A 57,671-nucleotide genomic window follows, 5' to 3' on the forward strand; every position below is an offset into this window, starting at 1 on the left:
GACTTAAAAAGATTCAAGAAAATTACCTCTGAGAAAAAAATGATAATGGGAAGAAAAGCTTTCGAATCATTACCAGGTATTCTACCAAATAGGGAACATATAATTGTAACTAGAAATAAAAATTATAAAGTTGATTCTGATAAAGTTACAATAGTACATGATTTAGATTCGCTAATTAAGGAATATTCAAAATGTGATGATGAAATCTTTGTAATAGGAGGGGCAGAAATTTACGAGCACTTCCTTCCATATGTTGATAAAATATACTTAACTACAATAGATGAAGATTTCAAAGGGGATACTTTCTTCCCTGAAGTTAATTATGATGAATTCAAGGTAGAATATAAATCAGAAAAATTTACAGATGAAAAGAATGGATTGCATTATACATTTATAGACTATAAAAGAATTTAGCAATAAAAATAAGCCAAAAACTCTTAACTCTTAACTGAATAAACGGGGGATCTATATGAAATTTATAACTTTTAAACATAACAATAAAGAACAAGTCGGTATATTATCCAAGGATAACCAAAATATTTATCCAATAAATGCTCTTGGTGTAAACTATACCTCTATGAATTCTTTAATTGAAAATATAACAAATGAAGAAATAGCTGAATTAAAAACCAAAATAGAGCGAAATACTCCTGATATTCTTTCTATTAATGATGTTTCTAAGCTCGCTCCTATACCTAATCCAAAACAAGATATTATCTGCTTAGGTATAAATTATATGGCGCATGCAGAAGAATCTGCAAGGTATAAAAAAGAAGCTTTTGATAAAAATAGAGACTATGCAGTTTATTTTTCCAAAAGAGTAACTGAAGCTATTGGGGATGGCTCTTATATTCCTAGCTATCCTGAACTTGTAGATAGCTTAGATTATGAAGTTGAATTAGCAGTAATAATAGGTAAAGATGCCAAAAATATATCTAAAAAAGAGGCTTTTGACTATGTTTTTGGTTATACAATAATGAACGATGTAAGTGCTAGGAATTTGCAAACAAGACATAAGCAGTGGTACTTTGGAAAGAGTCTTGATGGGTTTACTCCAATGGGACCTTGTATTGTCACTAAAGATGAATTTGCAACACCACCAGTACTAAAAATATGTTCAAAGGTTAATGGCGAATTAAGACAAAATAGTTCAACGGACCTTATGATTACTTCTATTGAAGCTGCCATCCACGAATTATCTCAAGGTATGACTTTAAAGGCAGGTACTATTATTGCAATGGGAACACCCGCTGGAGTTGGCATGGGCTTTCAACCTCCACGTTTCTTAAAAGCTGGTGACATAGTTGAATGTGAAATTGAAGGAATTGGACATATAAAAAATATTGTAAAATAAACAATATCCCAATATGATGTAAATAATATTTATATCATATTGGGATATTTTCTATTACTGCTGTTATATATTAGAAAAGAAAATGAGGGTGTTTCATATAACTGAAACGCCCTCACTTTCTTATCCTATTGTGTCCTATGTTAATCCTATTGAAGAATAACCTAATTAAAATTCCAAGTTAAATATGTAAATAAACCATGCACCTCGCTTTGTTATTAGTTCTCCATACGTTACTAATGCAGTTAGCTCAGACCAGATTGATCCACGGCACATGAAAGGGACCACTTATCGCTGCTTCCTTCCAGACCTGACGAGGTTCGCGGGCTTCCATTGCGTGGGACCCAGTCCTCAACACCACTTACAAAAGTCAGACTACAGATTGCTAATACCTAAGCGAGGAATTCAATCCCGCTATAGCGGATTGCAGGTTACAGGGCACCGCTAACTCCCCATCTAGCATGGCAATGGTGGAATGCCGAGGGCTTGAACCTCAAAATCTTCTTAACTTTAAGAAAACTTTCGTCCCCTTTGGACGCCAAACCATATTAATCATTACCTTGATCAAAACATTACACCTACCATTTGTACTAAACATTCTCATTCTCTTAATACAAACTAAATATATAATATTTTTGATACTTGTTAATGATAACATATAAAATTCTTAAATTCAAGGATATTATATAGATAAAATTTATTAATTCCTTACCAAAGCTTACATAATTTTTATTTGATATATTTATTTTCTTAAATTAAGTTGAAATAATTCTTTAAGGCTTATTTAAGTTTATATCTTATTTTTAAAATTTCAAATAATCTACATTATTCTTCAACAAGAATAATATGCTCCCTTTCAACAATTGATAAAGCTTCAAAAATAGCCACTAAATTATTATCATTAACTTCATTTTTATATTTTTCATAATAACTTATAGCATGTTCTTCCTTTTGCTTTGCTAACTTTAAAAGAGCACTATCACTGTTATATTTATCATAACTAACTTTATTTAACTCAGGAACTTTAGTAAATCCCCCCAGCCTTTGATGCACTTTAGAATGAAACGTCTCTATTACTGACAACGCTTCAAACATTTTTTTAATTTCATTATCCTTTGCTTTACTTGCTGCTGTTCTATAAAAGTCACCATTGAAAAGTTCAAGTTTAACAGCATGGTCTAAAATCTGTAAGGTTTTTTCATCAAGCAAATTAGCTTTCACTTCTATGATTTCACTATTTTCACTTAGATACTCCTTGTTCACGCCACAAAATGGACAGTACATAATATTGTCTATAGAATTTTTATTAGCAAAAGCGCCCTCATTAAAATTATAGTTTTTTTCATTTATGTCCATACCACATATTGTACATTTCATTAAATCATTACTCCCCATATCATCTTTTATCATTAAAATATTAAGAACCACAAAAACAATCACCCATAAAAATTAACACCGTGCTTATTATACCACATTCTATGCACAAATTCTTGGTTGCAGAAAAGTTCCGTATTGTGGCATAGCTACTCTTTTCATAGGTGTAAATTCTTAAATTCTTGGCAATTTTATCACTCTCATATATTTATGACAAGGATTATTAACCAAAAAGTTTACATAATGATTTCGCTAACACAACCCCACCTAAACTTAAAGATAGATTAAGAAAAATATTAGCAATTCCAAAAAAATATCTTCCACTGCTTATTAGGTTAATCGTTTCAAGACTAAATGTTGAAAAGGTAGTAAGTCCACCCATAACTCCTGTAGTTAAAAATAACTTTAATTCTGGAGATATTAAATCTGTAGATACACTTAATTCCACTATCATCCCAATGAGAAATCCCCCAACTACATTCACTATCAATGTACCTAATGGAAAATCAGAGTTTATCATCTTAGTTGATTGAATCGTAACTAAATATCTAATTACAGCGCCAATCCCGCCACCTATTCCAACAAATATAATTTTTTGCAAATCGTCACCTCCATTTATCTTTTAAAAATAAACCCGCTTTTTCTCTTCTTTAATTTGTAATTCAATATTTTAATGATTATCGTAAAAATAATTAATACTCCTATTATTAACATAAATTCCATCTCAAATAATTCTTCAGGTAATGCATTTATTATTGGATCAATTTTAGGATCAAAAATCCAATAGTCATTTCTGAAAAATAACTTATGAAATAAATAGAAAGCTTTAGAAAAATCCGTTACAGCCCCTGCAAAAACAGATACAAAGATCACTGCCATTATATTTACGCTACTATTTAAACTTTTTATAAGCTTTTCGGCTAATTTATTATTTCTATTTCTTATTATATGTATAATCATTGCAATTATAAAAACTATACTAAAAACATATAAGGCTATAAATATTCTTTTTACTTCATAAAAATGAATTTTTCCAAAACTGCTCATAGGCACACTATTATATGTTAGTTCTTTTATAAATGGATTCTGAACATAATCTATTGTTCTTTTGTAATTTTCCATTAAAATTTCTGCTGATAAACCAGTATATTTGATTAGGTCATATTTATATATTGCATAGTTATATATACTTGTTATATTTAAAACTAATAAAACAGCAATAGAAATAATTGAAATTGCATAAAATATATGAATAAATAATTTCGATATTCTTCTTATAACTTCTAGAAAGACCTTATTAATATTAAATCACCCCTTTAATAAAATTCTGAAATAAAACCACTTATAATTATAAAATTATAAATGGTTCTATGTAACTTGCCAATATATTATATTGTATTTTTCTCCATAGAAATATTAACTTCAACAGTCATATCTCCAACTCCCATAGTAACACAAACAACTTTATCAGAGCTTGCATTTGCAGTGAATTTTCCATGAACAAGAGTTGGCGTAGAAATATTTATTATAATATTATCTTGTGAAAAATTAGTTGCAACATTTGCCGTTAACATATTTGTAAGTTCTGAAATAGCACTTTGAGCTAATTCATCAAAATCATTTACAGGCATCCCCATCATCATTGCTGATGCAATTTTCTTTGCATCCTCTAATGACAATCCATAGATTACATTACCTTTAATATCACCAATGATACCAACTATAATAACAACTCCTGGACTTTCTATAAATCTCCCCTTAAGACTTACTCCTTTTTTCTCTACTGCTGGTAATCCCAATTGTGGCATTACATTAATAAAAGAACTTATTATTGGATTTAAATAATTGACATCCATTCCCCTTCACCTCTTCCAAATCCTACACTTATTGATAAATCTCCAAATTGAGTTTTTACATCAGCTGAATATGTAATATCTAATTCTGCTTTTGATATATTAATTGATTCTCCATGAAATGTTGTTGGAGGAGCAACTCTTAATCCAAAAACTTTATTCTTTTTATTCATCATTGAACATGCATTTCCTGCAATCATATTAACTATTTCAGACATAACATTAAGCATTTCTTCATGATTTTTAGGTTCTCTCTTAAGCAATACCTTTGCTATATTCTGTGCAGTATCAAATGACATATCAAAAATAGTTCTACCTGAGTATTTACCTATAACTCCCATAACTATAGAAATACCTTCACTAGTTTTTTCTACATTTTCATTACTTTCATTAACTATTTCTGGTATTGTTTTAGTAAGTCTATTGAATATATCCAATACAGCTTGTTTAAACATAGGAGAATATAATTTTTCAACTTCTGAAAATAACTCTTCATCTCCCATAACTCTATTGATTAATAGTGTTAATTCTTCTGCATCAACTGGCTTTTGAGCATATCCAGATACATGTGTCTTTTTAGCTTTCTTTACTATTTCATCATCCATCATAGAACTAACAATTATAACCTTAGTATTAGGATTTATCTTATGTATTTCTCTTGTACATTCAAATCCATCAGTTCCAGGAATAGTCATATCCATAGTAACTAAATCTGGTTTTGTTTCCTTTGCCACTTCAATAACTTCTTCTAAAGAACTTGCCTCACCAACAACATTAAATCCGCTTTCAGTCAACAAATCCCTCAATAAAGCAATTTGAAAAGGTGAGTCATCAACTATCATAATATTCACTTTTTTCATAAATTACACCTGCCCTTTTACTCTTATATTTATAATTAATTCACTTCATCTTAATATATTATTTATATATTTATGTACCTTGAATTCCAAAACACTTCGACAAAAACCAATAAGTATACTTTTTGTGAATTAACCCCTTAATATTATTATATTTTAAACATTAACAATACTCAACAAATTTAAAAAATTTATCGTTTTTTTAGTATAAATAGTACTCTCTATGTATTTATGTCTTCACTTTCTTTATTTTTGTTTCCATAAGGCACTTCGATAATATCCAAGATAAACATAAAAACTGGAATCCCTATAACTAACCCTAAAACTCCGCCTAAATGTTCTGAAACCAAAAGAATACTTAAAGTATAGAATATTGGAAGCTTTGTCTTTGAAGACATTAACTTTGGATTTAATATATAAGCCTCAAAAGCATGAAGCAATGCAATCATAACAAGCACATATACTACTTGTATTAATCCTCCATTATTAAAAGCAACTATGCTTAGAGGTACTAATGATATAATAACTCCTGCTACAGGAATAAGTCCAAGTAACATTACCATAACTCCAAATCCAAGCAAATGTGGGAATCCGATTATTGATAGACCTATAGCTGAAAGAATTCCATTAATTGTGGCTATTACAATCTGAACCTCAATAACTTTTCCGAAAGATGAAACAAATTTTCTTCCAAAGAACTCTACTTCATCAAAAAACCAACCTATTTTACTTTGTTTAAATTTTGATGTAAATTCACTAACAACTTGCTTCTCTAAAAGTAAAAAAATACTTAAAATTAATGCAATTATAATGTTAAATCCTACTCTTCCTATATTAGTTATATAAACTGCAATATAGCTTATACCTTCTGTAGAAAAAATCGTTCCATAAACTTTATCCAATCTCTGTCTTACAAGTTCAAAAATCGGATTACTCTGTGGAGCATTATATATCTGAGTTACTTGCTTAACCACTTGCCTAAATTCATGAACAACTAATGGTAAAAAGTCTATAATCACTATAAACAACATAGCTGTTACCACCAAAGATACTGTCATTATCATCAATTTATAATTTATTCTTATTTTATCCTCAAGTTTACGTATGAAATACTTAGAAACACTATTAATTAGGAATGAGAATACAAATGTTAAGAGTATCAAACTAATCATACTTTTCATTGCATATAAAAATAAGAATATTAATAGTATAGATATAAACCTTTTAAATCCCCTGCTTCTCACAATCTGCATCATACTTGGCATTATTACTACTCCTTATAACTTATATTAAATCTTATTAATCTCTATAATTCTCCAATAAATTCTAAAAATACACCTATCTTTATACTATCAGTTTTACTTTTCCATGTAAATAAAATTAACCTTAAATTAAAGGCTGCCCAAAAGTATTATCATCTAATCAAAATTCAATATTTCAATCACCTAACTTTTAGCCAGCCTTAACCTTAACTACTTAAATTATTTAATTTTAACTAGCAGTTCACCTGTCTTAACTTGTTTTCCTTCTTCTGCAAATATCGCTTCAATTGTTCCTGTACCAGATGCAACAATATTTGTTTCCATCTTCATTGCTTCTATTACAAGTAAACTGTCACCTTCCTTTACACTATCTCCTTCTTTTACAAGAACTTTTATTATAGTTCCAGGAATACTTGCTCCAATCTCTAATTTATTATCAGGATCAGCCATTTTAGATGAATTGTCTACACCTGTATGGTTTATAATTCTTTCAGTTTTATCTTTTATCTTGATTTCTCTTCTATTTCCATTAATTTCAAAATCCAAAGCTCTATTTCCTTCTTCATCTAACTTGCCTATTTCAACTAATTGAATAATCATTGTTTTACCTTCAGCAATTTCAATTTCACTAGTTTCTCCTTCAGCAAGTCCATGGAAGAATACGTCACTACCCATACGACTTACGTCACCATATTCTAATATAGACTTAATATATGTTTCAAATACATCTGGATATAATGCATAACTTATTATGTCCTTCATACATGGAGTAAATTTATATTTATCCTTTAAATATGTTCCAATCTTATCAAAATCTTCTGATGGTAATAATTCTCCAGGTCTAACAGTTATAGGTTCTTCTCCCTTCAATACAAGTGCCTGTAATTCCTTAGGGAATCCTCCTTCTGGCTGACCCATCATACCTTTGAAGTATGATACTATAGAATCTGGGAATGCCATATTTTTAGCTTTTTCAAGAATATTTTCAGGAGTTAAATCATTTTTAACCATGAAAATTGCCATATCCCCAACCATTTTTGATGATGGAGTAACCTTGATTATATCTCCAAGCATATCATTTACCTTTTTGTACATGTGTTTTACATCATTAAATCTATGTCCAAGTCCAAAGCTTTCAACTTGTGGTTTTAAGTTTGAGTATTGACCACCAGGAATCTCAAATTTATAAATTTCAGCACTTCCTGATTTTAAATCTGATTCAAATTGACTATATACAGGTCTTACTGTATCCCAGTAATCAGATAATTTTTGAATACCACTTAAATCAATACCTGTATCTCTATCTGTATTTCCAAGAGCTGCAACAATTGAGTTTAATGCAGGCTGACTTGTAAGTCCTGACATACTATTAAAAGTTGTATCAACAATATCAACACCAGCATCTGCTGCCATTAATACTGTGGCAACACCATTACCAGTGGTATCATGAGTATGAAGATGAATAGGAATTGAAATCTCATCCTTTAATGCAGTTATAAGCTTTTTAGCTGCATAAGGTTTAAGTAACGCTGACATATCTTTTATAGCAAGGATATGTGCTCCCATTTTTTCGATTTCTTTAGCTTTATCTACATAATATTTTAAGCTATATTTATCTCTAGTCTCATCTAAAATATCACCAGTATAACATAATGCAACTTCTGCCACCTTATTACATTTTAAAACTTCATCTAAAGATACTTCTATCCCCTTTAACCAGTTAAGTGAATCAAAAATTCTAAATACATCTATTCCATTTTCTGCTGATTCTTTTATAAATTCTCTTATAACATTATCTGGATAGTTTTTATATCCCACTGCATTTGCTCCTCGAATAAGCATTTGGAACATAACATTTGGAATTCTCTTTCTTAAAGATTCAAGTCTCTTCCATGGAGATTCCTTTAAGAATCTATAAGCAGTGTCAAAAGTAGCTCCTCCCCACATTTCAAGTGAAAATAAGTCATTTCCATAAACAGCTGTTGCCTTTGCAATATTTTTCATATCTTGAGTTCTAACACGAGTCGCCATTAAGGATTGTTGGGCATCTCTCATTGTTGTATCTGTAAGAAGCAGTTTCTTTTGATCCTTTATCCATTTAACTACACCATCAGGCCCTTGTGCGTCTAATATTTGCTTAGTCCCACTTAATCCATCTAAAGAAGTTATAATTGGAATATCCGGTACATCATATTCCCTTTTCTTTCCTTTAGTTTCATTTACAACTTTTTCTCCGATAAATTTTAAAATTCTATATTCTTCATCACTTCTTGCTGTAATATCAAATAATTGAGGATTATCAGCTATGAAGTTAGTATCACATTCACCTTTTTTGAACTTTTCATTATTTAGTACATTAATTAAGAAATCTACATTAGTCTTAACTCCTGAAATTGTTAATTCCTTGATTGCACGAATAGATTTTCTTACAGCATCATCAAAAGTTCTTGCATATGCAGTACTCTTTACAAGTAAGCTATCATAATATGGACTAATTATCGCACCACTATATCCATTTCCTCCATCAAGTCTGATACCAAATCCTGATCCAGTTCTATAAACATCTATTTTACCTGTATCTGGAGAGAAGTTATTTGCAGGATCTTCTGTAGTTATTCTACATTGAATTGCATATCCTCTTGGTTTTATATCGTCTTGAGAATAAATTCCTACTTCCTTAGAACCTAACTCATATCCTTCTGCTATTAATATCTGACTTTGAACTATATCTATACCTGTAGTCATTTCAGTAATTGTATGTTCAACTTGAATTCTTGGATTCATTTCAATGAAATAATGATTTCCATGCATGTCAACTAAGAATTCTAAAGTTCCTGCACTTCTATATCCTACAGATTTAGCTATTTTAAGTGCATCAGCACAGATTTCTTCTCGTTTTTCTTGAGTTAAAGATAATGCTGGAGCAATTTCAATAACTTTTTGATGTCTTCTTTGAATAGAACAATCTCTTTCATAAAGATGAACAATATTACCGATTTTATCTCCTAATACTTGTATTTCAATATGCTTTGGTCCTTCAATATATTTTTCAATGAACATATCGTCATTACCAAAAGCCTTTTTAGCTTCATTTTTTGCATTTCTAAAAGCAGCAAGAAGTTCTTCATCACTTCTTACTATTCTCATACCTCTACCACCGCCACCTGCAGCAGCCTTAATCATTACTGGGAAACCACACATTTTAGCAACTTCAAAAGCTTCAGCTTCAGAATCTATAGGCTTTTCTACCCCTGGTATTACTGGAACCCCAACTTCTTTAGCTACTATTTTTGATTTGATTTTATCCCCTAATTTATCCATCATCTCTGATTTCGGCCCTATGAATTCTATCCCAGCTTCTTCACACCTTTTTGCAAAATCAGGATTTTCTGATAAGAAACCATACCCTGGATGTATTGCATCTACATGCTTTTTAAGTGCAAGGCTTATAATCTCATCAATGTTTAAATAAGCTTCAACTGGCCCCTTGTTTTTCCCTATTTGGTATGCCTCATGAGCCTTAGTTCTAAATAATGCGAACTTATCTTCTTCAGTATATATAGCCACTGTTCTTATGCCAAGTTCATGACATGCTCTGAAAATTCTTATTGCTATTTCGCCTCTATTAGCAACTAACACTCTTTTAAATTTTTTCCCCAATTAAAATACAACTCCTTTGTTATATATTTATAATTCTATAATTTAATTGCTTTAAAAACGTATATTATTATAGAAAACGCTAATTATAGAACTATTAACTAAAATATCTAATAAAATATTTCTATTAAAAAAATATTCAAGTATAATATTATTGCAATTTTTATAACTAAAATATTGTAATTATAAAAATTATACTTCAAAAAATCAATATATAGATTATATCACATTTCAGCGCATATGATACATAATATTTATCTTTTATATTAATTTTTACATTATTTTATTTTAACAACGAGTCGTTTTATTTTATTAATTATGAAATTATTTTTTTTAATAAATTCATTTTTCTGCTTTTATATAAATTCTAGCCAACATATTCCGATATAATTAATACGTACAATAAATTCATTTTCACTGTTAACATATGTATATTTTTTATTAATGGCTACTTATCTCAATATATATTATCTGCCCATTTTACAGCTTCAATATATATTTCTGACATTTTGCTGGCATCTATGTCAATTTCCTTTGCATAATGCATAACATTTTCCCATTGGCCTTTTTCATAGCTAATAGCTAATTTTAACATTTTATTTAAAGGATCATCTTCTTTAATTAAACCATTCTTAATTTCATCAACTATACACAAGTCATTAACTATAATATTGATAGGACAATTTAAAATAACATCTGCTACTGAAAATAATCCTGTCATATATGCTGAAAAAATTCTTTCTTTATATTTGCTCATATTACATATGAACTCACATACTTTTGCTCTTTGTAATGAAACTTTCAATAATTCACTTGCACAATTTCCTTTTAGGTCATTTAATAAAATAACATAAAGCCATTTTATTATTTCTTTTTCTCCTAAAAAAGTAATTGCTTGTCGTATTGAGCTTACTTTACTTCTTATATAATAAATTGAAGAGTTAATTAACTTCATTATCTTATATGATATTCCCAAATCTCTCATTATTAATTTTTCTAAGTCACTAAAATTAAACTCTTCTTTATTTATTAATTTCAAAATTTTTAAGGCTGTACTTTCAATTGCTGGAATACTTTTTCTTGATAATATTATTGGCTCACTAAAGAAATAACCTTGAAAATATGTATATCCAAGTTCTAAGGCTTCACTATATTCGTTTTTATTTTCAACTTTTTCAGCTAAGAACTTTATATTATTGTTTATTTTTAATAATTCAAATATCTTTTTCCTTTCATATCCTTTTGTAATTCTAAAATCTACTTTTATTATATCCACAAATTCTATAAATTTAATATATTGTTCATCATAAATAAAATCATCTAGTGCTAATGTATATCCCTTATCTTTGAGTTTTTTGCAGGCAAACAATACCTCATCAGTTGGTTCTATATCTTCTAAAATTTCTACTACTGCATGTTCACATGGAAGTAGTGTTGGTATTTCCTTTATGAGCAATTCTTCTGTAAAATTTATAAAAGCTTTTTTATTATCTGCTATATTTTTAATACCAAAATTATAGAACGAGTTCGTTATAACACTTAGTGTTGCTTCATCTCCATTAACACCATTATAGAAATTTTCACATCCATTTCTATATAATAGTTCATATGCAATAACTTCTTTATTCCTATCAAATATAGGCTGTCTCGCCACAAATATATCCACCTAACCCCATTCCTCTCTCTAATAATTACTCTATATAATTTTATCACTTTATTTATAGCACCATTACTTTTACTATAATTTTATCATTTGATTCTAGCCAAATTCTAATATAAAGTATCCACTAACCCAAAAAAACATATAATCCATAAAAATTTTTAAAATATTATAGATCATATACTCTTTCAACTCTGCTAATTATCTTCAATATTTAAAGTAATATATTTTGAGCACACTTCTTTTAATCTATCAGATAAGTTTATATCATACTCTGTTAATAATTTATTTTTAAGTCATTTAATTTTTCTTACTATTTCTGAAACTCTTCCAAAACCGTCAAGTATAACAAAAAGTTTATAATAAATTTCTTCTTCACATGGAATAAGCAGAATAATCAATTCTAAAATATCTATTATATCCATACTCATGTAATTTAGTTGATTTTATATATCCTTTGATATATAAGAATGTACTTATCAATTCACATATTGTAATATAAGTAATCACCATATAAAATGCGATTTCTTTTTCATATACAAGTACATTAAAATGTCCATTGCTCACAAATTCAAATTTTGAAATATATATATGATGGAATTTATTCGTAAAAAATGTTACGTAGAAGAATACAAGACATGGTATCATAACAACTTTGAATACTTTTACATATTTTCGCGACATTCTAGTATAATCCAAACACATTAGAACCCCAAAATATGGCTCTGTTAAAATAGGAATATGTTCTAAATCAAACCATTAAAGCTGTTGAAATTTCATTTGAATTTAACTCTCCGATGTATGTCGCATCATAAGTCATCATAGATAATACAATAATAAAATATTTAGCCCCAGAAATTGATTTTCTCTTGTATGAATACAGTATCAATACAACGCCACTTACTATTGATATAACTAGTATCAAGGTCAACAGTAACCTTACCATAATTGCTTCCCCACCACCAACAATTTTTATTATTAATTCATCAACATTTTCTCATATTAGCCTTAGTATAAATACTTACTTTAATTGAGTATCATTATATTGTATTATACTATTATTTTATTTGTTCTACAATTATCAATTCAAGTTAGGAACTGCTCATTAATTTTATATATATTAGCCCCATATATCAATATTTAAAATAATTCTTTAATATTATTAATCAAGTAAAAACTATGTTGTTTAGACAACATATAATTTAAGTAAATCCTCAATTTCATCTTGTGGCAAAGGCTTACTAAAATAGTAACCTTGAATAATATTACAGCCTAATTCCTTTAGTAAATTAAGTTGTTCCTTTGTCTCCACACCTTCAGTAATTATCTTATATTTTAGGGTTTTAGATAATTCAATTATACATCTAATCACCGCCTGATTACTCTCATTTTTAATATCATCAACGAATGATTTGTCTATTTTCAGTGTACTAATTGGCAATTTAGTTAAATAATTTAGCGAGGAATATCCAATTCCAAAATCATCTAAAGCAATACTTATTCCATTATTCATAAGTTCCTTTAATTCTTCTATCTTCTCTTTACTAATTTGCATTAAAGTTCCTTCTGTTATTTCTAATTCAATAATTGACGGTTTAATGTTATTTTTCAAGCATCCAGACAATACCTTTTCTATAAAATCACTTTCTTTTATCTGTATTGGAGATACATTTATTGATATTGTATTAAATTTGTACCCTCTGTTTTGCCAAACATTTACATCCTTTAACACCTCATCAAAAACCCATTTTCCTATCTGAACTATAAACCCACTACTTTCAGCAATTGGAATAAATTCATCTGGCGAAACATTTCCAAGTTTATTATTCTTCCATCGCAAAAGTGCTTCAATTCCAATAATTCTATTATTTAAAGAATCTATTTGTGGTTGATAACAAATAGATAATTCTTTATCTATTATTGATTTTTTTAGTTCAACTTCAATTAAGGCTCTTCTAAAATACTCTTCTGATATTTTTTTATCAAAAAAGAAGCATTTATTTTTTCCAATTTGTTTCGATTTATATCTCGCAAAATCACAAAATTTTAATAATTCATCTATTTCTGAACTATCATGTGGAAAAACCGCTATACCTAAACTCACTGTAAGAAAAATCGAATCTCCATTGATTTCAAATGGTTTATTAAGTCGTTCATGAATTTTGTTACATACTTCTTCTATTTCTTTTATGTAATTAAATTGATGAATTATCAAACCAAAGTCATCTCCACCTAATCTGCCTAATTCACCAATTTCAGAAACCAACTCATTAATTGCTTGAGAAAAAACCTTTAAAACGCAATCTCCAAAGACATTGCCCAGATTATAATTCAATGTTTTAAAGTTATCAATATTAATATGTATTAATGCACCTTTTTTATTATTATGTTTATTTTTCTCTATTGAATATTTTAATTTTTTCAAAAAAAAGATCCTATTTGGTATTTTAGTTAAGCTATCGCATCCTTCAAATACATTGTCTTCCGTGACATTAACTATTATTCCCGAAAATAAATCGTACGTTTCAGCTTTACCCTTAATTATTTTACCCTTAATAAAAATCCATCTCACTTCTCCATTTTGAGTTTTAATTCGAAATATACTTCTATATAAGGTTGACAAACCTTTAATATAATTATTAAATTCTTCTATTGCTAATATTTTATCTTCTTCATATGCAATACTTTCTATGAATTCAAACATATTACTAATATTTTCAAATTTACACCCAACTATTTCTTGCACTTTTTCATAAATTATCATTTCACCCTTGTTTATACACCATTCTAAAACTCCAAAATCTCCTCCCTCAATAGCGCGACTCAATATTTCTTCATTCTTTATGTTGTATAAATTATGCATATTACACACCTCTTATATATTTATTAAATATTAATTCAAAAGGCTTATACGTCACTATTAAAACGTTCAATATGTATTAATAGTACAAAATAGTTATTTTGTATTGTTTCAGTATAGCATAAAATTGTATAAAATCCAAATATTATTAATTTAAGAATACTATTAGCTAATTATTTGCTCAGAATCTTATCATTTTTAATTTTTATCCAATAATAGACAGTTACAATTTTACATTTATTTAAAAATTATATATTTATATATACATTAATAGTACAAAATAACTATTTTGTATCATTTTCATAAAATACGTCATTCTTTTTGTAAAATCATATAATAATGTCAGTTTCATAAAGGAGGATAAATCATATCTAATGAAAATTTTCAACTTCGATGTAACCAAAATATTAGAATATTATTCGACGTCTCTAAAAAAACTTCGTTTTAGAAATAAAATAGATATCAACAGTTTGGCCCTTAGTATAACTTATATATATTTTTTATCATTAATTATATTCCCTATATATTATTATATGATAACGGTCTTTTTCTTTTCCAATAAGTCACTAACTTTAGCTGTAAATATGATTACCAATTCACTATTTATATTCATAGCTTTATTAATAAGTTACTTTTTTATTAATAAAAGAATTCTAGAATTATTAAAATCAAAAAATGAGTTACAATCTTCAAATATCTTACTCGAATCAGCTTTAGAAAGTTCACAGGAACTCATGTTTTTCTCTTTGGACAAAAATTATCGTTATATTGCTTTTAATAATATTTATAAAGAATTTATTTTTCTTTTATACAAAGAGGAAATAAAAATTGGTATGAATATATTTGATATTATTAAAAATGGTACTAATAAAGAAGGTATTAAAAGTGATTTTGATAAAATCTTTAATGGCGAGAGTTTCACTACTATCAATAAATATTCAAATTCATATTGGCAAAGTTACTACTCACCATTAATATCAAAAAAGAATTCAATTGTTGGATTAACATCTTTTGCACTTAATATCACTACACTAAAAGAAAATGAAAACAGAAGTTTATTTTTAAGCTATCATGATGAATTAACCGGACTTTATAACAGACGCTTCTATGAAGAAAATTTAAAGCACATGGATATCAAAAATAATTATCCAATTTCCATTATTGTGTCAGATGTGAATGGGTTGAAATTTACAAATGATGTATTTGGTCATGTAGCTGGGGATGAACTTATAAAAACATTTGGTGAAATTCTGCAAATATTTTGTAAAGAAGAAGCTGTTATTGCTCGCATCGGAGGAGATGAGTTTCACATAGTACTTCCAAATACAAATTCTCTACAATCGAAACAGCTCATAGACAATATAAACGACTACATACAAAATAATCCCATTGAGAAAAGTGTTTTATCTGCTTCATTTGGCACAGCAACAAAATATAATTCTTATAAAACATTAAATAAAATATGCAATAAAGCTGATAATTCTATGTATAGTCAAAAACTTCTTAATAGAGATATTTTTGAATCTAAATTATTAAACTATTTAACTTCAAATTTAAATGATAGCAGTTTAGTCCAACATTTTCATGGAAGAGAAGTGAGTTTACTTTGTAAGAAATTAGGCATTGCATTAGGTTTAAGTACAAATCAAATAAGAAAACTTGAATTAGCAGGCTTATTTCATGATGTCGGTAAAATAGCAATTAATTGCGATATATTATCCAAACCTAATCAACTTACTATGTCTGAATTAAATGAAATAAAACGTCATTCTGAAATCGGATATAAAATACTTAACTATTTAAATGAATATAGAAATATAGCTAACTATGTATTATATCATCATGAAAGAGTCGATGGTCTTGGCTATCCACAAGGATTAAAGGGCAATAAGATACCTTTCTTTTCGAGAATTATACATGTTGCCGAGGCTTATCATTCGATGACAACTGACACCATATATAGAAATGCTTTAGATATTGAAGATGCCGTAAATGAACTAAAACTAAATGCAGGCAGCCAATTTGATACATATATTACAAGAACCTTTATTGAAAAAGTTTTATGTGTTAATTGGGACTAAACTATTTATCAAATAACTATCCTTCTATATCCTATTCTAAGATGATTATTATGTACTTTCTTCAAAAATAATTGGTTTTAAAATAATTATATGTTACAATAAAACAGTTCAAAAAATATATATTGACTAATTTTATCATAAGGAGGTTAATTTTGAAAAATAATTCTAGTGAAAGAATAAAATATTTAACACAATCCGAAGCAACGAGACTCTTCGACTCAATAGAGAACTCTTTCGATACACATAAAACAAGAAATCTAGCTATTTTTAGAATTGCTTATAGATGTGGTTTAAGAGCTTCTGAAATTTCATTATTAAAATTCGAAAATTATAATAATTCTAAAGGTGAACTTTATTGTAAAAGACTAAAAGGAAGTAGCAATAACACTATAAGATTAGACCAAAAAACCAAGCAAATTTTAGATAGCTATATTTTTGAAACAAATATAACTGATGAATCTAATTTTCTATTCAAAAGCCAAAAAAGTAAGCCTATCTCAAGGCAAACCCTTGACTATTTGATGAAAAAATATTGTTCTTTAGCTAATATTTCTGACAAAACCAAGCATCATTTTCATGCATTGAAACATACTACTGCAGTTCATTTAGCTGAATCAGATATGGATATAAAAGAACTTCAGTGGTGGTTAGGACATAAAGCTATATCTAATACTGAAATATACTTTCAATTTACCACAAAGCAACAAGAAAGAATGTATAGTAAACTTAATGAAAAAAGTGAAATGGTGTAAAATAAAAAGTATCTAGCTAAGCAGATACCTTTTATTTTAATTTATTAACCCCTTCATTATTTTAAATTTTAAATTTAGATATTTCCTCCATTAACTTTTCAGATAACTGTTTCAATTCATCAGTATCATGACCAAATCTATCCATGGTAGCTGTAACTTCTTCTGCTGAAGCAGTTACTTCCTCTGTTGATGAAGCTGTTTCTTCTGAAATAGCCGAACTATTTTCTATTTGCACAACAAAGAGCTGCTTTTGAACTTGCATATCGTCTATTGAAGTCTCCACCTCTATAACTCTCTCTGTTAAAGTTGTTATAGAAAATAATATATCATTAAATATTTTTTCTGTTTTTGTTACTGCTTGATTTTGCTCTAAATTAATGTTCTTAGTTCCATTCATGGCTTTTACTGCAACATCAGCTTTTGCTTGAATTTCTTCTATTATTATTTTAATTTGTTCTGTTGATTTTCTTGATTGTTCGGCAAGCTTTCTAATTTCATCAGCAACTACAGCAAATCCTTTTCCTGCTTCTCCTGCACGAGCAGCCTCAATTGATGCATTTAAAGAAAGTAAATTTGTTTGCTCTGTTATTTCATTTATAGCATTTGAAATTGTACTAATCTTTTTTACACTCTCATTCATATTAGAAACTATATCCGAAACCTTTGCCGTTGCTTCCATTGTTTCGTTATTTTTATTAATTAAAACACTAACAATTTCAATACCATCCTTACTTAAATCTTTTGTATTCTGTGATACATTGCTCATATCTTTTGTTACATCTGAAATACTATCTAATTTTTTTGACAAATCTTCAATCCCTGTTACTGTCTCCTGAGAATTCTCAGCTAAATGAATAGCCCCTTCAGATATTTCTGAAACAGCTAATGACACTTGTGACATTGAAGCCGTTGTTTCTTCAGCCATACTTGAAAGATTAGAAGTCGTATCAAGTACTGTACTGGATGTCCTTTGGGCACTTTCCAGTAATTTCCCTATGTTTTTTATCATATCATTATAATCTTGCCCAAGTTGTCCCAATTCATCTTTTGATTTAACATCTATAACTGTAGATAAATCTCCATGGGAGGCTTTTGCAAATACCTCTTTTAATTTTTTAATATTTAAAGCTATTCCCTTGCTTAATAATAACGACATAAAAATAGAAATAAAGAACATTATTAATATTATTATAGATGTTGTTATTATTATAGATCTTGTATCATTTGATAATTCACCTTGTTCCAATGAAGCTATTAATTTCCAGCCTGTTAATTCATTTGTTTTGTATACGCCAAACTTTTGTACTCCAAAATAATCGTAAGTAATAAATCCACTTTCTCCTGACTTGACCTCCTGCCAATAAGACAATTTTGTAACTGTATCGGTATTAATTAAACTCTTATCAGGATGAGCTAATGTCATTCCATCTGGATCAGTGATAAATACATATCCTGAATTTCCTATTTTCTTAGTTGATATACGCTCTGTAAGAGTTGATAAAGTACAATCCATTCCAATAACTCCTACAATTTTACCATTCTTTAATACAGCTTGTACTATCCCAATAACGGTATTTCCAGTTACTGAATCTACATATGGTTTAGTTATAACAACCTTTCCTTTAGCTTTCATTCCCTCTTCATACCAAGATCTTTTTCTTGCATCATACCCATCCGGCATTTTTGAATTGGGATATATTGCAAATTTACCAGATTCACTTCCATAATATGTGTCAAGAATGTCTTTATTGCTTTCCTTTAAATTTTTCAATAAATCTGGCACATAATTGAAATCATCTTCAAAATCAACATTCACCACATTATAATTATTTGCCATCATTGTAACTCTATCCGTGAATCCTGTAAAATAATCATTTAATCCACTATTCACTTCCGAAAGTGTTTGTGTGCTTGTAGTAACAAGTTTACTATTTAATATTGATTTTGATTGATTATAAGAAAAAAAACCTAATATAATTAATGGAATTATACAAATTGAAATCAAACTAATAATTAATTTAGTTCTAATACTATTAAAATCTAATTTTTTTAACAAAAATATGTCCCCTTTCATTTATCGCGTACATAATAAGACTAAAAAATTGTTTTTATACCAATCAGTTTATTATCACTATTTTTTAAAAAGAATACAAGATAATATTTGTTAATAATGCTTTAATTATCATAATGGTTACATACATCTCTTAAGAATTCGTGATATTTCATTATTTTTAATCAAAATACCTACAAGCTAAATCTTGTTCCTCTGAAATGATATTTTTATATAAAAAAAGATAAAGTATAGCTTTAGATTTATATAAATCCTTTCACTATACTCTATTTACTAAATTTATTTAATTACTCTATCTACCTAATCAAATAATCTATTATATTGATTCTATGAACTTTCAAACTTATAGTTAATCAACTTTTTTATTACTTCTTAAATCATTAATTATTGTTTCATAACTTATCTTTAAAAATTTTATCATTATTATATAACTCCTTGCATAATCTAGCTTGGTAAGCATATATTTTATAAGTTTTACTTGCTACTTTTTAAATTTCTATAAAATATAATTAGAATTTTCAATATCAGCAGAGTTTTACTTTAATTATATAAAAGTAAAACCCTAAATTGCCTTAAACACAATATATACTCACTGTAAAAACTTCACATATAATATTTTTCAACTATAAGTTATATTTATACATCTTACGTACATTTTAACCAATATATATATCAATTGTATTTTTAGAACTAAAATTATCCTTTAATAATTCGTATTGAACTCTGCACCCACCACTTCTATAAGCATTTTCTATATAAGACAATTCCATCTTTTTACCATTCAATAATACTTTGGTAATACTCTCCCCTTGTTTGTTTATATGATAAACAAACGTTACTGGAATATGATTTACATGAAAATCAAACTTTAAATTATCCAACTCTTTAGGTATTACTGGATCAAGAATCAACAAATTATTATTCATACGGATACCTAATAAATTTGTAATTATTTGATTTACATATATACCAGGGCCACTTGAATATATCCTCCATCCACCTTTTACATTAACATCACCAGTTCGTAGTTTTTCAAAATTCTCTTGAAAATCATATCTTGTAGCAAATTCACCATCTGAACTGCTAAAGTAACAATTACTTTGTCTTAACTCAGCATTTGATACTTTTTCACTAATGTTAATTGGGTTTATCCTCATAACTCCATCCCATGCTCTATTTGCATCACCAACTTTTGCCATCGCCTCTATATATCTAATGTGAGCATGCACATATTGTAAACCAATTTCCCTGCCTACATTAGATGCTTGTTCGGCACGTTTAAAAGTTTCACTAACTCCACCCTTATAAAAAGCCGGACAGTTCATCAATCGAACTCCATCAGGATGCATAAGTTCCCTATCAATAATAGCTATATTTTTTTCTGCCTGGTTTTTATCAACTAATTCACTAATAATACTCCTTGTCATTGGCAAAAGACGATACTGAATACCTATTTTCTTGTCTGTAGGATGTAGCATATATTCCATATGCTCTTTATCTTCAAGATATACAAAACCAGGAATGACACCATCTTTAATTAAATATTTTTCAAACGATTCTTTAATATCCATATACATTTGAACCAATTCTTTCCCATAAGAAACATCAACTTTGCCAATTTCTTCTGCTAATAACTTTATTACTTGATAAGCAAGAGTAACTGTCCAAGCACTGACTAAAGACTGTTTTAGTTCTTCATTTGCTGGTTGCAAGGTGTCATCCCAATCACCTCCACCATAAGAAATTAAATTTGTATCATATAAATATCTATCTTTTATACTACAAATACTTCGTTTTATATGGTCAAGAATACTTTCTTTATTTTTTGTAGCCACTCCATCTTTAAAATGACGATATCCCACTTCACATTTTAGAATAGAATTATCACCTGTTACTCTTATATAATCTCCTACAACTTTTAATGGCCAAAAAACCACATCACCATGACAATCATATTGACGGAAATTATATTTATCATACATAAACCATTGTGGCCATTCTCCGCTTTCATAAAATTGATTTTCAAAAATAATTTGAATTATTTCCCTTACAAGACTGCTATGACCAGTTGACAAGAAGTACTCCAAAGGTCCTTGACAAACATCTCTTGTTCCCCAGGCTGCACCTCCGGGCTGCTCTAATCCATGCGGTGCTATATAATGAATCATAGCATTATGGGTATACCACCAAAGTATTTCATTAATTTTCTCAATATTTTTTTGCTCTGATCCAGACAACGATAGATTAAATCCACCCATAAGTTTCTTATAAATATCCAAGTATTGCTTTTCATTTTCTTTAAAACTTCCTAACCCGATATCTTCTACTATTTCTTCACTATTGTCTTCAATTCTTCCAGAAATAATAATTCTGAATGTATTAACAGACTTTGTGCTAATAGTTAAGAAAGTATGATTGTACGAATTGTTGTTTTCAAAAAAAACTCTGTCATCACTCATTTCAAATTCAGTACCTTCTATTCTCATTTTATAATACAAATTTGGATAAACTTCTTTTATCAAATTATCTTCATCAGGGATAAATATTAGATCTCTATCCTTTTGAATTACTTGAATTTTTTCGTCATATTCCTGATTACCCATAACAAGTTGTTGAGTAATAATAAATTCATATTCGTATCCATTTTTCGAAGTTACTTCTAATACAATATCCGCTTTCTTTGCAATAGAATATGAAGTAATAGTTAGTATATCATTTCCTATTTTATAAAACCATCTACTATAATTCATCCCCATTTCATATACTGCCGGAAGTGTTAGTAAATGATATATTCCCTCTATTTTCACATATATTCTTTGTCCAGAATTCTTGAACAAATTTAAGTGTCCTCTTGCGGTTGAAATAAGTTTATGCATATTTGTATTTCCAACCACTACATGAGAATTAAAAATTCCATACATATAGTTTGTAGAACTTATTATCTCCCTACTCACATATTCATCATCTACCGTTGTCAAAATAATATGTCCATGTGGACGCTCCACAGCTAATTCTTTTTCTCTCATGACTACATGACTGTGTTTTTCCGTAAAGAAAGATAGAAGTTTATCCCCTCCATATTCTTCAAACTTTTTGCTAGGGAAATAAGAATCAAGTTCTTCCTTTAATAACTGTTCTGATGCAAAAGGATCTCCAAATGTCTTTTTCATATGTATTTTTTCTAACTCTTTGGATTCTTTTTGCTTTTGTCTATCACTAGAAAATAACTCATAAGCAGATAGCAACTCTTCCTCATAATCAATTTTTTCAATTCTATGTGTATAGTTTGATTTTATTAAACTATAAAAAGTTATATTTTTTCTTCCATCTATGTTCATTTTTTGTGTCTGCATTCCTATATATGCCATCTCAAACTGATAATTAGCATTTGGCAAACCTTTTTCTAAAATTTCTGGCTTATTTGTTTCTTTATAACTTTTTCCAAAAAATTGCATAGCATCTGTACTATATGCAACAATTTCTGTATCAATACTCCCTTGTTGAATATAAGGAAATCCATATTCTTGCTCTTGGTTTTGCCTAGAACTTACTACATAACCATGCTTTCCCTTCAAAATTGTATGATCTAGATATTGGCTAACATACAACTCATTAGTGAGTGTATCATTCTTTCTTGCAAGACTAATATCCTGACCGTATATAAAATCAATCTCTTCTCCATTACCTTCTAAAGATATTTCGTAAAAATAAATACCCTCTTTTTGTAAGACAAATGTTATTTTATAAACAATCCCTTCTGTTTCTCCAGTCCATACAGCTTCTTTCTCATTTATATAAAACCTACTATTTGATTTGACTCCTAATAACGGCAATATTTCAATTTTTTCCTTTTTATGAATTCTAATATAAATATTATTTACTGAACCATCAATGCAATTTCCTAGATATTGATTGATCATTATATTGTCTACTAATATTTGATGTATATCTCCTGTTGGTAAAAATTCTACTTTTGTACTACCATTTTTTATAGAAAATACATCTATCTTATTATCTAATATCATCCAAGATCCTCCTGTAATTTTTATAATATATAAAGTTAACTACTACTATAAATATTTCTAAATCAATTCAAATTCTGCACCTTTTACATTTTTACAATCATGTCCTATCATTATTTCAAACTTACCCTTTTCTGATAAATAATTACATTCAGAATTATAGAATTTAAGCATATCTTCACCTATTTCAAATGTAACCTGCTTTTCTTCATTTGGTTCTAAATAAATCTTCTTAAATCCTTTTAATTCTTTTATCGGACGTACTGTACTAGCAGTTATATCTCTAATATATAATTGAACGGTCTCTATTCCAGCCATTTTTCCTATATTTTTTACCTTTATCTTTGCAGTAATCTTTTCATTATATTTCATAACCGTTTTATTGAGATCTATATCTCCATATGAATATTCAGTATAGCTCAATCCATAACCAAAATGATAAAGTGGTTCGTTAGGAATATCAATATATTGGGATAAAAATCTATTTCCTTCGGTTCCTTCATTTTTGGGCCTACCAGTATTATAGCAATTATAATAAACGGGTATCTGTCCAACTGTATACGGAATACTCATAGTCAAACGACCAGATGGATTTACATCTCCAAATAGTACATCTGCAAGTGCATTTCCCGTTTCAGACCCTGGAAACCATGCCTCTAAAATAGCTGGTGCTTCTTTATACCAAGAAGTCATCTCCAATGGTCTTCCGTTGAAAAGTACTACAGCTGTTGGTTTACCAATTTTAAATATTTCCTTTGCTAATTCTTCCTGTACTCCAGGTAAAGTAATGTAAGCTCTACTTCCAGCTTCACCACTCATATCTTGGTCCTCTCCCAATGCTAAAATAACTACATCTGCTTTTTGGGCTGCCTCAATTGCCTCTGCAAAATTAGATTTATCTTCACAATTTATCCCCCCCCCCTCAACAGTCACCACTTTTTCTCTTCCAATTTTATTTTGTATTCCTTCTAAAAAATTAACCGCTTCTTCTTCCTTGCCTTGGACGCTCCAAGGTCCAAGTATTCTATTGTTTTTTGCAAATGGTCCTATAATCGCTACATTTTTTTCCTTACTAAAAGGCAAAATATTATTATTTTTTAAAAGTACAAATGATTTATACGCTACTTCTCTTGCTATTTCTCTATGTTCTTTACAAAGGTAAGCTTCTTCTGCCTTTTGAGCATTAGCAGTCCGATATGGATTTTCAAATAATCCTAATTTGTTTTTTAATTCTAAAATACGAAGAGCTGCCTCATCCAGTAATTCCATCTTTATTTTTTCTTTTTCTATTAATTCCCTTAAATTATTAACATAATTTGATGTCATCATTTCAATGTCTACGCCTGCTTCTATTGCTTTTTTAGCCGCTTCTTTTCCATCTTTAGCTACTCCATGAGGAATTAATTCTTGAACGGCTGCCCAGTCAGATATAACAATACCTTTAAATCCCCATTCTTTTCTTAAAATATCACGCATCAGATAACTATTTCCAGTTGATGGAATTCCATTAACTGTATTGAATGATGTCATAACAAGCTCCACTCCAGCATCTACTGCAGCTTTATATGAAGGCAAATAGTTTTCCCGAAGATTACGTTCTGACATATCAACAGTATTATATTCTCTCCCTGCTTCAGATGCTCCATACCCTGCAAAGTGTTTCACGCAAGCAGCTATATTGTATTCGTCTGTCATATTCCCCTGATACCCCTGCACAAAAGCTGTGGCAAATAATCCATTTAAATATGGATCTTCTCCTGTAGTCTCAATCACTCTCCCCCATCTTGGATCACGAACTAAATCAACCATTGGTGAAAAAGTTACATTAGTACCTGATAAAGCCGCTTCTTTTGCCGCAATCTCAGCACTTTTTTTCGCTAACTCCATATCCCACGTACATCCAATAGCAAGAGGAATCGGAAAAACGGTTCTAAAACCATGAATAACATCTGCCATAAATAATAATGGAATTTTAAGTCTATTCTTTTCTAAATACCTTTTTTGTATCTCAATCATATCTTCAGCATTATCAGATCCCAAAACACTTCCTGAATTCCATATAACATCCTCAGTAATATTAAGTTCATTTAAAGGTCCAGTTATTTCACCATTTTTATCATCCGAATAAAAAGCTCTAACAAATTGAACTAGCTGACCTATTTTTTCATCTATTGTCATCTGTGACAATAAATTATTTAAATCCATATTCTTCATTATATTATCCTCCTTATATTTCAACAGCTCTCACGAACAAGTAATTCTGATGTTAATACAACACATTTACTTACTTTTTCTCCTTTTAGGCTGTTAATTAAATTATTAGCTGAAATTACCCCTGATTCATAAGAAGGTCTACGAAGAGTTGTCAATTTAGGCGATACAAATTCACACAATCTAATATCATCAAAACCAATAATCCCCAAACCTTCTGGCACTTTAATCCCATGTTCTTCACATGCTCTCAGAGCACCAATTGCCATATCATCATTAGAACAAAAGTAAGCCTCTGGAAGATCTTTTTCTTTAATAAGCTTACACATAGCTTCATATCCGCTCGATTCATTAAAAGCCCCACTAGCATTCCAGCAACTTCTATTTTCTATTTGAAATTCCTTTATAGCTTTTCTAAAACCTTCTAAACGTTTTATACTGTCATAAGTATCTTTTGGACCAGATATAATACCAATCTTTCTATATCCTTTTCCATACATATATTCAATAGCTTGATGAACTGCTTTTACATTATCAATCAAAACACTTGAAATATAGTCACCAGATAGTTTTCTATCTAATGTTACAATAGGGAAATTTTTTCCTGATAAACTTAGTACAATTTCGTCATCAACATTAGCAGACAATATAATGGCACCATCTACAAGTCGTTGTGATAATACTTTAGTAACAACACTCTTTTCATTACAACTTTCTACTATAATAACTTCATAAGCATTATTTCTTGCTATATCACGTATACCACGAATAATTTCAGCATTAACATTTCCATCAAAACTATATAGCACAACTGCAATCAAATTATTTTTCTTCATTTTTAAACTTCTTGCATTCCCATTTGGAGTATATTCAAGTTCTTTTGCTGCACTTAAAATTTTCTTTTTTGTTTCCTTGCTTATATTTCCTGTATTATTTAAAGCATAAGAAACCGTTGAAATCGATACCCCTGCTAATTTAGCTACATCTTTAATTGTACTCACAATAATACAACTCCTTTTTCCTAATAATATTTAAGACTATTACCATTATAATTATGAATACAATGCAATACAACACAAGTCCATAGCCTATTTCATACCTGATACCGCAATACCATCCATAATTTGTTTTTGAAAAATAGAAAAAACTATTAAAATTGGAACTACCATAACTGCTGCTCCAGCCATCTGCAACGAAAAGTCTGAAGTATTTTGTCCTTTTAACAATGATAATCCTACAGATAGGGTATAAAATTTCTCATCGTTTGCCACGATCAATGGCCACAAAAAACTATTCCACGCACCAATAAAAGTTAAAATTCCTTGTACTGCAATAATAGGTTTTGATATTGGTAAAATTAATTTGAAAAAAATTTGAAATTCCTTTGCCCCATCAATTCTTTGCGCTTCAATCAACTCCGTAGGAATGCCTTCCATAAATTGACGAAAAAGAAAAATAGAAAACGCACCTACAAGACCTGGTAGAACAATACCTGCCATTGTATTTGTAAGTTTAAATGTATTTAGAATTAAATACACTGGAATCATTGTTACTTGAGAGGGAATCATCATTGTTGCAAGTACAGCTGCAAACAATACTTTTTTCATTGGAAAATTATATTTAGCAAATGCATACCCTGCCATAGCATTAAATAAAAGGCCTATGAAAGAAAACGCAACAATTATTAATGTATTTTTTAAATAAACTATAAAATTCATTTTTGTAAATAGAGTCACATAACTTTCAATGGTAAAACTTTTAGGAAATAACGTTGGCGGCATCTGGATAGCCTCTGTTTCTGGTTTAAAAGAAGTAAGTAACATCCACACAAAAGGCGTTACCATAATAACTGCTCCTACAATTAATAAGAAAAATACAACAATTTTTTTATTTTTTCTTGTGTTTAGATTCATACCTTCACCTTCCATTTACTTTACTAATATTCAACATTGTCTTTTTTAAATTTGAATTGAACACTTGTTGCAATGATAATAATTGCAAATAATACAAATGATCCAGCTGCCGCATAACCAAAATTACTATTTTTAAAACCATTTTGATAAATTAACAATGCCATAGACATAGTAGAATTCAACGGACCACCTTTAGTCATAACTAAAGGCTCTTCAAAAAATTGAATCCAGCCTATTAATGTAGTAATCGTCACAAAGAAAATTGAAGACCTAAGAAGAGGAAATTTAATATATATAAACCTTTCTAAACTATTTGCTCCATCAATCTGTGCTGCTTCATAATAAGACTTTGGAATCCCCTTTAATGCTGCTAAAAATATAAGCATATTCATACCAATTGCTCTCCATACTGCAAGGGCAACCAAAGAAATCTTTGCCATTAGAACGTCTTGAAGCCATGATATTGGCGGTAAACTTAATGATTTTAATATTTGATTAAACAAACCATAATTGCTATTATACAAAAAGCCCCAAATAACTGCTACAGCTACTACATTGGTAATTGCTGGTGCATAATAAAACATACGACAAACTTTAAACATAAAACTTGTGCCCTGATCTAATAAAATTGCAACAATTAAAGATAATATGATTACAAGTGGTACACCTAAAACAACATAAAACAATGTATTAAATGCCGCCTTCAAAAACAAGTCATCTTGAAAAAGTTTTATATAATTGCTTATTCCAGTAAATTTAATATTTGAAAAATCAACAAGACCTTTTAAATCCATATTAGTAAAACTAATAATAAATGCAATAATAATAGGCATAATTGAAAAGATAAATAAAATGATCAATGTGGGTGCTATGAATAAATATGGATATTTATATTTTTTCAACTTTTGTCCAAAACCTTCCACCTGCACATTCTCCTTTCTTTTTTATTTATAGCAGCCATTAGAGACTGCTATAAACAAAACTATAATCTTACTTTAATAATTCTTTTGCTTTTTCATTTACGTTATCAAGTTCTGCTTTGACGTCGACTCCATTTAAATCAATCTTTTCTACAGAACTAATTACTTCTTGTGCAATTCTTTCCCAATTTTTAACAGCCGGAGCTGGTTTTGCATCTTTCATTTGCTCTCCAAAAACTTTTAGTAATTTATCATTCTTTAATTTATCAGTATTCCATGCATCTTTTCTAGCTGGTAAGCTATTAGATACATCAAACCATTTCATTTCTGTATCTAGCTTTGACATATAATCAATATATTTTATAGCTTCTTCTGAATTTTTACTTGACTTAAACACAGATAAATTAGACCCACCTACAAAAGATGTATTTGTTTTTTTGCTAGGTAATACGCGAACTGCCCATTTTCCATCAAGTTCTGTTGCCTTTTTCTTAATTGTATCTACCATCCAAGGTCCACTTATAAACATTGGGAATGTACCATCTTTAAATCCTTGTGTTACATCATAGTCATTTTGAGCTGGTGAATAACCTTCTTTTATAAAACTAGTCGCATAAGTAACTGCATCTACAAATGCTGGTTCATTAAAATGTGGAACATTGTCAGAAGTAATTGGTTCTGAACCATTTTGCCATGCATATAACATCATAGAAATTTGATCCTTTGGATCTAGTAAAAATCCATATTTGTTTTGAGCTTTATTTGTTAATTTAGAAGCTGCATCTTTAAATTCATCCCAATTAGATGGTCCATTTGGATAACCTACTCCTTGTAACAAATCAGTCCTATAAAATAAAACTCTTGTATCGATATACCAAGGAACCCCTACATATTCATTTTTATAAACGCTTGTCTGCAATGAACTTTCAAAATAATTCTCCTTCTTCAGATTTTCATATTTATCTGTGTATTTAGATAAATCTAAAAGCGCACCTGCTTCTGCAAACTCAGGTACCCACGAAGTACCCATTTGTATAACATCTGGCCCAGACTTAGAAGCTACTGCTGTCATTAATTTATCGTGTGCCTGATCCCAAGGTAATGCTTGCACCTTAACTTTTATCCCAGGATTCTCCTTTTCAAATCCTTCAGACATTTTGTCTAGCAATTCCCCTTCTGCTCCCATTGCCCAAACCGTTAATGTCTTTATTTCATTGTTTGAATTACTATTTTCATTTTTCGATGCACATCCTGACAAAACCGTTGTTGTTATAAGTACAGCTGCCATAATTTTTGTTAATACTTTTTTCATATCATCCTCTCCTTTATATTTTCTAAAATCAATTTACTTTTATCTAAGCGCTTAACACTTTACTAAAACGTTTCTATGATTAAAACGATATCATAATTAAAAATATTTTTCAACCACTTTTTACAATTATTCTTAAACGCCCATTTTATCAAATTAAAATCTATATTTTTTCACTAAAATTACATTTAACTAATGACCTAATCTATGCAGGTTTTAACGAAACGTTTCTATAATTTGATTCGAAATTTCGCCAAAAAAATTTTTTATATGTTCCAAGTATCAATGTTCAATTATCATTAGTTACGAAATCCCTTTAGGATTTCGTGATGTGAAATGTAGAATCTTAATTGAACTTATATATCAAACAACTGAAATAAATATTGACAAGTAATTGCAAAAAAAGTTGATATCAAAAAAACTAAGTTTTTCATTTATATCAACTATGTCAAGGATTGATTTTATATTTTATACAATAATCACCTCTAAGTGTAAGCTTTTTCTTTATATTTGGACATACTCCCATGCACTTATTATGACTCACTGCAACTTTCACTTCAGTATTTTAATATTGATAAAATTGTTGAACAAACCCTACTTACAAATATATAAAAATGCCTGAATCCTTAGTTTTACTAAGCTTTCAGGCATTTTCCACATCTTCTTTTGCTGGCAGAGAGAAGGGGATTTGAACCCCTGATAGAGTTACCCCTATACACGCTTTCCAGGTACAAACCAGCTAATTACAGGCTTAAGCGTGGTTATTTATATACTTTAACACGATTCTTATTTTGAAATATCTCCACATTGTTATTGTCATTAATAGTATACTTTTGTGATATTAATGTCAACATTTTGAAGAAACTAAGATAATTTTGCTCTTAATAAAAAATTTTATTACATTAATGTATAGACAAAATAAAGCTAGAGCATTAAACTCTAGATACATTATTTATTTTATTTTCATAAATGTATCTTCATATTTCTTTGCATCGTCTGGAGTAAGCTTTTTATCAAGTCTCAACAATACACCAGCATCATTCATGTAACTATATTCAGCTACTAGTGGCATTTTTTTACCTATACCATCAATGTACTCTTTTCTGTTTTTAGCATCTTCTTTATTAGCAAAAACTTCAATAGATCCATTCGTAAAATTAATTTTAGACGTATATTGATTTGGTCTTCCTAATAGTTGGTTTTTATCATTTTCAGCAGTTGTCACTTCTACATTTTCAATAGTAACTCCAGCCTCTTTTAATTTATTTCCATATTCTTCAGCAGTAAGCTTCTTAGCAGATCCTCCACATCCAATTAATACAAACATCATTAAGCTGCATAGTAGTATGCTTAATATTTTTTTCATTTATTCATCCCCCTAAATAGTTATATTATACATTGTACCTAATATGGGAATTTTGTCAAATCAAGTATAATTATCTACTTGTAGGAAAAAATAAATTTGGGTTTAACAAATGCAATTTTGCTTTGACTAAAAATAAACTTATTTTATTACTATCAGCATCTTTGTTACATCTATACCGTGTGACTGATTTCTCATTTTCCTTATACTCTGTTTTATAATATTTTATTATTAAATTATTTAAGCTGTTAGAAACAGCTTGAGTAATTTAATAATTATCTGTTAACACTCTTTTTGTTTGATATGTAGATTTTAACTTAATCATAATGATATACTAAAAGAAAATTTAACTTTATGAGCATTATTTTTACAGAGAGGAAGTGTTTAAAATGCAACGTAATATAAATCTCTCAGATCTTGAAAAGATAATTCTGAATAAAATACATGATCATATTAGCCGAAATGAAAAAGTTGGTATAAATACAGTAGCACAGGAATGTTTTGTTTCAAAATCAGCAATTATAAAATTATCAAAAAAATTTGGATACAGTGGATATAGTGAAATGTATTATACCATTCTTGCATCTACTAATCATGCACTTAAGTTAGACTTTTCTGATAATATTGTTGATACATATAAAAGTGATTCTTTAACAATTCATATTAATATGCTTGTAGAATTACTAAGAGAATATAGAGAAAAAAGAATTTATATTGATTCTCTAGGCTTTTGTGATAGCGCTAAGGAATATTATTTACAAAAATTATTATCATTTGGATTTGATGCAGCTAGCAGCTATCATTACGAAGCCTTTAACAAAAATAAATCCGGACTCTATTTTTTCCTTTCTTATTCTGGGGTAAGGTCAGAAATTCTTGAAAAGGTTAACGTAGCTATTGAGAATAATTTTAAGGTTGTAGCTTTTACTTCAACTAAGGATTCTCCATTGGGCAAAATAGCTCATATGACAATAGAAGTTGCTGGAATAAAATCAGATAAGGAACATTATATACCTAACTTTTTCACTTCAAATTTAATAATATTATTAGAATTAGTATTAAGCAAATATTCTAATAAATATTTATCACCCAAAAAAACTAGCACTTATGAACTCAATTAAATACGGTGCCATGCTATAAAAGGGCTGTTAAAAGTAGATTATTGTGTAAAAATCTTTACACTACACTCTATTAACAGCCCTTTTTATATTTGCGGCTCAGTGAACTTTTTCACTAAAGGTAAACATTATCATAAAAGTAGTGAATCCATTGATACTATATATAATCTAGAGTATGCTAAAAACAAATAAAAGGAGGTACATATTTATGAAAGAAAAATTATTATCATTAAGTCAAAAATTTTCACAAGCTGCAGTGCAACCTGTAATGTTTTTAGCAATTATGGGAACTGGTCTTGCTATTGCTGTCATAATGCAACTCAGTTTTATGCCATCATTTGTTATTTTTATTGGAACTTTATTAAAGACCATGATGAATGCTATGCTAAATAACCTTTCTATCATTTTTTGTGTTGGATTAACAACTGCATTTGCCAAAACAAAAAAAGTAGATGCCGCTATTATTAGTCTTATTGTTTACATTATCTTTTTGGCTGGAAACAATGCATGGCTTACTTCACAAAATATGCTGGCTCAGCCTGGTGCTATGGGGTTATTTGGAACTGGACAAAATCTTGTTTTAGGGTTCCAGGTAGTAGACATGAATGTATTTTTAGGAATAATACTCGGATGCATCACTGGATATGTATTTAATAAAGTATCTAATATACAATTTGTAGAAATGTTTCGAGTATACGGTGGATCACGATTTGCATTTATAATTATGATACCAATTACTTTAATATTAGCAATTGTGCTTAGTTATGTATGGCCTGTTATGAATTATGGCATTTCTTGCTTATCAGTATTCATGAAAGGTGCAGGCGCATTAGGCGTATTTGTATATGCATTTGGTAACAGATTTTTAATTCCAACAGGATTGCATCATTTGTTATGGATGCCATTTTGTTTCACTGGTTTTGGAGGAACCGCCCAAATTGACGGTAATACTGTACAAGGTGCTGTAAACATTTTCTATGCAGAAATGGGTAGTGGTGCTAATTTGACAGCTATTGATCCTTCAATAAGATTTGCTACTTTTGGATTTGCAAAAATCTTTGCAAGCTTAGGTATAGTTCTTGCTATGATAAAAACTGCAAAGCCAGAAAATAAAAGTACTGTAAAAGGCTTGCTTATACCAGCACTCTTCGTTTCAATGGTAGCAGGTATTACAGAACCTCTTGATTTCGCATTTCTTTTCATATCACCATTACTTTGGCTGGTACATGGATTACTTACAGGCTTTTCAGAAATGCTGCTTTGGGTATTGGGCTCAAGAACCTATTCAATTTATGGCTTACTTGATACTATAGTTTGTAATTCTGTTATAGATCCAAAACTATCTAAGATATACATTTTCTTTGCCGTTGGTATTGTAATGGCTATAGTATGGTACTTCACCTTTGTTTTCTTAATTAAAAAATTTGACATTAAGACACCTGGTAGAGAAGAGGAACCTCTTAATAATAAGACAAGCTATGATTCCTCTACAAATAATAGTTCTGATAATCAAAATCCTGAATTATTTATTGAAGGGCTAGGTGGTGCAGAAAATATTGTAGAAGTAAACAACTGCTTTACACGTTTAAGAATTGATGTAGCTGACATTAACAAAGTAAATAAAGAAATAATTAGTAAAGGAAAACAAAAGGGTGTTGTTATTAAAGGAAGCAACGTACAGATTATTATTGGAATGACTGTAGAATCTGAAAAAGAAAAACTTGTTAATGTATTAAACATAAAAAAACAAAACATAAAAAAGGAGTAATGTAAAATGAAAAAATATTCAATTTGTATTGTTGGTGGAGCAAGCCGTTATACACCAGATATGCTTGCCATGTTATGTAACCAAAAGGATAGATTCCCTTTAAAGAAGATTGTCTTATATGATAATGAAAGCGAACGCCAAAATATAGTTGGAAAATATGCCGAAATATTATTTAAGGAATATTATCCGGAGTTAGAAGAAATTATATACACTACTGATGAAAAAGAAGCATTTAAAGACATAGATTTTGCACTTATGCAAATTCGTGCAGGAAGATTAAAAATGCGTGAAAAAGATGAAAAGATTTCATTAAAACATGGATGTCTTGGTCAGGAAACATGTGGACCTGGAGGATTTGCTTATGGATTACGAAGTGTTCCTGCTGTTATTGATTTGATAAAAAATATTCGTACTTATTCTCCAGAATGTTGGATTTTGAATTATTCAAACCCAGCTGCAATTGTTGCAGAAGCAACAAAAAGAGTATTCCCTGGAGATTACCGTATTATCAACATTTGTGATATGCCAATTGCAATTATGGATATTTATGCAAGTGTGCTTGGATTAAAGAGAAGAGATTTAGAGCCAAAATATTTTGGTTTAAATCATTTTGGTTGGTTTACACATATCTTAGATAAAAGGACTGGAGAAGATTATTTACCTAAATTAAGAGAAATATTAAAAACTCCAGTAGATGTACAGACTGAGCCTCTTTTCCAAGAACCTTCATGGAAAGCAACATTTGAATTCATGAGTCAAATGATTAATGATTATGATGAATATCTGCCAAACACATATTTACAATATTATTTATATCCAAAAAAGATGAGAGATAAAGAAAATCCAGAATACACTAGAGCTAATGAAGTAATGGATGGAAATGAAAAAGAAACTTACAACAGACTGCATGAAATTATATCTTTAGGCAAAATACGTGGTACTAAATATGAAATAACTAGCGATGTAGGATGTCATGCAGAATATATAGTTGATTTAGCAACAGCAATTGCTAATAACACAAATGAAATTTTTCTAACAATAACAGAAAATAATGGAGCTATTCAAAATGTTTCACCTGGAATGATGGTAGAAGTCCCATGTCGTGTTGGAAATAATGGTGTTGAACCATTAGCAGTAGGAAGTGTACCTACTTTTTACAAGGGACTTATCGAAAACCAATATGCGTATGAAAAATTGTCAGTAGACGCATGCTTAGAAGGAAGCTATCAAAAGGCATTGCAGGCACTTGTATTAAATCGTGCAGTTGTAAATACTAATATTGCTAAAGAATTATTAAAAGATTTAATAGAAGCAAACAAAGGATATTGGAATGAACTCCGTTAGATTTTAGCTGATTCATAACATAGAATTGATACTCTTGATTAGAAATTAGTAGTTACAATCAGGAGTATCAAAAACATATATATGCTTATGTTTATTAAATATATGAAAACTTATATAACTAATACAATGTTATAGTGGAGGTTACCATAAATGTTCAAAAAATTATTTTCCAAAAATATTAGTGAATCTATATTTGCTTATGCTTCTGGAGATCTTGTAAAAATTGAAGATATTCCAGATCCTGTTTTTAGCCAAAAACTTATGGGAGAAGGTGTTGCGATTTTACCTTCAAATGGTCAAATCCTTGCACCTGTGGATGGAGAAATCATCCTAATTGCAGAAACTAAACATGCTTTTGCATTAAGAACTGCTCTTGGTGAAGAAATTCTTATTCATATTGGGCTTGAAACTATGAATCTCAAAGGGCAAGGATTTAATTTCCATATAAAATTAGGAGATAAAGTTAAAAAAGGTCAGATTATTGTTGAAGCAGATTTAGATTTTATTAAAGAAAATGCAAGCAGCACAATTATTCCCATGATTATTACAAATAGTAATGAAGATCGTTTTAATTTTAAGTGGGAAGATATTAATAAAGTTAAAGCTGGAGAAACAAAACTATTTGAAACGCAGTTAAAATAGCATTATTAAGGTAAAAGTAAGTATTAAAAAATCCATTTTAGATAAATAAATATTATAACAAGTATGGTTACTTTTAATTATCTATACAAACATCAAAAGTATCTTAAGTTCCAGTAACTAAAGAACTTAAGGCATTCATTCACATCAGAATTAGTAAAAAAGGTGTATGTATGAATGTAGTTTCTGAAATACTCGGTCACTCTTATGCGTCTTTTACCACAAATATGTATACTCATATAGATACTGACCAAAAACTTGATGCTGTTAATTCTCCATAATACTAAAAATATACTTGGTAAATTGATGTTTTATACGGTAGTTTAGGGTATAAATTTCAATAGTTCTTAAACAAAAAAAATGCCTGACACCTTAGTTTTGCTAAGATCTCAGGCATTTCTCTTATATAATTTCATTGGCGGAGAGAAGGGGATTTGAACCCCTGATAGAGTTGCCCCTATACACGCTTTCCAGGCGTGCTCCTTCGACCACTCGGACATCTCTCCATATATTTGTAATTTTATGCTTATTTATAATAGCATATTATTTTTAGTAATTCAACTGAATACTCATAGTTTTCTTCATATTTCAAATATATTCATTTTCTTAAAACGCCTGCAGCAAAAGTTTTAATATTGTTTCATTGTATAGATATCCAATTTAATAATCAAACTTATAAATAGAATATACATGCATCATTGAGAAATTATAATCATAACACTACACTAGAAATTAGATACATATTTGTGCAAGCGGCATATGAAATTAAGCTGTGATGGTTATTAGTGGAAGGTTGTTCCACTTTCTGCTTGTCATAAATTTACTTTAGGAACATGCAGAAATGGGTGCCTCCTTCCACTTAGAACCCATCCAGCGAAAATTTCATTAGTCCGCTGTAATAAATATGTGTTTAATTTCGGTAAGTTCCGCATATGTCTAATTCTTGCTTTGGATATCTATAATGATTACATTTCTTTATTTATACATATAATCTCTTGTCCATTGTAAGTCATTATTTACGCCCTTATTAAACAAGAATTGATGGATATTTATATTTCCAGAATTAAAAGATGCTGCACATGCATTTAAATATAATCTCCACATTCTTATAAAAGTTTCATCCTTTGTTTTTCTTATCTCAGGCAATGCTTCTTCAAAATTTCTTGCCCAATGTTCAAGGGTTCTTCCATAATGTAGTCTTAAATTTTCTACATCATTTACATCAAAATTTCTTTCTGACATTCCACCAATTAATTCTGTAATCGCTGGAACATATCCACCTGGGAAAATATATTTATTTATCCAAGTATTATTGCCTCCAACAATGCCAGTTATACAATGAAGTAATGATACACCATTATCAACCAATAGCCTATCTATAGTTTCAAAATATTCTGCAAGATGGTCTTGTCCAACATGTTCTAGCATACCTACACTGACTATTTTATCAAATTTTCTATTTTTTAATTCTCTATAGTCTACTAGTTTAACTTCAACTAATTCTTCCAAATTCTCTTTTTTTATTCTTTCTGTAACTTTAGCTAACTGTTCATTACTTAAGGTTATTCCCATAGCTTTTACTTTGTATTGTTTAGCCGCTGAAATTATAAGTTCACCCCAGCCACAACCTATATCAAGCAAAGTCTCTCCTTCTTTTAAATCAAGCTTCTTAAGAATATGTTCAACTTTATTTTTTTGAGCTTGAGTCAAAGAATCATTCTCGGATTTAAAATATCCACAAGAATATGTCATGGTATCATCAAGCCACAATTTATAAAAATCGTTCCCTATATCATAATGAAACTCAATATTTTTCTTACTGTTTTTTAGATTGTTTGTAACTTTACCTAATAGTGCAGCATATTTAGCACTATTGCTTAAAAAACTTTCCTTGTTATTGTATAACGATTCTATTACTTTTTGAACGCTTCCTTCAATGTCTATTTTTTTAGTCATATAAGCTTCCCCAAAGGTTAAGGAAGGATCCTTAATGATATCCGCTTTTGGAATTGGTTCATTAAAGACTATCTTAAATTGAACTTCTCCCTCTCCATAAATCTCTGAACTTCCATCCCAAAGCTTTAATTCAAAGGTATCTGAGAATAAATTTTTGAATAATGTTTTGTAAAATACTTTGTCAATAATCACAATTGTCATCTCCTATTTTAAATTAATTATCATATTTAAAAGATAAATATATAAAACTAGGCACATGAAACAACAAATCAAATACTCATTATATATTACAAATGAAATAGTTATATAAATTGCACTTATAGTTTAAAAAACATCATAACTTCCACTTGCACTCTATAACTTAATGGTCTATTATTTTTTATTGTGTCTAAGTTGTTATCACAATTTAAGCAACATATATTAATTTGCAATGTAGTAAAATCCCTTCTCATTTTTATTCTGATACCCCTAAATGAATCTTATTAATTCAAAAATTTATCTAAATAAATTTAAGCTAACCTTTTGAATACTTACAAATCAGTATTCAATTCCAAATGTTTTCTAACAGCTGTTGCAGCTGCCTCAAAGTCTTTTGCTTCTAAAGCTTTCCATATTTCCTCATGTTGAGTTTTAACTAACTCTTTATTTAAAGTATGAACTTTTGATTTCTCTATATATTTCTCAATTAAAGATGATATAGAAAACATTATAGTTGATATTAAATTATTACCTGAAGCCTTAGCTATTTTATAATGAAATTTTTTATCTAACGAAACGCTTATTTCAGCATCAATAGTTTCATTTAATTCATTCATTATTTCCTTTAATTCTATAAGCTGTTCGCCAGTTATGTTTTTTGCAGCAAGAGCTGCTATTTCTGGTTCAATTACTCTTCTTAGTTCAAGAACCTCTTCATCTTTACTTCCAAGAAGCAAAAATACTATAGATAAAGGTTCAAGCAAGCTATCCTCAAAATTTTCCTTAATAAAATTTCCTTCACCATGCTTAGATTCTATAAGGCCAAGCATTTGAAGAGCTTTTAATGCTTCTCTTACAGAGGATCTACTAACTTCAAGCCTTTCACACAAATCTCTTTCAGAGGGTAACTTATCACCAGTCTTTAATTCACCTTTTTTAACAATATCTTTAATCTGTTCCATTACCAGTTCATATATCTTTAGGTTTTTAACAGGACTTAACACTTATATCTTCCTCTCAAAAGTTACTATCTTATTTTTTTGATAAATAATTAAATAATTCATTGTAGTTTTTTTCCACCAAAGGTTCTCTATTTTTTGACTTCGCGATTTTATTGTTGTGTATCTCTATATTCTTCTTAAAGTTTTCTAAGGTATTTAATATCGCTTCCCTAAAAAGTGGTATAACATCAATTATTTTTTTAACTCCATATACATACTCATCATCGCTAAGCGTAAAGCATTGGAATAACCCAGAAGTCAATCTTCCATCAGCAAAAATGTAAATATATCTATCACTCATTTCATTAGATAAATTAACTTCAATTTTATGTTTATATAATCTAAAAATAATATCATTTTTTTTTATGAATATTGGAAATATACTTGAAAAAAGTGTTGTTATATCATTTTCTTCTTTATCTATTAAATCAGAAAAATCATTTTCATTAAGTTTTGTTAATATTTCATCAGTAAATATTCTATTTTTTATTTCTTTACCAAGTTTCAATTTTAGTTTCTGCTCTTTTTCTTCATTTAACAAATTATCAAGAGAATTTAATAACTTGTTAAATGTACCCCCGCTTTTCTTTGAATTATCCTTGTTCGTAATCACAATATCCCCTCCATAAATAATTTATTTAAAAAAAGTTGAAAATAAATTCCAAATTATTGGTCCTACAATTACTGTTATTATTCCTGAAATTGCAATAGTCAAACTACTCATAGCACCTTCAGTTTCACCTATTTCCATAGCTTTTGCTGTTCCAACTGCATGGGATGCATTCCCCATAGCAATTCCCATAGCTACACTATCATTTACTTTTAATATTTTATTCAAAAACGGACCAATTATAGAACCAAATATACCTGTAATTATAATAGCAACTACAGTTATGGCAGGCAATCCTCCCAATTGATTTGATAATGCCATACCTATAGGTGTTGTAATAGATTTTGGTATTAATGATTTTGTTAGTTCGCTTGACAGTCCAAATATTTTTGAAATCCCAATTACACATATTATTCCAGAAACAACACCACATAAAATTCCTACTAAAATAGGTACTGCATTTTTCTTAAATAAAGAAAACTTTTTATATAAAGGTAATGCCAACGCTACAGTTGCAGGCGCTAAAAAGAAAGAAATCACCTGCCCACCATTATTATAATCTTCATATTTTATATTAAATTTTGACAAAAATATAAGTAAAATTATTATTGCGATAAGTAACGGATTAAAAATTGAAAGCTTTAGTTTTTGCTTTATAAAATTACCAATTTCATAAGCAATTAGCGAAATTAAAACTCCAAAAACCGGAGATGCTATGACATCCTTCATCTTGAAACCACCCTTCTTAACATTTTTACAACATAAGCAGTCACAACCCAAACTACTACAGTAGAAATAAGAATTATAACTGAAAATGATATGGCATTACTCTTCAATATATCAAGGGATGTAATTAACCCTACTCCAGCTGGTACAAATAAAAATGACATATGGGATATTAACACATCACATATATCTTCAATCATTTCCATTTTAACTATGCCAAATGATAATCCTAAAAATAATATAATAAGTCCAATAACTGTACCTGGTATAGGCAAATTAAACACGGATTGCAATATGACACCTAGAAAATACGCCATTAAAATAATCATTAGTTGCTTTAAATACTTCAAAAAATCACCTCATCTATATGTTCACCCATTTAAATTGGTATAATGGTCATACCACTTGTTATTAATATACCATATACATTTTATCTTTTCAACAAATATATACATAAAATTTGATTTTCAACACATAAAATTCTTAAAATTATATTATATCTATTCTTCTATTTTTAAAAAACGTTGTCAGAATTTCGGAACATCCTTCATCATATAGCCACTTTACCTCTAAAGATGAATTTAACCATTTATTATTTGTAATATTAATCACTGAACCACAAGCTCCCATATCTTTATTGAAAGTTCCTATATACAGTTTAGATATTCTACTTTGAACAATTGCACTAGCACACATTGGACATGGTTCTAGAGTTACATACATTTCTGCACCATTTAATCTCCAATCTCCTAAGAAATTCGATGCTTCCTTGATTGCTAAGATTTCTGCATGAGCTGTACTATCCTTTAAGGTCTCCTTTAAATTATGAGCCTTCCCTATAATAACACCATTCTTTACAATTACAGCACCTACTGGAATTTCTCCCTTATTCATAGCTGAAATTGCTTCCTCTTTTGCCACTTCTAAAAAATCAATCATAAACACAGCTCCTATTACAAATTTTCTTAATAAAATTTATTTCAATTGTTCTTTTTTAATATTCTAACATATACTATAAATATAATATCATTCACTTTATGCTCATTAATTATAATCATCAACAAAATAATAAAAAAAGCAGAAGGGATGCCAATAATTAATTAAAAGCATATCCCTTCTACAACTAACTTAAATCTGCTATTTCAATTCATTTAAAGTAGGCATTGAAGCTATTGCACCATAATTAGTACATGTAATTGCTCCAACCTTATTAGCGAATGAAACTATTCTTTTCCATTCTTCAAAGCTTACATTTTGTTTATCTTCAATTTCTGATATTTGTTTCAATACAGCTCCAACAAAAGCATCTCCAGCTCCCGTTGAATCTATCTGTCTAATCTTTATAGATAGAATTATATCATGCTTCCCATCAACACTTAAATATGTCCCCTTTGAACCTAAAGTAATAGTTACAACTTTGACTCCAAATTCATGTAATTTTTTAACCCCGGTATCTATATCTTTTTCTTTAGTTATTAATAGTAGCTCTTCATCACTTAATTTAGTAAAATCACTTTCTTTTAAGAATTTAATACAATCTTCTACAAAGCAAGCTAATTTATCTGGAGTTATTAATGCATCACGATAATTTGGGTCAAAAGATACATAGATATTATTAGTTTTTGCATAATCTAATAATTTATAATATGTGTTTTTTAATTCTCCATCTAAAAATCCTGTTGCTGAACCAAAATGAATAATATCTGAACCAGTTATTTTTGATAAATCAATATTATCAAAGGAATAAGCTCCATCGCTACCTCTTAAAAAGTCAAAGTTACGCTCCCCATTCTCATCAATTCCCACCAAAGCAATAGTTGTACTTCCATCTTCCACTGTCATTTCAGTGTTTATTTTAAGAGTTTTTAATAACTCAATTAGGTGTTTACCAAAAAAATCATTTCCTACTTGACCTAAAAAATAAGCGTTTCCTTCTAATTTTGAAATACTTGCTGCAACATTAGCCGGTGCTCCTCCAGCTTTTTTTTCAAACTTTTCTCCGTCCTTTAAACCTTTATTGTCAACACAGACCATGTCAATTAAAAGTTCTCCGATACAAAAGATATTACTCTTCATAACTAACACTCCTTAAGTTCCACATGCTTAATTCCTTGATTTTTATTTCATAATCATTTTTTATTTGAATTTCTAATTGTTCTTCCTTAGGAAAGTACATTAAAGTCGTCACTTCTAACCCATCCTGATAATATATTTCAATAACTGAACTATCAATAAACATATGTAATTTTAATTCTTCTTCAGCTTTTAATTTAAATTTTCGTATTCCTTTTCCACCTAAAGACATATTGGTTCTATCTATAATGAACACTTCTGCTTTCTTATCATAAGTCAATAATATATATTCATCATTAAACTTAAGTTTTATTTCCAGCTTGGCATCTTTAGTCATATCTAAGTTCAACATAATTTCTTTACCTTTAGAATTTAACTCTAAATTATATTCATCACATACATAATTTTCAATTTGCAATTCTTGAGTTTGTCTTAAACCTCCTAATTTATCAAAAGGCTTTTGATAAAGGACATTATCTTTATATTCTAATACCCGTGGCAAAGTTAATGAATAAATCCATCCTTTTTCAGAAGTTGGATACTCAGAATCCTTATCTGGCATTCCAATCCATCCAATTAATATGTTTTTATCTTCATATTTAAACACTTGTGGAGCATAAAAATCAAACCCCATATCTAATTCTTTAAATTCCGTATGGTTTCTAAGTTCCACCTTTTCTAGATCTAAATTCCCAATAACATAACCTGATTGATATATATTTTGATATTTAAATTCTTCACTTTCTAATCCTTGTGGTGAAAAAACAAATACATATTTATCCTCATATAGCTTTATCATATTAGGGCATTCCCACATGTATCCAAAATCATGCATGTTAGTCTTTAACTCACCAAGAAGCTTCCATTCTTTAGAATTTCTTGAGTTATAAATTAAAGCCTTACCCTTTAGTCCTTCTGTTTGAACTCCAAGAACCATATAATCCTGCTCATCCTTAACAAAAACATATGGATCTCTAAAATGAGCAGTATATCCGTCTGGCTGCTTTTGTATGATAACGCCTTCCTTCTCAAGAGTTCCATCTTTATGGTAGGTAGCAATACATTGATAAGATTCACGCTCATTATTAGAATTTCTTACATTCCCTGTATAATAAAGCTTAAGGTCATCACCTTTCACAACTCCGCAGCCTGAATAGCAACCATTCTTATCAAACCAATCTTCTGGTTTTAATACAACTTTAGGCCTTGTAAAATTAACAAAATCAGTCGTTGTAACTAGTGCCCAATGCTTTGTTTTATGCTCACATCCAAAAGGATTCCATTGATAAAATATATGGAATTTATTATCATAATAATTTAGTCCATTTGGATCATTGATTAGACCAAAGGGTGCTTCTATATGAAAATTATTTCTCCATATATTCTTCTCTTTAATGCTATAATAGTTATTTATTTCTTCATTTACTTCTTGATATGATTTTGGGTTTAGCATCCTCTTCCTCTTTTCTTATTTATTTAATCTCTCTTACACTCTCCCTTTCAATTAATTTTAAAGAGGTATCACCATTTTCCTCCAGCCCTTTTCCTTCAATCAAGTCTAGAATTCCTTGAGCTGATTTCATACCAATTAATTCATAATCAAAAGCTACCGTTGTAAGAGTTGGATATGAAACACTTCCTATATCATATCCACCAAAACCAGCAACTGAAATTTCATCTGGAACTTTAATTTTATTTTCATGTAAATATCTAAGTATTCCAAGGCATATATTATCTGTAGCACATACTATAGCTGTTGGATTATATTTCAATACTTCCTCGGCCTTATTATATGCACAAATAAATGAGAAATCTGTTTCTACAAATTGAACTTCACACTTAGAGTTATTTTCCTTTATTGCATCAACAAATCCATTTTTACGATCAACTCCAACTGCCTTATCCCATTCATTTACACCTAAAAATACTATGTTCTTATGACCTTTAGCTTTAAAATAGCTTCCCATTATTCTTCCTGCTTCGTAGTCATCTATTTTTATATAATTAATAAACTCATTTTTTTGCCCAGAAAATATCGTTGGAATTCTAAGTTTACTTGTTAATTCAATATGCTTTTTGGTAATTGCCATAGAATTAATAATTATCCCATCTACACCTTGCTGATTAAGGCTGTTTATATTAGCTAATTCCTTATCAAGATCTAATTCACTAATTAAGATAATACCTTGATAACCGTTTTCTTTTAATTTCTTATTAACTCCATTTAAGAACTTTCCAACTGTAACTGAATCAATTCTTGGTATTACAATACCTATTAATCCACTTTTTTTAGTTTTTAATCTTTTAGCAAAAAAATTAGTTTCAAATCCTGTCTTTTCAATTGCTTCTCTTATTTTCTTTGAATTTTCTTCACTTACATATCCATCATTTAAATATCTAGAAACACTACTCTTAGATACATTAGCCATATTAGCAATATCCTGAATTGTAACTTTTCGATCCATATTATCCTCCAAATAAATTAAGTTAATATTATTATATAACATTATTCAACGTTATTGAAAATAACTTACTTTATTCGAATAATAATCTTTATATAGCGAGATAGACTTAGTAATTATGCTAATTACTAAATCTATCTGTGTTTCCATATATAATTTTCTAATGGTGTTTATTCTTCAACTTTAAAGAAGAAGAAGGTTAAACAAAATGCTACTGCAAAGGCTATTGCATTTATTAAAATGTATGCAGGTAAGTTATTTACATACAAAAGCATACCTGGAAGTGCTGTAATTCCCATTCCTGTACCTGCTAATTGAAGCATTGCTGCAACCATTCCACCTACTGCTCCACCTGCACATCCAAAAGCAAATGGCTTTATGAATCTTAAATTAACACCAAATATTGCTGGTTCAGTAATTCCTAAAAATGCTGGGATTGCTGATGAAATGTATAATGAACGTTTCTTTTTATCCTTTGTCTTAAATGCTACTGCTAAAGCTGCTGCTCCTTGTGCTACAATACCACATGTTATTATTGCATTAAATGCATCTTTTCCTGTACTTGCTAATAATTCAACTTCTAAAGCGTTCAATGCATGGTGAACTCCAGTTACAACTATAAGTTGGTGAACTCCTCCAATTATTAATCCTCCAATTCCAAATGGAAGCCCCATGAAGGCCTTGATTGCTCCAAATATTAATTGTTCAGCATTATGCATGATTGGTCCAACTATTAATAATCCTAATATCATCGAAAATAATAACGTAATGAATGGTGTAACTATTAAATCTAATACATCTGGCACTACTTTCTTTAATGCCTTTTGAGTCTTAGCTGCAATAATTCCAAGTACTAATGCTGGTAATACGGATCCTTGATATCCTACAACTGGAATAGTTAATCCAAGTAAAGAAAGATATATTGGCTGAGCTGTTCCCCCTGCTACTGCATAAGCATTTGGTAAACTTGGTGATACAAGCATTAAACCTATTACTATACCTATAACTGGTGTTCCACCAAACTTTTTCATTGTTGACCATGCAACTAAAGCTGGTAAGAATGCAAAAGCTGTATCAGTTAATACTTGAGTGAAAAGCACGAAATTATCGCTCATTTGAACTCCCAAGTTTTGTAACAGCCCTCTTAATCCCATGAACAATCCTGTTGCAACTAATACTGGAATTATTGGTACAAATACATCACCAAAAGTTCTTGAAATCTTTTGAGCCATTGTCATTTGACTATAAACTTCTTCTTTGTTATTGCCTGTAACTAACTCTGAGTTTTGTCCAGCTATAACATCATAAACTTTATTTACGAATCCTGTTCCAAGGATTATTTGAAATTGTGCTGCTGCAAAAAACTGCCCCTTCACTCCATCTATATTTTCAATTGCTTTTTCGTCAACTTTACTTCTGTCATTAAGTATCAGTCTTAACCTAGTTGCGCAATGTTCCATTGATTTAATATTTTCTTTTCCACCAATGTGTTCTAAAATTTCTTTTGCTACTTGTTGTTCTTTCATAACATATCCTCCTATTTTTATTTTCAAATCGTTTTCATATTCTTATGATATCAGTTCCACATTTATATGTCAATATGTTTTATATTTTTTTATTTGATAATCACTTTATCTGTAACAGTCCTGTTTTAGCCATTCAATTTGTTCTTGTTCTGAATTTATTATATCTTTTCATTTGATGATACCAGTTCCACTTTTTTCTGTTTTGTATCAATTGCAGAAAGTAGACTGCATAAAAAAATACCATCAGCATTAAGCTAATGGTATAAAAAATTTAAATTATTTTAACGATTCATCTTTTGGATATAAACTATTTTAACTATCTTTTCCATCTCTCCATTTAGCGCTAATTGAACTACTTTATTGTTGTTTAACTCAAAAGTATATATGTTCAATCCATTTATATTACTATTATAATATGCTGTTGCACCTTTTTTTAAAGCATCTTTTCTCTCAGTTAAATATACTCTTCTAACTTCAGTTCTATCAATTTTTTGAGCAATTTTTCTTCTGCTTGCATTGTACACTTTTGTTACAGTAATATCACCATTAAACAATTCATATTCATAATCTATATACATAAGGTAACTTCCAACAAAAAATGCAGCAGCTACTATTGCTAATGCTATTGCTATTATAAGTGATGCAAATATGAGCATAAGTGCAATTACTCCAAAGGCAATTGCTAAATTTTTAAACATATTACTAATTCTTTTTGGTTTATCCGATGCAATAAATTGTTCTAAAACAACTTCCATTTTTCTGCCACCCCACTATACTATTATCGTTATAATAACTATTTTAAAGTATTTGAAAATATTTTCAAGTCTATTATTTAAGCTAAAATCTACGAATTTCAGTATTTTGTGAAATGTCACATTATTCTAGTAATATTTAATCTAAAATTTAAGATTTTTTCCAAATTTAAAATCAATAAATTTATGATAATTCAAATGCTCCAGTATATAATTGATAGTATTTACCTTTTTCTTCAATTAAATCATCATGATTTCCTCTTTCAATTATTCTACCTTGATCTAGTACCATAATTACATCAGAGTTTTTAATTGTTGAAAGTCTGTGGGCAATTACAAAAACTGTTCTTCCATTCATTAACTTATCCATACCATCTTGAACTATTTTTTCTGTTCTTGTATCTATACTTGATGTTGCTTCATCTAGTATTAATACAGGTGGATCTGCTATAGCAGCTCTTGCTATAGTTAATAATTGTCTTTGCCCTTGTGAAAGACTGCCTCCATCTCCAGTTAAGACTGTATCATATCCTTTTGGAAGATGCTTAATAAACTGATCTGCATTTGCTAACTTTGCTGCTGCATGTACTTCTTCATCTGTAGCATCAAGTTTACCATATCTAATGTTATCTGCAACCGTTCCTGTAAAAAGATGAGCATCTTGAAGTACTATTCCAAGTGAACTTCTTAAATCATCTTTTTTGATTTTGTTTATATTTATTCCATCATATCTAATCTTTCCATCTTGTATATCATAAAATCTATTTATTAAGTTTGTAATTGTAGTCTTACCAGCACCTGTTGCTCCAACAAAGGCAATCTTTTGTCCTGGTTTTGCATAAAGTTTTATGTTATGAAGTATGATTTTTTCATCATTATAACCAAAATCCACATCATCAAATACTACTTCTCCATTAAGCTTAGAGTATGTAGTTGTACCATCTTCATGAGGATGTTTCCATGCCCAGATTCCAGTACGTTTTTTAGCTTCAGTTAGGTTTCCATTTTCATCTTCGTTTGCATTAACTAAAGTTACATAGCCTTCATCCATTTCTTTCTTTTCATCAAGAAGAGTAAAGATACGTTCTGCTCCAGCTAAAGCCATTATTACAAAATTAAATTGTTGCGACATTTGATTTACGGTTTGGCTAAAGGTTCTTGTTAATTGTAAAAAGGTTGCAAGAGCGCCTAAAGTAAATCCCCAAAAACTATTTATAGCCAAAATTGATCCAACTATAGCAACTGAAACATAATTTATATATCCTATATTACCCATGATAGGCATTAAAACATTAGCATATTTATTTGCATTATTCGCGCTATTACAAAGTTCATCATTTAACTTATCAAAGTTAATTTTAGCTTCTTCTTCATGACAGAATACTTTAACAACTTTTTGTCCTTCCATCATTTCTTCTATATAACCATTAACTGCACCTAAATCCTTTTGTTGAAGTCCAAAGTATTTTCCACTTTTAGCACCAATAGTTTTAGTAACTTTAAACATTAATAATATAATTAATGCTTCAACTACAATTAGGGGTAAACTTAAACGAATCATAGCAATAAGTACGCCAATTACTGTTATAATTGCTGATAATAATTGAGGTACACCTTGGCTGATCATTTGTCTTAAGGCATCAGTATCATTTGTGTAGAGGCTCATTACATCTCCATGAGCATGTGTATCAAAGAATTTAACTGGCAATGCTTCCATATGTGAAAACATATCATCTCTTATCCTTTTAAGAGATCCTTGAGAAATATACATCATCATACGGCTATATGCATAGGTTGCTATAACACCAACATAATAAACAAACGCCATCATAGCCATCATTTCAAGTAATGGTCCAAAATCAGGAGAACTTTGTCCTAATAATGGTGTTATATACTTATCTATTAAGTCTTTTATAAAGGTTGTTCCATAAACATTAGCAAGAGAACTTATAATTATAGTTATTATTACCATACTAAATAAAAACTTGTATTCCTTTAGTATGTAAATCAGCAATCTTTTTAAAGTCTTTAAAGAATTTTTACTCATTTTAGCAGGTCCGTGTCCACCACGTCCACCTGGTCCACGAACTACTTTTGGCTTAGCATTATTTTGACTCATTATTATCAGCTCCCCTCACTTGAGATTCGTAGACTTCACGATATATAGCATTGTTTTTCAATAACTCATCATGAGATCCAAAGCCATCTATTTTACCATCATTTAATACTATAATTCTGTCTGCATCTTCCACTGAAGAAATACGTTGTGCAATAATAATCTTTGTAGTATCTGGAATTGTTTCTTTAAATGCCTTTCTAATTAAAGCATCCGTCTTAGTATCTACTGCACTTGTTGAATCATCTAAAATTAATATTTTAGGTTTCTTAAGAAGTGCTCTTGCTATACATAATCTTTGTTTTTGTCCTCCAGATACATTGCTTCCACCCTGTTCAATATAAGTATCATATTTATCAGGTAAAGTTTCTATAAATTCTTCAGCTTGTGCTTGTCTGCATGCTTCAATTATTTCGTCATCAGATGCATCTTTCTTTCCCCATCTTAAATTTTCTTTTATAGTTCCTGAAAATAATACATTCTTTTGTAATACCATTGAAACTTCATCTCTAAGAGTTTCAATATCATATTTTTTAACATCAATTCCACCAACTTCAACAGTTCCACTTGTTGTATCGTATAATCTTGGAATTAGTTGAACTAATGTAGATTTTGCACTACCCGTTCCTCCAATAATTCCTATAGTTTCACCTGAATTGATTTTTATATTAGCATCCTCCAATACACACTTATCTTTGTCTTTACTATACGAGAAACTTACGCCATTAAATGTGATTGCTCCATCTTTAACTTCATATATTGGATTTTCTGGATTAGTTAAATCACTTTTCTCATCTAATACTGCAATAATTCTTTCTGCAGATGATTTTGACATAATTACCATTACAAAAACAAAAGACATCATCATAAGGCTTATCATAATATTTGTTGTATAAGCAAACATACTCATAAGCTCACCAGTTGTCATTGAACTTCCAACAATCATTTTTGCTCCAAGCCATGAAAGAAGTAAAATACAACTATAAACTGCAAATTGCATAGCTGGTCCATTAATTATTATTAATTTTTCAGCTCTTATAAAAAAATTGTACAAAGTTTCAGAAGCTTTATAAAACTTATTTGTTTCATGTTCTTCTCTGACAAAAGCCTTTACAGTTCTAATAGCAGTTAAATTTTCTTGTACACTAGCATTCAAATCATCATACTTCTTAAAAACTTCCATAAAATATGGATGTGCTTTTGTCATTACAAAGTATAATACAAAACCTAAGAAAATAATTGCTCCCAAAAATACTAAAGCCAATCTTGCATTAATATAAAAACTCATTGCCATTGCAAAAATAAGCATAAATGGAGCTCTTACAAACATTCTTATTAACATTTGGAACGCATTTTGAACATTTGTTACATCTGTTGTAAGTCTTGTTATAAGTCCAGCTGTGGAATACTTGTCTATATTTGAAAATGCAAAATCTTGTATATTGTAATACATTCCTCTTCTCAAATTTCTAGCAAAACCAGTTGATGCACTTGCAGCAAATTTTCCTGATAAAACACCACATGCAAGGGATAGAAATGATGCACCGAGCATTATAGCTCCATAGATACATACATATTTCATATTACTTTTATTTACTCCATTATCAATTATCGATGCCATTAATACTGGAATAATTGTTTCCATTATTGCTTCTAATGCAACAAATAATGGTGTTAACATTGTGTCTCTTTTAAATTCAGCTATATAACTAGCTAATCTTTTTATCATAATAATCCTCCTTTTGTTAGGTTTCTAACTACTAGTTTAAAAAAATATCAATTATTCACTTATCTTATTAGAGAGTCTATCAAGCAAAGAAATAAACATATTCATTTCAGCTTCACTTAACTCATCCCTAAATGATTTTTCAAAATCTAAAATAAAATCATATACACTTTTTTGAATTCTTGCTCCCTTTTCTGTAATTATTAACTTTTTAAGTCGTGCATCTTCAGATACACTTACTCTTTCTATAAATCCATTTTTCTCCATAAGTTGTAATACGCTTGTTACTGATGAACGTCTAATATCAAGCTCTTCTTCTATATCCTTTTGAAATATATCTCTGTTCTTAGAATTATGGTTTATAAAACCAAGAATTCTCCCCTGAACCCCTGTAATTCCATATTTAGAAGCTTCTTTATCAATTGCTCTATGTATTCTTTTAGCTAATATATTTATTTTCTTTCCAAGGTGTACTTCTTTTTCCATACTCATTCTCCTATTAGTTTGTTAGGTTTCTAACTATTTTTATTCTATATTCAATATTAATTTTTGTCAACCTCCCTAAAATACGTGTATTTCACAGTAAACGATTCAAAATAATTAAGATCTAATTTTTTAATATAACAAAAAAACGTGCTGAAATCTATATGAAAACATTTCAACACGTCTTTTATTATTAAAATAATTTTTTTATATTTTTAGCATTAATATTTATTTTTCTTTATCTATTATGTACACTCCATTTTTGTCTACCTTGTAGCCATCTGGAGTTGTACAGTCTACATATAACTGACCTTCTTCATTAAAGGCATAATCAGAACCATTTATATGCATCCATCTAGGCTTATCTTTTACTCCATTTACTCTCATACAATCTGAATCTAAATAATATTTATGTCCATTGGAATCAGTATACCATGTATTCTCTAATGCATAGCCAGAGGCATTAAAAACATACCACTGACCGTTTATAGCTTTCCAGCCATTATCTGCTGTATAATAATATCCATTATCTACATCTGTGCAGTACCACCAGCCTACATTATTTTGATTCCAACCTAATTTAGTCTTATTTAGGCATTTTACTATTCCACTACATAAACCTTGAGATAATTTATTTTCATAGCTATCATCATTTAATAATCTATCTTCTTGTGGATTAGACATAAATCCCATTTCCACCAATACTACAGGTACCTTAGACCAATTAAAACCTGTCAAATCACTTCTTTGAACCACACCTTTATTATTCATACCTGCACTTGCAACTAAACTATCTAATATAGTTTGTCCATATTCTGCACTTACGCCACTAATACTTGATGCATATCCAACTGGTGCTGGAACAAGCATTGAGGCTCCAGTTATGTTTTGATTGTCAATTCCATCGCAATGTAATCTAATAACTAAATCCGCATTATTGTTATTTCCAACTTCTGCTCTCTCAATATTCCCTGGAGCTTCTGAATCCTGAGTCTTTGTCATTATTACAGTAAAGTTATTCTGCTCCAATAGAGCTTTTAACTTATTTGCAACTTTCAAGGTAACTGCATACTCTGGAACACCAGTTGCAACTCCTTGAGTTCCTCCACCATCTTTGATTTTGGTTATATTCGAATCTGGTGACTGAAGTTCATATCCGCTGTTTCCTCCAGCTCCATGTCCTGGATCTATAACTACTACCTTTTTTCCTGCTGCAAATGCTATCTGATTATTTGGAATTAATATTATAGATGTCAAAAAAACAGCTGTAAACAAAAAACATGCTATTAATCTTTTCATAAGTTCCCCTCCCCTAAGCAATTGAAGACTATACTATTAGATTATTTACTTTTGATACATAATCATTTTCAAAATACTTATATAAGCAAAATTTATCTAACTAAGGTATTCCCCATCTTTCATTATATATTTTACCACTGTAATAGTCTATCTATTTCATTCTCTTGTTCACTATCTATTGTAATGCTTTGTTTGTTATCTAAAGCTATTTCATCCTTTGCATTATCATCTTCTGTTGTATTTCTTACTGGTGAAGTAAGCATTGTGGCTCTCATTTTTTCAGCTATTAATATTGTTAAATATGCAGAAAAATCTAAGCCGAGTGACTTTGCTTCTTTTGATGCAAATTCTTTAATATGAGGTGCTAATGTAATCGTAGTTTTTATTTTTTTACACATTTTTGCTCTTACCTATTATGTCATAAGTTTTAACATTAATCATTTGAGCATCATCCAACACCTTATATTCATTTAAGTAATTTTTAAGTAATAAAGCCCCTCCACCAATAAAAACAAACCTAGAATATTTTGACTGCTCCGGAAATGCTTGCTTTACAGCATTTACTATTTCTCCTGCTCTTAGATTTAATATATTATCTATATCTTTTTCTACATTCACATCTCTACCTTCTACAAATATACTTTTATCTGCAATTATTTGCTCTGCTTTCATGCGATTAGAATAGTTTACCCCATACTTTGATAACTCCTGAAGCAGAACATCATAAGTCGAGTTCACCCCTAATGGATATGTTCTTCCTTCTTTAAACTGTCCATTGCTCATGTACGCAATATCTAAGGTACCACCGCCTATATCTACTACTAAAGTATCCCGTTCAACTAAAGATTTATCATATAGAAATAAGCCTGCTGATTGAGGAAATACAACTACTTTAGTAATTGTAAAACTCCTGCTTTCTCCATTGAGCTTCATAAACACTCTTCTATTTTCAAGAGCTTTTATTAAGGAACCTTTTTGTTCAGCAAAAAATTGTGCTGGAAGTCCAGTTACAACCCTGACATTATTATCTATAGTAGAAGTCATAGTAGCTGCTATAGCTGTATATAAGCAAATATGAAAAATAATGTCTTTATCTCTAGTTTGCTCAGTACTAGTAAACCCGTCATCATTACCAATTAAATATGTTTTGTTATTATACTCTACTGTATATTTTGCTGTTTCCAATTCATGTATCTTTTCTTTCACTGTAGACGAAAAAGAGCCTTCCATACTATGTCCAATAAAGTTAGTCGTATTATAACCTATATCTGCACTAATTCTCATTTTTTAATCCTCCTCTTTTTAATCAATTAGACTACTTTTTTATGGCGCTTATACCACTTTTTCCTTAAATATATTTATTTATAAAATAAGTGCACACTTTATATTCTTTTGTACGTCTTTCATACAGCCTTTGTACAAGCATCTCCTTACTTAGATAAACATTATGTCACGCATATTTGCATATATTGTATTGCTTGTCTATATTTTATATACAAACTCACCTATTCCTCTCACTCATTTGGATTAGAACCCAAAGGGATCTTACCATTTAATTTAGATAATTCAACTTCACTTATTGATTTCATCATATTAAATAGAATAAATTCAGTAATTGTCATACCTTGCTGCCGGGCCATTCGTTTTATAGCCTGCTTCTGTTCTGTTGTAACTCTAAGCATTATGGTTGCATCTTTCATAGCACTCTCCTCCTAATTTATATAATGTAATAACAATATATACATTAAATACAACTTATACATTATCACAACTTTTTTACATATTTTGTAAAATCATTGTTTAAATATTATTAAATTTATCGACTTCTTTCGTAATACTAAATTTAATACAAATAGTTTTAATTAATTTTCAATTTACAGCCTAGCCTCAAAAGTTAAACTAAACAAAAGTGGCTACGCCACGCTCACTCTTAATCACATTTTTACAAACCAAGTTCCTCTTAACCCTTGGTATAACTGCTTTTCAAAATTCAAAAGTTTTATCCTTTCCAGACAATAAAAAAAGAGATACCTAGCTAAAAGTATCTCTTCGATCCAAAACTATTCATTTCCTTACTAAACTATCAAAATAATAATTATATTTATTTACTAATGCACATTTTAATTTTTAATTTTTCTTCCTTCTTTTAACAATCGTTTTATTACCTTTTTAGATCCTCTATTAATATCATGTTCTAATTTCCTTTCTCTGTATTCAACAAACAATTGGTTTAAATCATAGCCTTCTGGATAAAGTTCTTCAGCTTTCATCTCAAGCTTTATCCTTTTATAGTTGACTTTGATAAATTCTTTATTTTTATCAATCATTACTATAAGATTATTGTCTTTATCCATTTCTTCATATACAATACCAATTAAATTTTTATCTAATAAACGTATCTTATCCCCACGTTCATATTGATAGAATGAGTCTGTATTTATTTCCTTCTTAGTTTTATTTACTTTACTCTCATTCAACGTATCATAGTTATAATTTTTATTTTCAATATATCCTTTAGTTTTTTCTATTATTTTTTCACTAATTCCCATTTTCCTTGCAATATATAAAGCATTACTATCTCCAGATTGACCTATGTGAAGCTTATATAAAGGTTCTAATGTGTCTAATTTAAATTCCATTGCAGCATTTTGGAAATGTGGATGCTTTTGCGAAAAGTTTTTTATCTCTCCATAATGTGTTGAAGCAATAGTTATACATCCCATCTGATAAAACTCCTCTAAAATTGCTATAGCAAGTGCTGCCCCCTCATTTGGCTCTGTTCCACTTCCTATCTCATCTAATAATAATAACGTACTCTTATTACTCTCCCTTAATATTTCACTTAAGTTTTTTACATGAGAGGAAAATGTACTTAAAGCATTCTCCAAGCTTTGTTCATCCCCTATATCTATTAATATTTTCTTAAAGATAGATATTTCACTTTCCACATTACACCTAATATGAAGCCCACTCTGTACAGCCAAAATCAAAAGACCAATTGTTTTTAAAACAACAGTTTTGCCACCTGCATTAGGACCTGTAATAATTAAACTCCTATATTCATCTCCAATTTTAAAATTAAGTGGTACTGGATTATTTATTAATGGATAAACGCCATCTTTTATATTAATATACCCAATTTCATTTAACTTTGGTTTTATTCCACCTATTTCTCTACTATATTTTGCTTTTGCCATTATCATATCAAATTCTGAAATCACCTCAATATTGATTTTTAATTCTCGAATATTTCCATAAATCATATCTGTTATTGTTGCTAATATTTTATATTCTTCAATACTTTCCTCTGCCTTTAAAATATTCAATTCTGAAGAATATTTCTCTATGGCATATGGTTCAACAAATACTGTATTTCCTTTAGCAGATGCTTCAACAATGGTCCCCTGTACAATATTTTTATATCCCGCTTTTATTGGTACTGTAAATCTACCATTTCTTTGACTTATAAAATACTCTTGAATAAACTCTTTGTTACTAGGATTTTTTATAAATTTATTAAGTTTTTCTTTTATTTTCCCTTCACAAATATCAATGTGGTTTCTTATTTTCTTTAATTCCTTACTTGCTCCTGCATCAACTCTGCTTCCATTTATTGATTTATTAATTTCCTCCTCTATAAATTCTAATTCAGTAATACTCTCTCCATAAGCTGCTAAGGTTTTAGCATATCCCTCTTTATTTTTTATAAATGATTTTATTTTTCGGCTTCCCCTTAAAAAATCTCCAATAACTAATAATTCTGTAGGCTCTAGCACTGCGCCTTTATCTATCTTATCTAATAATGGATTAATATTTGCTACACCTTCAAGTGGTATATGATAAGATGCATCTAAAAGCCTTCTTCCTTCTGAAGTCTCTTCAAGTCTTCTATTTACCTGCTTTAAATCCGTACTAGGTGTTAATTTATCTATAAGTTCTTTACCTAAACTGCTTATACAATAAGCTTTAACAATTTCTTTTAATTTATCAAAATGTAATTTTTCTAAAGTTTTATTATTCATTTTTCTTCTCCTACAATCAATTTTATGAATGTTAAGAAGATAAGCTATACTTCATAGTACCTATATTAAATTTACACAAAAAAAGCCATAAGCAAACATAATTCACCTATAGCCATAAATTTCTTAATCTCTATATATGTTCTAAAAAATTTTCTTCATTAAGATTTAATTATTATATTAGAGTGGTTGGGTAAGGCAACCAACTAAATTATGAACTTTCTTAATTAGAACTTATATAATAAGAATTTTTGTGAATAGTGTTTATTAAGTATAAGCCTTAGTCAATAATTATTTGTACGACTAATAAACATTCAAAAAGCATATTTTTGAACATAA

46 protein-coding genes, 1 tRNA gene and 1 other RNA gene (1 of these 48 only partly in view) are annotated in these 57,671 nt (G+C 29.3%); 8 read left to right on the plus strand and 40 right to left on the minus strand.

Features of this window, described 5'->3' with window-relative positions; all coding sequences use genetic code 11:
* Both CSPA_RS27375 and CSPA_RS27380 read left to right on the plus strand, forming a co-directional pair.
* Positions 1-414, plus strand: partial view of a dihydrofolate reductase gene (locus CSPA_RS27375; protein ID WP_015395660.1) — the 3' portion only. 78 nt of this gene lie to the left of the window's left edge; the window shows 414 of its 492 coding nt (coding positions 79-492); its start codon lies beyond the left edge, outside the window; it ends in the stop codon at positions 412-414.
* Between the two features lie 55 nt (positions 415-469).
* Positions 470-1,354 carry a fumarylacetoacetate hydrolase family protein gene (locus CSPA_RS27380; RefSeq protein WP_015395661.1) on the plus strand — a complete coding sequence of 295 codons (885 nt, stop codon included), beginning with the start codon at positions 470-472 and terminating at the stop codon, positions 1,352-1,354.
* Between the two features lie 195 nt (positions 1,355-1,549).
* Here CSPA_RS27380 and ffs read toward each other — a convergent pair.
* The 12 genes from ffs to CSPA_RS27430 form a co-directional block, all read right to left on the minus strand.
* Positions 1,550-1,816, minus strand: an RNA gene (gene ffs, locus CSPA_RS29360) — signal recognition particle sRNA large type.
* Positions 1,817-2,176: 360 nt separating this feature from the next.
* A complete protein-coding gene (locus CSPA_RS27385; RefSeq protein ID WP_015395662.1) occupies positions 2,177-2,728 on the minus strand; it encodes a ferritin family protein in 552 nt (183 codons plus the stop codon).
* Between the two features lie 220 nt (positions 2,729-2,948).
* Positions 2,949-3,326 carry a fluoride efflux transporter CrcB gene (gene crcB, locus CSPA_RS27390; RefSeq protein WP_015395663.1) on the minus strand — a complete coding sequence of 126 codons (378 nt, stop codon included), beginning with the start codon at positions 3,324-3,326 and terminating at the stop codon, positions 2,949-2,951.
* A gap of 14 nt (positions 3,327-3,340) precedes the next feature.
* On the minus strand, positions 3,341-4,027 hold the full coding sequence (locus CSPA_RS27395; protein ID WP_335620479.1) for a TIGR01906 family membrane protein: 687 nt from the start codon (positions 4,025-4,027) through the stop codon (positions 3,341-3,343).
* Between the two features lie 86 nt (positions 4,028-4,113).
* The gene (locus CSPA_RS27400; RefSeq protein ID WP_015395665.1) at positions 4,114-4,581 is read right to left on the minus strand and encodes a chemotaxis protein CheX; all 468 of its coding nucleotides are present in this window, start codon (positions 4,579-4,581) and stop codon (positions 4,114-4,116) included.
* On the minus strand, positions 4,563-5,438 hold the full coding sequence (locus tag CSPA_RS27405; protein ID WP_015395666.1) for a response regulator: 876 nt from the start codon (positions 5,436-5,438) through the stop codon (positions 4,563-4,565). Before CSPA_RS27405 ends, CSPA_RS27400 begins: the two co-directional genes overlap by 19 nt.
* Before the next feature lie 218 nt (positions 5,439-5,656).
* On the minus strand, positions 5,657-6,700 hold the full coding sequence (locus tag CSPA_RS27410; RefSeq protein ID WP_015395667.1) for an AI-2E family transporter: 1,044 nt from the start codon (positions 6,698-6,700) through the stop codon (positions 5,657-5,659).
* 216 nt (positions 6,701-6,916) lie between these two features.
* The gene (locus CSPA_RS27415) at positions 6,917-10,357 is read right to left on the minus strand and encodes a pyruvate carboxylase (RefSeq protein WP_015395668.1); all 3,441 of its coding nucleotides are present in this window, start codon (positions 10,355-10,357) and stop codon (positions 6,917-6,919) included.
* Between the two features lie 454 nt (positions 10,358-10,811).
* Complete coding sequence (locus CSPA_RS27420; RefSeq protein ID WP_015395669.1) at positions 10,812-12,008, minus strand: EAL and HDOD domain-containing protein; 1,197 nt, start codon at positions 12,006-12,008, stop codon at positions 10,812-10,814.
* A gap of 381 nt (positions 12,009-12,389) precedes the next feature.
* Complete coding sequence (locus CSPA_RS29365; protein WP_241393360.1) at positions 12,390-12,713, minus strand: histidine kinase N-terminal 7TM domain-containing protein; 324 nt, start codon at positions 12,711-12,713, stop codon at positions 12,390-12,392.
* A 52-nt stretch (positions 12,714-12,765) separates the two neighbouring features.
* Positions 12,766-12,960 carry a hypothetical protein gene (locus CSPA_RS27425; protein ID WP_017810909.1) on the minus strand — a complete coding sequence of 65 codons (195 nt, stop codon included), beginning with the start codon at positions 12,958-12,960 and terminating at the stop codon, positions 12,766-12,768.
* A 240-nt stretch (positions 12,961-13,200) separates the two neighbouring features.
* Positions 13,201-14,877, minus strand: coding sequence for a bifunctional diguanylate cyclase/phosphodiesterase (locus CSPA_RS27430; protein ID WP_015395670.1), 1,677 nt, complete (start codon positions 14,875-14,877; stop codon positions 13,201-13,203).
* An 830-nt stretch (positions 14,878-15,707) separates the two neighbouring features.
* Here CSPA_RS27430 and CSPA_RS27435 point away from each other — a divergent pair.
* Together CSPA_RS27435 and CSPA_RS27440 are read left to right on the plus strand one after the other, a co-directional pair.
* Entirely contained in the window at positions 15,708-16,955 is a 1,248-nt protein-coding gene (locus CSPA_RS27435) for a bifunctional diguanylate cyclase/phosphohydrolase (RefSeq protein WP_241393359.1), read from the plus strand.
* 152 nt (positions 16,956-17,107) lie between these two features.
* Positions 17,108-17,707 (plus strand): tyrosine-type recombinase/integrase, encoded by a 600-nt coding sequence (locus tag CSPA_RS27440; protein ID WP_015395672.1) that lies wholly within the window; start codon positions 17,108-17,110, stop codon positions 17,705-17,707.
* A 61-nt stretch (positions 17,708-17,768) separates the two neighbouring features.
* On the opposite strand, the gene CSPA_RS27445 is transcribed toward CSPA_RS27440, so the two are convergent.
* The 8 genes from CSPA_RS27445 to CSPA_RS27480 all read right to left on the minus strand — a co-directional run bounded on the left by CSPA_RS27445 (position 17,769) and on the right by CSPA_RS27480 (position 31,519).
* Positions 17,769-19,781, minus strand: a complete 2,013-nt coding sequence (locus tag CSPA_RS27445) for a methyl-accepting chemotaxis protein (RefSeq protein WP_015395673.1) — start codon at positions 19,779-19,781, stop codon at positions 17,769-17,771.
* Between the two features lie 653 nt (positions 19,782-20,434).
* Positions 20,435-23,803, minus strand: a complete 3,369-nt coding sequence (locus CSPA_RS27450; RefSeq protein WP_015395674.1) for a GH36-type glycosyl hydrolase domain-containing protein — start codon at positions 23,801-23,803, stop codon at positions 20,435-20,437.
* A gap of 57 nt (positions 23,804-23,860) precedes the next feature.
* Entirely contained in the window at positions 23,861-26,014 is a 2,154-nt protein-coding gene (gene bglX / locus CSPA_RS27455; protein WP_015395675.1) for a beta-glucosidase BglX, read from the minus strand.
* 20 nt (positions 26,015-26,034) lie between these two features.
* Entirely contained in the window at positions 26,035-27,012 is a 978-nt protein-coding gene (locus CSPA_RS27460; protein WP_015395676.1) for a LacI family DNA-binding transcriptional regulator, read from the minus strand.
* Positions 27,013-27,099: 87 nt separating this feature from the next.
* Positions 27,100-27,939, minus strand: coding sequence for a carbohydrate ABC transporter permease (locus CSPA_RS27465; RefSeq protein WP_241393357.1), 840 nt, complete (start codon positions 27,937-27,939; stop codon positions 27,100-27,102).
* A gap of 8 nt (positions 27,940-27,947) precedes the next feature.
* Positions 27,948-28,847 (minus strand): carbohydrate ABC transporter permease, encoded by a 900-nt coding sequence (locus CSPA_RS27470; protein WP_015395678.1) that lies wholly within the window; start codon positions 28,845-28,847, stop codon positions 27,948-27,950.
* Positions 28,848-28,914: 67 nt separating this feature from the next.
* The gene (locus CSPA_RS27475; RefSeq protein WP_015395679.1) at positions 28,915-30,156 is read right to left on the minus strand and encodes a sugar ABC transporter substrate-binding protein; all 1,242 of its coding nucleotides are present in this window, start codon (positions 30,154-30,156) and stop codon (positions 28,915-28,917) included.
* Positions 30,157-31,105: 949 nt separating this feature from the next.
* Positions 31,106-31,519, minus strand: a complete 414-nt coding sequence (locus CSPA_RS27480; RefSeq protein WP_015395680.1) for a hypothetical protein — start codon at positions 31,517-31,519, stop codon at positions 31,106-31,108.
* A 386-nt stretch (positions 31,520-31,905) separates the two neighbouring features.
* On the opposite strand from CSPA_RS27480, the gene CSPA_RS27485 reads away from it, so the two are divergent.
* The 4 genes from CSPA_RS27485 (at position 31,906) to CSPA_RS27500 (ending at position 36,388) form a co-directional block, all read left to right on the plus strand.
* Complete coding sequence (locus CSPA_RS27485; RefSeq protein ID WP_015395681.1) at positions 31,906-32,637, plus strand: MurR/RpiR family transcriptional regulator; 732 nt, start codon at positions 31,906-31,908, stop codon at positions 32,635-32,637.
* A 205-nt stretch (positions 32,638-32,842) separates the two neighbouring features.
* Positions 32,843-34,402 carry a PTS transporter subunit EIIC gene (locus tag CSPA_RS27490; RefSeq protein ID WP_015395682.1) on the plus strand — a complete coding sequence of 520 codons (1,560 nt, stop codon included), beginning with the start codon at positions 32,843-32,845 and terminating at the stop codon, positions 34,400-34,402.
* A 6-nt stretch (positions 34,403-34,408) separates the two neighbouring features.
* Positions 34,409-35,746 carry a 6-phospho-alpha-glucosidase gene (locus tag CSPA_RS27495; RefSeq protein ID WP_015395683.1) on the plus strand — a complete coding sequence of 446 codons (1,338 nt, stop codon included), beginning with the start codon at positions 34,409-34,411 and terminating at the stop codon, positions 35,744-35,746.
* Between the two features lie 150 nt (positions 35,747-35,896).
* Positions 35,897-36,388, plus strand: a complete 492-nt coding sequence (locus CSPA_RS27500) for a PTS sugar transporter subunit IIA (RefSeq protein WP_015395684.1) — start codon at positions 35,897-35,899, stop codon at positions 36,386-36,388.
* A 413-nt stretch (positions 36,389-36,801) separates the two neighbouring features.
* Here the strand turns inward: CSPA_RS27500 and CSPA_RS27505 are convergent.
* The 20 genes from CSPA_RS27505 to CSPA_RS27600 form a co-directional block, all read right to left on the minus strand.
* Positions 36,802-36,891 (minus strand) — tRNA-Ser (locus CSPA_RS27505).
* 469 nt (positions 36,892-37,360) lie between these two features.
* Complete coding sequence (locus tag CSPA_RS27510; RefSeq protein WP_015395685.1) at positions 37,361-38,533, minus strand: SAM-dependent methyltransferase; 1,173 nt, start codon at positions 38,531-38,533, stop codon at positions 37,361-37,363.
* Positions 38,534-38,871: 338 nt separating this feature from the next.
* Positions 38,872-39,543 carry a FadR/GntR family transcriptional regulator gene (locus CSPA_RS27515; RefSeq protein WP_015395686.1) on the minus strand — a complete coding sequence of 224 codons (672 nt, stop codon included), beginning with the start codon at positions 39,541-39,543 and terminating at the stop codon, positions 38,872-38,874.
* 28 nt (positions 39,544-39,571) lie between these two features.
* Entirely contained in the window at positions 39,572-40,153 is a 582-nt protein-coding gene (locus CSPA_RS27520; RefSeq protein ID WP_015395687.1) for a hypothetical protein, read from the minus strand.
* A 21-nt stretch (positions 40,154-40,174) separates the two neighbouring features.
* On the minus strand, positions 40,175-40,879 hold the full coding sequence (locus CSPA_RS27525; protein WP_015395688.1) for an LrgB family protein: 705 nt from the start codon (positions 40,877-40,879) through the stop codon (positions 40,175-40,177).
* Positions 40,876-41,226 carry a CidA/LrgA family protein gene (locus CSPA_RS27530; protein WP_015395689.1) on the minus strand — a complete coding sequence of 117 codons (351 nt, stop codon included), beginning with the start codon at positions 41,224-41,226 and terminating at the stop codon, positions 40,876-40,878. Before CSPA_RS27530 ends, CSPA_RS27525 begins: the two co-directional genes overlap by 4 nt.
* Positions 41,227-41,365: 139 nt before the next feature.
* The gene (locus CSPA_RS27535) at positions 41,366-41,815 is read right to left on the minus strand and encodes a nucleoside deaminase (RefSeq protein WP_015395690.1); all 450 of its coding nucleotides are present in this window, start codon (positions 41,813-41,815) and stop codon (positions 41,366-41,368) included.
* Between the two features lie 198 nt (positions 41,816-42,013).
* Positions 42,014-42,952 carry a carbohydrate kinase family protein gene (locus CSPA_RS27540; RefSeq protein ID WP_015395691.1) on the minus strand — a complete coding sequence of 313 codons (939 nt, stop codon included), beginning with the start codon at positions 42,950-42,952 and terminating at the stop codon, positions 42,014-42,016.
* On the minus strand, positions 42,942-44,402 hold the full coding sequence (locus CSPA_RS27545; RefSeq protein ID WP_015395692.1) for a glycoside hydrolase family 32 protein: 1,461 nt from the start codon (positions 44,400-44,402) through the stop codon (positions 42,942-42,944). Before CSPA_RS27545 ends, CSPA_RS27540 begins: the two co-directional genes overlap by 11 nt.
* A gap of 19 nt (positions 44,403-44,421) precedes the next feature.
* Complete coding sequence (locus CSPA_RS27550) at positions 44,422-45,414, minus strand: LacI family DNA-binding transcriptional regulator (protein ID WP_015395693.1); 993 nt, start codon at positions 45,412-45,414, stop codon at positions 44,422-44,424.
* A 167-nt stretch (positions 45,415-45,581) separates the two neighbouring features.
* Positions 45,582-46,937, minus strand: coding sequence for a sucrose-specific PTS transporter subunit IIBC (locus CSPA_RS27555; RefSeq protein ID WP_015395694.1), 1,356 nt, complete (start codon positions 46,935-46,937; stop codon positions 45,582-45,584).
* Between the two features lie 281 nt (positions 46,938-47,218).
* Entirely contained in the window at positions 47,219-47,692 is a 474-nt protein-coding gene (locus tag CSPA_RS27560) for a hypothetical protein (protein WP_015395695.1), read from the minus strand.
* A gap of 181 nt (positions 47,693-47,873) precedes the next feature.
* Positions 47,874-49,808 carry an ABC transporter ATP-binding protein gene (locus CSPA_RS27565; protein WP_015395696.1) on the minus strand — a complete coding sequence of 645 codons (1,935 nt, stop codon included), beginning with the start codon at positions 49,806-49,808 and terminating at the stop codon, positions 47,874-47,876.
* Positions 49,795-51,534, minus strand: a complete 1,740-nt coding sequence (locus CSPA_RS27570; protein ID WP_015395697.1) for an ABC transporter ATP-binding protein — start codon at positions 51,532-51,534, stop codon at positions 49,795-49,797. Before CSPA_RS27570 ends, CSPA_RS27565 begins: the two co-directional genes overlap by 14 nt.
* A 51-nt stretch (positions 51,535-51,585) precedes the next feature.
* Complete coding sequence (locus CSPA_RS27575; RefSeq protein WP_015395698.1) at positions 51,586-52,017, minus strand: MarR family winged helix-turn-helix transcriptional regulator; 432 nt, start codon at positions 52,015-52,017, stop codon at positions 51,586-51,588.
* 225 nt (positions 52,018-52,242) lie between these two features.
* Positions 52,243-53,313 (minus strand): N-acetylmuramoyl-L-alanine amidase family protein, encoded by a 1,071-nt coding sequence (locus CSPA_RS27580; RefSeq protein ID WP_015395699.1) that lies wholly within the window; start codon positions 53,311-53,313, stop codon positions 52,243-52,245.
* Positions 53,314-53,444: 131 nt separating this feature from the next.
* Positions 53,445-53,711 carry a hypothetical protein gene (locus CSPA_RS27585; protein WP_015395700.1) on the minus strand — a complete coding sequence of 89 codons (267 nt, stop codon included), beginning with the start codon at positions 53,709-53,711 and terminating at the stop codon, positions 53,445-53,447.
* Complete coding sequence (locus CSPA_RS27590) at positions 53,704-54,597, minus strand: ParM/StbA family protein (RefSeq protein ID WP_015395701.1); 894 nt, start codon at positions 54,595-54,597, stop codon at positions 53,704-53,706. Before CSPA_RS27590 ends, CSPA_RS27585 begins: the two co-directional genes overlap by 8 nt.
* Positions 54,598-54,827: 230 nt before the next feature.
* The gene (locus tag CSPA_RS27595; RefSeq protein WP_015395702.1) at positions 54,828-55,013 is read right to left on the minus strand and encodes a plasmid mobilization protein; all 186 of its coding nucleotides are present in this window, start codon (positions 55,011-55,013) and stop codon (positions 54,828-54,830) included.
* 420 nt (positions 55,014-55,433) lie between these two features.
* Positions 55,434-57,335 carry an endonuclease MutS2 gene (locus CSPA_RS27600; RefSeq protein WP_015395703.1) on the minus strand — a complete coding sequence of 634 codons (1,902 nt, stop codon included), beginning with the start codon at positions 57,333-57,335 and terminating at the stop codon, positions 55,434-55,436.
* Positions 57,336-57,671 lie beyond the last annotated feature (336 nt).

This window comes from Clostridium saccharoperbutylacetonicum N1-4(HMT), assembly GCF_000340885.1.
GTDB classification, from domain to species: Bacteria; Bacillota; Clostridia; order Clostridiales; family Clostridiaceae; genus Clostridium; species Clostridium saccharoperbutylacetonicum.

Coding starts and splice junctions, on each gene's coding strand:
- CSPA_RS27445 (WP_015395673.1), bottom strand. CDS start 19,781: ATGAAAGGGGACATATTTTTGTTAAAAAAATTAGATTTTAATAGTATT.
- CSPA_RS27480 (WP_015395680.1), bottom strand. CDS start 31,519: ATGAAAAAAATATTAAGCATACTACTATGCAGCTTAATGATGTTTGTA.
- CSPA_RS27595 (WP_015395702.1), bottom strand. CDS start 55,013: ATGAAAGATGCAACCATAATGCTTAGAGTTACAACAGAACAGAAGCAG.
- CSPA_RS27565 (WP_015395696.1), bottom strand. CDS start 49,808: ATGAGTCAAAATAATGCTAAGCCAAAAGTAGTTCGTGGACCAGGTGGA.
- CSPA_RS27585 (WP_015395700.1), bottom strand. CDS start 53,711: ATGTGTAAAAAAATAAAAACTACGATTACATTAGCACCTCATATTAAA.
- CSPA_RS27540 (WP_015395691.1), bottom strand. CDS start 42,952: ATGAAGAGTAATATCTTTTGTATCGGAGAACTTTTAATTGACATGGTC.
- CSPA_RS27590 (WP_015395701.1), bottom strand. CDS start 54,597: ATGAGAATTAGTGCAGATATAGGTTATAATACGACTAACTTTATTGGA.
- CSPA_RS27500 (WP_015395684.1), top strand. CDS start 35,897: ATGTTCAAAAAATTATTTTCCAAAAATATTAGTGAATCTATATTTGCT.
- CSPA_RS27580 (WP_015395699.1), bottom strand. CDS start 53,313: ATGAAAAGATTAATAGCATGTTTTTTGTTTACAGCTGTTTTTTTGACA.
- CSPA_RS27430 (WP_015395670.1), bottom strand. CDS start 14,877: ATGCATAATTTATACAACATAAAGAATGAAGAAATATTGAGTCGCGCT.
- CSPA_RS27450 (WP_015395674.1), bottom strand. CDS start 23,803: ATGATATTAGATAATAAGATAGATGTATTTTCTATAAAAAATGGTAGT.
- CSPA_RS27400 (WP_015395665.1), bottom strand. CDS start 4,581: ATGGATGTCAATTATTTAAATCCAATAATAAGTTCTTTTATTAATGTA.
- CSPA_RS27425 (WP_017810909.1), bottom strand. CDS start 12,960: ATGGTAAGGTTACTGTTGACCTTGATACTAGTTATATCAATAGTAAGT.
- CSPA_RS27550 (WP_015395693.1), bottom strand. CDS start 45,414: ATGGATCGAAAAGTTACAATTCAGGATATTGCTAATATGGCTAATGTA.
- CSPA_RS27575 (WP_015395698.1), bottom strand. CDS start 52,017: ATGGAAAAAGAAGTACACCTTGGAAAGAAAATAAATATATTAGCTAAA.
- CSPA_RS27475 (WP_015395679.1), bottom strand. CDS start 30,156: ATGAAAAAAGTATTAACAAAAATTATGGCAGCTGTACTTATAACAACA.
- CSPA_RS27465 (WP_241393357.1), bottom strand. CDS start 27,939: ATGGAAGGTGAAGGTATGAATCTAAACACAAGAAAAAATAAAAAAATT.
- CSPA_RS27600 (WP_015395703.1), bottom strand. CDS start 57,335: ATGAATAATAAAACTTTAGAAAAATTACATTTTGATAAATTAAAAGAA.
- CSPA_RS27495 (WP_015395683.1), top strand. CDS start 34,409: ATGAAAAAATATTCAATTTGTATTGTTGGTGGAGCAAGCCGTTATACA.
- CSPA_RS27545 (WP_015395692.1), bottom strand. CDS start 44,402: ATGCTAAACCCAAAATCATATCAAGAAGTAAATGAAGAAATAAATAAC.
- CSPA_RS27385 (WP_015395662.1), bottom strand. CDS start 2,728: ATGAAATGTACAATATGTGGTATGGACATAAATGAAAAAAACTATAAT.
- CSPA_RS27485 (WP_015395681.1), top strand. CDS start 31,906: ATGCAACGTAATATAAATCTCTCAGATCTTGAAAAGATAATTCTGAAT.
- CSPA_RS27490 (WP_015395682.1), top strand. CDS start 32,843: ATGAAAGAAAAATTATTATCATTAAGTCAAAAATTTTCACAAGCTGCA.
- CSPA_RS27435 (WP_241393359.1), top strand. CDS start 15,708: ATGAATATATTTGATATTATTAAAAATGGTACTAATAAAGAAGGTATT.
- CSPA_RS27535 (WP_015395690.1), bottom strand. CDS start 41,815: ATGATTGATTTTTTAGAAGTGGCAAAAGAGGAAGCAATTTCAGCTATG.
- CSPA_RS27525 (WP_015395688.1), bottom strand. CDS start 40,879: ATGAAGGATGTCATAGCATCTCCGGTTTTTGGAGTTTTAATTTCGCTA.
- CSPA_RS27380 (WP_015395661.1), top strand. CDS start 470: ATGAAATTTATAACTTTTAAACATAACAATAAAGAACAAGTCGGTATA.
- bglX (WP_015395675.1), bottom strand. CDS start 26,014: ATGAAGAATATGGATTTAAATAATTTATTGTCACAGATGACAATAGAT.
- CSPA_RS27410 (WP_015395667.1), bottom strand. CDS start 6,700: ATGCCAAGTATGATGCAGATTGTGAGAAGCAGGGGATTTAAAAGGTTT.
- CSPA_RS27560 (WP_015395695.1), bottom strand. CDS start 47,692: ATGGAAGTTGTTTTAGAACAATTTATTGCATCGGATAAACCAAAAAGA.
- CSPA_RS27555 (WP_015395694.1), bottom strand. CDS start 46,937: ATGAAAGAACAACAAGTAGCAAAAGAAATTTTAGAACACATTGGTGGA.
- CSPA_RS27405 (WP_015395666.1), bottom strand. CDS start 5,438: ATGAAAAAAGTGAATATTATGATAGTTGATGACTCACCTTTTCAAATT.
- CSPA_RS27570 (WP_015395697.1), bottom strand. CDS start 51,534: ATGATAAAAAGATTAGCTAGTTATATAGCTGAATTTAAAAGAGACACA.